The 55738-nt window shown below is 64.4% G+C and carries 57 protein-coding genes (2 of these 57 only partly in view); 3 read left to right on the forward strand and 54 right to left on the reverse strand.

All coding sequences use genetic code 11. From position 1 onward, the window contains the following. From HU772_RS18670 to HU772_RS18820, 30 genes are all read right to left on the reverse strand, one after another. Positions 1-1245, reverse strand: partial view of a phage tail protein gene (locus HU772_RS18670; RefSeq protein ID WP_225923053.1) — the 5' portion only. Its footprint begins 9 nt before the window's first position; only the first 1245 of its 1254 coding nucleotides appear in the window; the start codon lies at positions 1243-1245; the stop codon falls past the left edge of the window. After that, positions 1205-2665 carry a phage tail-collar fiber domain-containing protein gene (locus HU772_RS25020; RefSeq protein ID WP_225923054.1) on the reverse strand — a complete coding sequence of 487 codons (1461 nt, stop codon included), beginning with the start codon at positions 2663-2665 and terminating at the stop codon, positions 1205-1207. Before HU772_RS25020 ends, HU772_RS18670 begins: the two co-directional genes overlap by 41 nt. Continuing rightward, a complete protein-coding gene (locus HU772_RS18685) occupies positions 2658-3269 on the reverse strand; it encodes a phage tail protein I (protein ID WP_186660128.1) in 612 nt (203 codons plus the stop codon). The genes HU772_RS25020 and HU772_RS18685 overlap by 8 nt, the downstream gene beginning before the upstream one ends. Position 3270: 1 nt before the next feature. Continuing rightward, positions 3271-4152 carry a baseplate assembly protein gene (locus HU772_RS18690; protein ID WP_186660126.1) on the reverse strand — a complete coding sequence of 294 codons (882 nt, stop codon included), beginning with the start codon at positions 4150-4152 and terminating at the stop codon, positions 3271-3273. Next, positions 4149-4475 (reverse strand): GPW/gp25 family protein, encoded by a 327-nt coding sequence (locus HU772_RS18695; protein WP_186660124.1) that lies wholly within the window; start codon positions 4473-4475, stop codon positions 4149-4151. The genes HU772_RS18690 and HU772_RS18695 overlap by 4 nt, the downstream gene beginning before the upstream one ends. A 103-nt stretch (positions 4476-4578) precedes the next feature. Beyond that, a complete protein-coding gene (locus HU772_RS25110; protein ID WP_186660122.1) occupies positions 4579-4959 on the reverse strand; it encodes a tail fiber assembly protein in 381 nt (126 codons plus the stop codon). 12 nt (positions 4960-4971) lie between these two features. Further along, the gene (locus tag HU772_RS25030) at positions 4972-6192 is read right to left on the reverse strand and encodes a pyocin knob domain-containing protein (RefSeq protein WP_186660137.1); all 1221 of its coding nucleotides are present in this window, start codon (positions 6190-6192) and stop codon (positions 4972-4974) included. An 8-nt stretch (positions 6193-6200) separates the two neighbouring features. Next, positions 6201-6908, reverse strand: a complete 708-nt coding sequence (locus tag HU772_RS18710) for a hypothetical protein (RefSeq protein ID WP_186660120.1) — start codon at positions 6906-6908, stop codon at positions 6201-6203. Continuing rightward, positions 6908-7204, reverse strand: coding sequence for a hypothetical protein (locus HU772_RS18715; protein WP_186660118.1), 297 nt, complete (start codon positions 7202-7204; stop codon positions 6908-6910). The genes HU772_RS18710 and HU772_RS18715 overlap by 1 nt, the downstream gene beginning before the upstream one ends. A gap of 64 nt (positions 7205-7268) precedes the next feature. Next, the gene (locus HU772_RS18720) at positions 7269-7826 is read right to left on the reverse strand and encodes a phage baseplate assembly protein V (protein WP_186660116.1); all 558 of its coding nucleotides are present in this window, start codon (positions 7824-7826) and stop codon (positions 7269-7271) included. Continuing rightward, the gene (locus HU772_RS18725; protein ID WP_186660114.1) at positions 7823-8320 is read right to left on the reverse strand and encodes a hypothetical protein; all 498 of its coding nucleotides are present in this window, start codon (positions 8318-8320) and stop codon (positions 7823-7825) included. The genes HU772_RS18720 and HU772_RS18725 overlap by 4 nt, the downstream gene beginning before the upstream one ends. A 29-nt stretch (positions 8321-8349) precedes the next feature. Beyond that, positions 8350-8892, reverse strand: coding sequence for a tail fiber assembly protein (locus HU772_RS18730; protein ID WP_186660112.1), 543 nt, complete (start codon positions 8890-8892; stop codon positions 8350-8352). A gap of 2 nt (positions 8893-8894) precedes the next feature. Then, complete coding sequence (locus HU772_RS25325; RefSeq protein ID WP_186660110.1) at positions 8895-9506, reverse strand: hypothetical protein; 612 nt, start codon at positions 9504-9506, stop codon at positions 8895-8897. Between the two features lie 84 nt (positions 9507-9590). Next, entirely contained in the window at positions 9591-10268 is a 678-nt protein-coding gene (locus HU772_RS18740) for a hypothetical protein (protein WP_186660109.1), read from the reverse strand. Next, positions 10268-10603: a hypothetical protein gene (locus HU772_RS18745; protein ID WP_186660107.1), complete on the reverse strand. Its 336-nt coding sequence runs from the start codon at positions 10601-10603 to the stop codon at positions 10268-10270. Before HU772_RS18745 ends, HU772_RS18740 begins: the two co-directional genes overlap by 1 nt. A gap of 3 nt (positions 10604-10606) precedes the next feature. After that, on the reverse strand, positions 10607-14944 hold the full coding sequence (locus HU772_RS18750; protein WP_186660105.1) for a TipJ family phage tail tip protein: 4338 nt from the start codon (positions 14942-14944) through the stop codon (positions 10607-10609). A 104-nt stretch (positions 14945-15048) separates the two neighbouring features. Then, a complete protein-coding gene (locus HU772_RS18755; protein ID WP_186660104.1) occupies positions 15049-15663 on the reverse strand; it encodes a tail assembly protein in 615 nt (204 codons plus the stop codon). Between the two features lie 64 nt (positions 15664-15727). After that, complete coding sequence (locus HU772_RS18760; RefSeq protein WP_186660102.1) at positions 15728-16318, reverse strand: tail assembly protein; 591 nt, start codon at positions 16316-16318, stop codon at positions 15728-15730. A 40-nt stretch (positions 16319-16358) separates the two neighbouring features. Continuing rightward, the gene (locus HU772_RS18765) at positions 16359-17123 is read right to left on the reverse strand and encodes a C40 family peptidase (RefSeq protein ID WP_186660100.1); all 765 of its coding nucleotides are present in this window, start codon (positions 17121-17123) and stop codon (positions 16359-16361) included. 3 nt (positions 17124-17126) lie between these two features. Further along, positions 17127-17879: a phage minor tail protein L gene (locus tag HU772_RS18770; RefSeq protein WP_186660098.1), complete on the reverse strand. Its 753-nt coding sequence runs from the start codon at positions 17877-17879 to the stop codon at positions 17127-17129. A gap of 15 nt (positions 17880-17894) precedes the next feature. Then, complete coding sequence (locus HU772_RS18775) at positions 17895-18227, reverse strand: phage tail protein (RefSeq protein WP_186660096.1); 333 nt, start codon at positions 18225-18227, stop codon at positions 17895-17897. 16 nt (positions 18228-18243) lie between these two features. Beyond that, complete coding sequence (locus HU772_RS18780; protein ID WP_186660093.1) at positions 18244-19509, reverse strand: phage tail tape measure protein; 1266 nt, start codon at positions 19507-19509, stop codon at positions 18244-18246. Between the two features lie 66 nt (positions 19510-19575). Continuing rightward, positions 19576-19830 (reverse strand): phage tail assembly protein T, encoded by a 255-nt coding sequence (locus HU772_RS18785; protein ID WP_186660091.1) that lies wholly within the window; start codon positions 19828-19830, stop codon positions 19576-19578. Positions 19831-19859: 29 nt separating this feature from the next. Continuing rightward, complete coding sequence (locus HU772_RS18790) at positions 19860-20210, reverse strand: phage tail assembly chaperone family protein, TAC (protein ID WP_186660089.1); 351 nt, start codon at positions 20208-20210, stop codon at positions 19860-19862. 14 nt (positions 20211-20224) lie between these two features. After that, on the reverse strand, positions 20225-20716 hold the full coding sequence (locus HU772_RS18795) for a phage tail tube protein (protein WP_186660088.1): 492 nt from the start codon (positions 20714-20716) through the stop codon (positions 20225-20227). 79 nt (positions 20717-20795) lie between these two features. Next, positions 20796-20978: a hypothetical protein gene (locus HU772_RS18800; RefSeq protein WP_186660086.1), complete on the reverse strand. Its 183-nt coding sequence runs from the start codon at positions 20976-20978 to the stop codon at positions 20796-20798. 14 nt (positions 20979-20992) lie between these two features. Further along, positions 20993-21346: a phage holin family protein gene (locus tag HU772_RS18805; RefSeq protein ID WP_186660084.1), complete on the reverse strand. Its 354-nt coding sequence runs from the start codon at positions 21344-21346 to the stop codon at positions 20993-20995. Positions 21347-21374: 28 nt separating this feature from the next. After that, positions 21375-21713 carry a hypothetical protein gene (locus tag HU772_RS18810; RefSeq protein WP_186660082.1) on the reverse strand — a complete coding sequence of 113 codons (339 nt, stop codon included), beginning with the start codon at positions 21711-21713 and terminating at the stop codon, positions 21375-21377. Next, positions 21714-22367, reverse strand: a complete 654-nt coding sequence (locus tag HU772_RS18815; protein ID WP_186660080.1) for a hypothetical protein — start codon at positions 22365-22367, stop codon at positions 21714-21716. Between the two features lie 468 nt (positions 22368-22835). Next, positions 22836-23573: a LexA family transcriptional regulator gene (locus HU772_RS18820; protein WP_186660078.1), complete on the reverse strand. Its 738-nt coding sequence runs from the start codon at positions 23571-23573 to the stop codon at positions 22836-22838. Positions 23574-24119: 546 nt separating this feature from the next. On the opposite strand from HU772_RS18820, the gene mutS reads away from it, so the two are divergent. Both mutS and fdxA read left to right on the forward strand, forming a co-directional pair. Beyond that, positions 24120-26705, forward strand: coding sequence for a DNA mismatch repair protein MutS (mutS, locus tag HU772_RS18825; protein WP_186660076.1), 2586 nt, complete (start codon positions 24120-24122; stop codon positions 26703-26705). Between the two features lie 139 nt (positions 26706-26844). After that, entirely contained in the window at positions 26845-27168 is a 324-nt protein-coding gene (gene fdxA / locus HU772_RS18830; protein WP_011535248.1) for a ferredoxin FdxA, read from the forward strand. A gap of 531 nt (positions 27169-27699) precedes the next feature. On the opposite strand, the gene rpoS is transcribed toward fdxA, so the two are convergent. The 8 genes from rpoS to HU772_RS18870 all read right to left on the reverse strand — a co-directional run bounded on the left by rpoS (position 27700) and on the right by HU772_RS18870 (position 34888). Further along, complete coding sequence (gene rpoS, locus HU772_RS18835; RefSeq protein ID WP_011535249.1) at positions 27700-28707, reverse strand: RNA polymerase sigma factor RpoS; 1008 nt, start codon at positions 28705-28707, stop codon at positions 27700-27702. Positions 28708-28812: 105 nt separating this feature from the next. Further along, positions 28813-29667, reverse strand: a complete 855-nt coding sequence (locus tag HU772_RS18840) for a peptidoglycan DD-metalloendopeptidase family protein (RefSeq protein WP_186660074.1) — start codon at positions 29665-29667, stop codon at positions 28813-28815. Positions 29668-29848: 181 nt separating this feature from the next. Beyond that, positions 29849-30487 carry a protein-L-isoaspartate(D-aspartate) O-methyltransferase gene (locus HU772_RS18845; RefSeq protein WP_186660133.1) on the reverse strand — a complete coding sequence of 213 codons (639 nt, stop codon included), beginning with the start codon at positions 30485-30487 and terminating at the stop codon, positions 29849-29851. 38 nt (positions 30488-30525) lie between these two features. Next, positions 30526-31275 carry a 5'/3'-nucleotidase SurE gene (gene surE / locus HU772_RS18850; protein WP_186660073.1) on the reverse strand — a complete coding sequence of 250 codons (750 nt, stop codon included), beginning with the start codon at positions 31273-31275 and terminating at the stop codon, positions 30526-30528. Further along, entirely contained in the window at positions 31263-32321 is a 1059-nt protein-coding gene (gene truD, locus HU772_RS18855; RefSeq protein ID WP_186660072.1) for a tRNA pseudouridine(13) synthase TruD, read from the reverse strand. Before truD ends, surE begins: the two co-directional genes overlap by 13 nt. Beyond that, the gene (ispF, locus tag HU772_RS18860) at positions 32318-32791 is read right to left on the reverse strand and encodes a 2-C-methyl-D-erythritol 2,4-cyclodiphosphate synthase (protein WP_186660071.1); all 474 of its coding nucleotides are present in this window, start codon (positions 32789-32791) and stop codon (positions 32318-32320) included. The genes truD and ispF overlap by 4 nt, the downstream gene beginning before the upstream one ends. Before the next feature lie 126 nt (positions 32792-32917). After that, on the reverse strand, positions 32918-33766 hold the full coding sequence (gene fghA / locus HU772_RS18865) for an S-formylglutathione hydrolase (RefSeq protein WP_186660070.1): 849 nt from the start codon (positions 33764-33766) through the stop codon (positions 32918-32920). A gap of 9 nt (positions 33767-33775) precedes the next feature. Continuing rightward, positions 33776-34888 carry an S-(hydroxymethyl)glutathione dehydrogenase/class III alcohol dehydrogenase gene (locus HU772_RS18870; protein ID WP_186660069.1) on the reverse strand — a complete coding sequence of 371 codons (1113 nt, stop codon included), beginning with the start codon at positions 34886-34888 and terminating at the stop codon, positions 33776-33778. Positions 34889-34996: 108 nt separating this feature from the next. Here HU772_RS18870 and HU772_RS18875 point away from each other — a divergent pair, with 108 nt between their 5' ends. Then, positions 34997-35893 carry a LysR substrate-binding domain-containing protein gene (locus HU772_RS18875; protein ID WP_186660068.1) on the forward strand — a complete coding sequence of 299 codons (897 nt, stop codon included), beginning with the start codon at positions 34997-34999 and terminating at the stop codon, positions 35891-35893. 132 nt (positions 35894-36025) lie between these two features. Here the strand turns inward: HU772_RS18875 and ispD are convergent, their stop codons facing one another. From ispD to rseP, 16 genes are all read right to left on the reverse strand, one after another. Next, the gene (ispD, locus tag HU772_RS18880) at positions 36026-36733 is read right to left on the reverse strand and encodes a 2-C-methyl-D-erythritol 4-phosphate cytidylyltransferase (protein ID WP_186660067.1); all 708 of its coding nucleotides are present in this window, start codon (positions 36731-36733) and stop codon (positions 36026-36028) included. Then, positions 36730-37011, reverse strand: coding sequence for a cell division protein FtsB (gene ftsB, locus HU772_RS18885; RefSeq protein ID WP_186660066.1), 282 nt, complete (start codon positions 37009-37011; stop codon positions 36730-36732). Before ftsB ends, ispD begins: the two co-directional genes overlap by 4 nt. A 158-nt stretch (positions 37012-37169) precedes the next feature. Continuing rightward, positions 37170-38459: a phosphopyruvate hydratase gene (gene eno, locus HU772_RS18890; RefSeq protein ID WP_003252333.1), complete on the reverse strand. Its 1290-nt coding sequence runs from the start codon at positions 38457-38459 to the stop codon at positions 37170-37172. 155 nt (positions 38460-38614) lie between these two features. Beyond that, the gene (gene kdsA, locus HU772_RS18895; protein WP_186660065.1) at positions 38615-39460 is read right to left on the reverse strand and encodes a 3-deoxy-8-phosphooctulonate synthase; all 846 of its coding nucleotides are present in this window, start codon (positions 39458-39460) and stop codon (positions 38615-38617) included. Positions 39461-39463: 3 nt separating this feature from the next. Continuing rightward, entirely contained in the window at positions 39464-41092 is a 1629-nt protein-coding gene (gene pyrG / locus HU772_RS18900) for a CTP synthase (protein ID WP_023630712.1), read from the reverse strand. A gap of 270 nt (positions 41093-41362) precedes the next feature. After that, positions 41363-42658 (reverse strand): tRNA lysidine(34) synthetase TilS, encoded by a 1296-nt coding sequence (gene tilS, locus HU772_RS18905; RefSeq protein WP_186660063.1) that lies wholly within the window; start codon positions 42656-42658, stop codon positions 41363-41365. A gap of 155 nt (positions 42659-42813) precedes the next feature. Further along, the gene (locus HU772_RS18910) at positions 42814-43761 is read right to left on the reverse strand and encodes an acetyl-CoA carboxylase carboxyltransferase subunit alpha (protein WP_028690663.1); all 948 of its coding nucleotides are present in this window, start codon (positions 43759-43761) and stop codon (positions 42814-42816) included. A 105-nt stretch (positions 43762-43866) separates the two neighbouring features. Continuing rightward, entirely contained in the window at positions 43867-47391 is a 3525-nt protein-coding gene (gene dnaE, locus HU772_RS18915) for a DNA polymerase III subunit alpha (RefSeq protein ID WP_186660061.1), read from the reverse strand. Between the two features lie 182 nt (positions 47392-47573). After that, positions 47574-48197 (reverse strand): ribonuclease HII, encoded by a 624-nt coding sequence (gene rnhB, locus HU772_RS18920; RefSeq protein WP_186660060.1) that lies wholly within the window; start codon positions 48195-48197, stop codon positions 47574-47576. Between the two features lies 1 nt (position 48198). After that, complete coding sequence (gene lpxB, locus HU772_RS18925; protein WP_186660058.1) at positions 48199-49326, reverse strand: lipid-A-disaccharide synthase; 1128 nt, start codon at positions 49324-49326, stop codon at positions 48199-48201. 1 nt (position 49327) lies between these two features. Continuing rightward, entirely contained in the window at positions 49328-50104 is a 777-nt protein-coding gene (gene lpxA, locus HU772_RS18930; protein ID WP_186660056.1) for an acyl-ACP--UDP-N-acetylglucosamine O-acyltransferase, read from the reverse strand. Further along, on the reverse strand, positions 50101-50541 hold the full coding sequence (gene fabZ / locus HU772_RS18935; RefSeq protein ID WP_003252314.1) for a 3-hydroxyacyl-ACP dehydratase FabZ: 441 nt from the start codon (positions 50539-50541) through the stop codon (positions 50101-50103). The genes lpxA and fabZ overlap by 4 nt, the downstream gene beginning before the upstream one ends. A 114-nt stretch (positions 50542-50655) precedes the next feature. After that, positions 50656-51711, reverse strand: coding sequence for a UDP-3-O-(3-hydroxymyristoyl)glucosamine N-acyltransferase (gene lpxD / locus HU772_RS18940; RefSeq protein WP_186660054.1), 1056 nt, complete (start codon positions 51709-51711; stop codon positions 50656-50658). A 1-nt stretch (position 51712) separates the two neighbouring features. Beyond that, a complete protein-coding gene (locus HU772_RS18945) occupies positions 51713-52216 on the reverse strand; it encodes an OmpH/Skp family outer membrane protein (protein ID WP_023629834.1) in 504 nt (167 codons plus the stop codon). A 44-nt stretch (positions 52217-52260) separates the two neighbouring features. After that, a complete protein-coding gene (gene bamA, locus HU772_RS18950) occupies positions 52261-54621 on the reverse strand; it encodes an outer membrane protein assembly factor BamA (protein ID WP_186660052.1) in 2361 nt (786 codons plus the stop codon). Between the two features lie 77 nt (positions 54622-54698). Then, positions 54699-55738 carry the 3' portion of a sigma E protease regulator RseP gene (rseP, locus tag HU772_RS18955; RefSeq protein WP_186660050.1) on the reverse strand. 313 nt of this gene lie beyond the right edge of the window, so the window shows 1040 of its 1353 coding nt (coding positions 314-1353); its start codon lies beyond the right edge, outside the window; it ends in the stop codon at positions 54699-54701.

Genomic DNA, 55738 nt, shown 5'->3' on the forward strand with positions numbered 1-55738 from the left:
AATCCCGAAAATGTAGGTCCCATTCGTTGCCTGGCCTGCCCCAGTGTTTGTAAGCGCGATACCTACTGTACCCAGGGAAACGTTGAACACAGACGCGCTGATAGTGGTTGCGGAAGTGCCGGTCAGATCACAGCTGGCGATGGCAAGCAGGCATTCGTTGGGGAATGCCACCGGCCAGGACACTTGCACCGCTTGCCCACCGGCAGTGACCCCACCGGGGATTGTCTTGGCCACCTGGAGGATGTACCCCCCGAGCCAAGACGGCAGTGCCAGGCACAAAGATCGTGGCCCGGTCATCAGCGAGAAACCTTTGCGCAGTTTTTTCGGCGTGACGATTACCTCGTCGCTGTCGCCGGCGTCGGTCTGCCCCTGGCTTGCGATCTTGGCGATCCCAAGCTTCGCCTCGGTTGCCTGGCCGAGTTGGGCAGCCAATGCGGTTACGTCGATCTGACCTTGGTTCACGGGTGCCGACCAGGCCTTGATGCACCACATCACTGCCAAGTTACGGGGCCGGGTCACCCCAAAATTCTGCCCCTCCGCCGCAAGCGTTCCCGCCGTCCCGGTAACACCGCTGTAGCTAACAGATGGGAAATTCACCGGATTCGCCGGATCGAGCCCAAAGGCAGCGCGCGCACTGGACTCAGGCGTGATGGTCGCGTTAAACAGGCCCGTTACGGTCGGCGTAACATTTGTTGAATCGAGTGTCTGCAGACTGCCCGTCTGCTGCGATCCAATATTTCGGCCGGCATCAACACCTCGGCCATGATCCCAGCCGCGAAGGAACTCCCCTCGGTAATCAGGCAGCCGAAAATAGCCCGCTGGTTCACTACCCGTGTTGTAAGTCGTGCCCAGATAAGTCGCCAGATCCGGGTAGGACACCACACTTTGAAGGCTGCCATCGAGCTCGAGATAACCGGCTGGTACCTCGGCCTTTGGGAACGGCAGGATCGCACCAACTGGTGTCGAGGAGCGCAGCGCTGTCAGTTCGGCAACGAGGGCCGCGACGTCGATCTGCCCTTGGTTCACCGGCGCGTTCCAGGCCTTGACACACCACATGACTGCTAGGCTGCGGGGGCGAGTTTCCTTACCGCCTTTCGCGGCATTTGGGAGGAACACGTTCGAGGTGAGAGTCGCATCGAGAACGGAGCTGCCGGCGGGCTTGACGATCGACCCCAGATCCCCAGCACTTCCGACGACATTGGCGTCAATCGGCAGCTTCCCAAAGCCTGGCTCGGCGGAATACACCGCATGGTAGTGGTCGAGCAGAGAGTCGGCTGCCCAGCTCCCAACCCCCTGCCCGGATCGACCCCCGCCCATGGTCCCAACCGCGCAGAAACTCGCCCCGCGAGTCCGGCAGTCGGAAGTAACCCGCCGGCTCATCCCCTTTGTTGAACGAGCCGGCCAGATAAGCGGCCAAGTCTGGGTAAACCGTCACGCTCTGCACGCTACCGTCAACCTCCAGAAACCCCGGCGGCACCGTGCCCTTGGGGAGCGGCAACATACTGCCGACTGGCAGCGCCGAAGCAGTAGTCAGCAGCGTCTGGACTTCGGCCTTGGTGTAGGTGTTGGCCGCTGAGAACGAGCTGAACGCCAGGATCTCGACCGCCTCGCCTAGGCTGCACGGTGCCTTGAAGGTGATCTTCAGGCCATCGGACAGGTAGTCGGTGATCTCACGGCCATTGCGCAGCACGATGGTGCTGCCGACGGTATGCGCCAGGTTGAAGACGGTCTGGCCGACTGACGCCTCGAACGAGAAACGCTCGAACGCCTTGCTGGCACCGACACCACCGCCGAGCTGGAAGCAGGTTCCGTCGTAGTTCAGGTCGTACAGGACACCGCTACGGATGTCACCGCCTACCAGGTCGACCAGACCTGCATTGCCGGACTTCTTCACTGCCACAGCGGCCAAGCCATTGATACGTACCGTCACGGCACCGGTATTGGTGGCGCTGGCCTGGAACTGGAAGCGCTGGCCAGGGGCATAGGCTGCCAGGGCCGACTCGCCGCTCTTGAGCTTCAGGGTCAAGGCATCGGCGGTGCCGGTGGCAACACCAAGCCAGGCCAGCGGTCCGACGTCCTTTGCCGCGTCGGCGCGACGCAGGTACTGCGGGTGCGGGTCGGCTGCCTCCAGGTGCGTCTTGAGTTGATTGCGCGCATACAGCTCGGCCGCTTCGCGGGCCTTGTCGACGTAATCGCGAGTGGCCAGGACGATGCTCGGGTCGACCTTCAGCGTGACGTTGGCGAGATTGCCGAACACCACGTGCATGCGAATGGTCTGGGTACGTCCAGAACCTTGCGCCAGCAGCGGCTTGTAGCTGGGCGCCGGCTTGGCCACGGCGATGAAGTTGCCGTTGGCATCTTCCAACGCCAGCTCGCGGATCCACCAGCCGCCGGTTTCCGGCGGCAGGACCAGCTCGGCGACCAGCACGCCGGGATCGGCGGGCGATTGATAGAGGGCGTTCAGTTGTGCCCGGTAGACCTGGCGCACCAGCGCGGTCTGGGTAGGTTTCGGTGTAGGGTCCGGCGTTTGCGAAGGCTCGCCACCGGCATCACCGATCAACATGTGGGTGATGTTCCAGGGCAGCCCCAGCACGGCGGTGTTGGCCTGCTGGGCAATGCCCACGTTGGTCAGGAACCCACCGAATTGCGTGGTTGAGTTAGCCATTGAGGTAGATGTCCAGTATGTCCAGAGTTTGGTCGCTCACCAGGTTGTAGGCACCCACATGCACATCGATGTCCGATGCCTGCCAGGGATGCACCTCCAGCAGCTCACCTTCATAGAGAGCAACAGCCTGATACGCGGGGATGAGGCTTTCCAAGCTGATGTCGAGACCGACCAGATGCCGGCTTACCGGCTTGGCGTCCTCGATCAGGCGGGTAAGCTCCTGGTAGGTCTGTTCGTCGATGCCGCTGTCCGCCACCCCGACCTTCAGGGCAAAGGTCCCCGGCACCCCGGCAGGCTCGGCCTGCCACCATTCCTGCACCTCGATCAGGTAGCCGAACGGCTCGACCACCCGCCTGAGGGCGCCGAGGGTGCCTTTGTGGGCGTGGACGAAGAACGCCGAGCGGATCACCGAGCGCTTGATCGCCTCGCTCCAGCGGTCGTCCCAGCGGTCCACCGACCAGGCCCAGGCCAGCTGGTAGAGCAGGTGCGCCGGGCAGGTGTCAGGGTTGTAGAGAGTGCGCAGGGCGACCTTGAGGTCCTCGTCGGCGGCCACTTCGATGGCCCGCTCCAGTGGCGTGCGGTTGAGCGGCAACAGGCTGTGCATGTCACTCACCCCGCCTCAGGTCGATGCCGGTGCACCAGGCCGCCTGGGCCTTGCTTGGGCGGATATCGCTCCAACCGACCAGTTCGACCCGGCTCACGCCATCGATGTGCAACTGCGCGTCGATGCCCGAGCGGGCGACCTCGACGCCCAGGCGCCGACGTGGGTTGACCCAGGCCTGCAAGCGCCGGCGGCACTCGGCGAGGATCGTCTCGTATTCCGGGCCGTTGTCGGCCATGTGCAACACCGCCTCGACCCGGTATGGCAGCACCTCGGCGCTGCGCACGTTGACGCGGTCGGCGACCGGGCGAATGTCGTCGTCGTTGAGGTAGGCGTTTACCTGCGCCAGCAGCTCGGGGCTGGCCACGCCGTCGTTGTCCAGGCTCAGCACGGTAACGTCCACCACCGCTGGCGACGGGCTCTCGGCGGTCGCGTCAGCGACCTGCCCCGAGGCGTTGCGGGCATGGAGGATGTAGCTGTTGCGCGGGCCGGCGGTGGTCAGGCCTTCGTAGACCAGTTGCACCCGCTCGCGCAGGGCATCGTCGGATTCGAGGATCGCCTCGGTGGGCGGTAATGTGCTCGGGTCCGCCGCCTGGATCACCAGGCGTTGCAGGCTGACATTGGCCGCCAGCTGGTCCAGGTCGCCGCCCTGGGCATAGGCCAGCAGCAGCGCCTTGGCCGCATCGTTGATGCGTGCGCGGTTGAGCAGCTTGCGGTAGGCGCCGACCTCCAGCAGCTTGGTGACCGGGTCGCTTTCCAGGTTGGCGCTCCAGGCGTCGCCGAGCTGGGCGCGGAAGCTGGCCAGGTCGTCCTGGTACAGGGCCTCGAAATCGAGGTCTTCGAGCAGTTGCGGGGCGGGCAGTTTCGACAGGTCGACCTGGCTCATACGGTCACCTCCACCAGCGCGTCGTCGCCCAGGTAACGGCCGCTCAAGGCCAGGCTGACCTGGCCATCGAGCACGGCCACCACCTTGACCCGGTCCAGTTGCAGGCGTGGCTCCCAGCGCCCGAGGGCACGGGCCACTTCAGCCTGCACGGCGCTCTTCCAGCCTTCGTTGACCGGCAGGTCGACGTAGCGGCGCAGCTGGCTGCCGTAGTCGGGGCGCATGCGCCGGCTACCCAGTGGGGTGGTGAGGATGTCCTCGATGGATTGACGCAGGTGGGCGACGCCCGACAAGGGTTGGCCGGTGCGGCGGTCCATGCCGATCATGGTGCACCTCCTGTCCCGGGCACATCCCTAGCGTGGATATGCATGACGTTCTCCTGATATGAAAAAGCCCGCGGCTGCGGGCTTGGATCTCGATTCGACGGGCTCAGGACGGCAGTGCCGGCCAATCGATCTCGGTGGGATATCCGGGCTGCTCTGGCAGGCGATTCAGCGCCACGCGGTAGCGCTTCCAGGTCTTCAGTCGAGCGGCCTCTGCCTCGCGGGCGTCATCGAGATCGACAGCATCCTGCAAGGGGGCGATGGCGCTATCGGCCAGACCACGCAAACGCAGAATCTCGGCCTGGGCAACACCGAGCGGATCGAGCGTCAATGTCCGCCGGTAGTAGTCCTCGACTTCGGCCTCGGTCATCGGCACCAGTGATTTGCCGATATGCTCGTCCTGCGCGCCATCGGCCTTGAAGGCGTGGATCATGGCCAGGCCATCCCAGGGCTCATCGCGGTAGTACTTCATCTGTGGATCAAACATTTCGAGCTCCTGTCAGCGCATTTCCACCCAACTGTTGAGCGGGCCGGGGTTGTTGCTGCCAAACAGACCGTAAGACGCGCCGGTCGGCACGATGATGGCGCCACTGTCGATGTACTGCCCCGCCGCGCCACTGTAGGACCCTGGAAGGGTGACGCCATTGACGACCCATTGCAGGTACGAGTTGATCTGCGTGGCGGGACCGACCAGCGCCTTGACCTGGATCGGCCGTCCGCTGTCATTCACGTATGAGGTATTCAGCGCCCTGGCGGTCGCTTGCCAGCCCTGCCCGACGGTGCCCATCGGCGTGGTGTTGGCCCATGCTGTCCAGGCGCCACCGATCACCCGGCGCATGGCCGTCAGCTCATTGGTCACGGACCAGGCAAGTTGCACGCACTCGCTGTTGGCATGTCGCCACAGGGTGCGCACGACGCCATAGGCAATGAAGACAGGTCGGTTGGCCGTGGTGTCGACGAATTGGCAATCACGGTTGTATTCAAAGTTCAGGTTGCTGGAAACACTCAAGCGCGTGGTCGGCGCGCACTTCTCGTACCACCCGCTCCAGCTGCCATTGATCAGCATTCGCTGGTAGATGCTGCTGTCGTTGTAGGCGGTGAACGACTGCATGGAATACGCGCCCGCCACCGAACAGACGCGCAGGTAACCATTGGTGTTGAATGGCAGGATGTTCAGCCCCCTGCCCTCGACGTAATAGTCACCGGTGGAGCGCAGCGTATCGATGTCACTCTCCAGCACACCGGGGGTGAAACCGCCAATCCCGAAGTCGCCGACCTTCAACACCCGGCCCGTCGTGGAGTCGCCGGTGGATGTGGTCAGTGCGGCGAAGGCCGCAGTGCCCAGATCGGACGACGCGGGTGTGATCCGCCAGTCGCTCCAGGTCTGGGTATTGGCATTGAAGCCTCGGTGCGCCGATTTGCCGGTCATCGGGTCGAGCGCGGTCTGCACCACGAACCCGACGGCGGTCTGCGCTACACAGAGCAGCGGATAGCTGATCCCTGGCGGCAGGTGACTCGCGGTTCCGCTCAAGGCGCTGTACCAACCAGGGCTGGTGGCCTGGTTGAGGTCGGCAATATCCCGGGTCGGCGCAATGGGCGCGGTCAGCCCCATGTCGTCCATCAGTTTGAAGTTGTTGTTGATCCGCGTGAATGCGGTGCGCGCAACGTCACCGTCCGCGCCAACGGGAGGGGTTCCCAGTTTGACCAGATCGAGTGGCATATGACCTCCTAGTATCCTGTAACGTCCAGAACCAAGCCGTTGTTGTAGGCGCCAACCGAGCCCTGGTTGCTGCCCAGGCCTGGCCCGGCAAAGGCGGTGATGAGTCTGTTGCTGATCAGATAGCTGCCGCCGGCGGCGGGTGTCTGGCATTGGCCTTGCCACATGCGCACGGCGAGCCCCATCTGGGCGTTGGTGCCAATGCGCTCGGACAGATAGCCCACGCTCTGCACGCCCAGCGCCACGGCCAGCTTGATGCCGCCCGGCACCGAGCCGGTGTAGGTCGTGTCGTAGGCGATGTTGACGGAATACGCTCCGACGACGCGCATGTAGCGGTTCTTGCTGTGGAAGACTTCGACGCCCTGCTCGCTCCAGACTTGCAGGCCGACGTCGCCGAAGGCCTGGGCGTATTGCGGCAGGTCGAAGATGAAGTACTCGACGACCAGCGGGTCCTTGCTCGCCCCGGAACCTGGCATGCCGAATACCTTGAAGCCGCTGTCATCGACCAGGTAGCACGCCCAGCCCTGGGTATGAAAGGCAATGATCGGTTGACGACCGGCCACCGGATAGTCGATCCGGGCGAACCGCGCCCAGGGATACGGCGACTGGTTGCCGGTCGTGGTGCTGATCGTGCCCTTGGCCACCAGGCACAGATTCTGGAAGGTCCCGTCAATCTGGATGACGGCCTGGTCGTTGAGTACCTGCAGCCCCCCTGGCATCAGTACACCCCGTAGACGATGGTGGCCGGTTGGATGGCCCAGCCGGCCAGCCCGCTCAGGTTCCAGGACAGGGTGGTGCCACTGACCGTCGCCTGAATGCAGCGGAACGGGTTGAACCCACCGGTGGTGTTGCGCTGGAGAATGGCCGTCCACGGGGTACCCTGGGCGAATGCCGGGACCGTGATGGCGCCTGCCGCGCTCACCGGGCCGATGGTGCCGAGGATCCGGGTGAGCCGGTCGGTGATACGGGTATTCGACGACCCGTCAGCGTTGTAGCTTTCGAAACCTTGTGCCATGCAAGCCCTCTGTTCCATGTCCTGACCCAGCCAGTCAGCCCCATGGACGGACAGGCAGTGGGTATCAATGCTTGTGATTGGCGGTGTTGCCGGCGGTGTCGATGATCCGCCCGCCGCCGTTGATGTCGCCGCTGACCAGCAACGGGCCATTGACCGTGACCTTGCCGGTCAGGGTGATGGCGGCGGCGTCGAGGGTGATGGCGCCATCGTTGACCACCAGGGTGCTGGCGCCGACCTTGATCGTGGCGTTGCCGGTGGGCAGCTGGATGTCGTAGCGCCCGGCCTGCCAGTCATAGCTCAGCGAGCCGCCATCCTCGAAGCGCCAGACTTCGACATGGTCGCGGGTGTCCGCGGCGCCGCCGGCATTGCCGTACAGGCCGGGCACGAAGGTGCCTTGCGCCGGCTCGCCACTGGGGCTGAGCAGCACGCCCTGCTCGCCCAGGCTCGGTGCCCGCCAGTGCCGTGCCTTGCCTGCGGCCTGGCTGTGCCAGCGCACCCAGGCGCTGGTCCAGTCGCCGTCGGACACCCGCACCCGCGCCGCCGCCAGGTCCACCGCCACCACCGAGCAAGGAATCACCAGGCACGCCAGCATGCGGTCGTGCATCGCCGTGGCGTAGCTCATGCCAGGCCCTCCGGTGCCCAATAGGCGGGCTGATTACCAGGGCCGGTGTCCGGGTCGAGTCCCAGCAGCAGGCTGCCAGGCGGTTGGTCGGGCCAGTCCCAGCGCGGCTCGCCGAACAGGATTGGCTGTTCCCAGCGCACCTTCCAGCCAGCGCCGTCATACTGCCCCTGCACATTGCGGCAGGCTTCGACGAAGTCCAGCCCCCACAGCTGCTGGCGCAGCAGGTCCATCAGCTGCGCGGCCAGCTCGCTGCCCTGCAGCCGCGCCTCGGGCTGGGCTGGGTCCGGGGTGATGTCGGCCTCGAAGGTGGCGAGCAGTACCGAACGACCGTCGCGCGGCGCGCCGTCCGCGGTCATGCGCAAGATGCCGTGGCGCAATGCGGGCAGCGCGGGCGTGGTGTCGACGCGATCATGGCTGTCGACCGAGGCCAGCGCCGGTATCGCTTCGCGCACCCTGGCCGTCAGCGTCGCGGTGAGTGTGGAGAGTTCGCTCATGGGCGATTCCTCATGCAGGCAAGCGGCGATCATTGCGGTACGGATGGCCACTCGAGGGTTTCAGGAAAACCGTCCTGGTCGGGCAGGCGGTTGAGCGCCACGCGGTAGCGCTTCCAGGCCCTGAGGTTGTCCAGTTCAAGAGCACTGGCCTCCTCCAGGTCGACGGCATCCTGCAGCGGGGCAATGACCTGGTCGGCCTGGGCGCGCCGCCTGGCGATCTCGCCCAGGGCGGCGGCCAGCGGGTCGGGACGGGGCTCGGGCAGCGGCTCGGGTGGCAAAGGCTCGACGGCCACATGCAAGGTCAGGCTGTGCAGCAGGTCGACTGCTACACCGTCGCGGCTGATGCTGATTTCCAGCGTCGGGGCGACATGCCGGATACGCACCTCGACCCCCGTATCCAGCGGGTTGATGACATAGCCCCAGCCTTCCGGTGGCGGCGCCATGCCGAGGGTGCCCAACACCCGGTATTCGCCGATGCCGGCCTTGTGGCTGGTGATCGCGTTGCGCCCCAGCGATGTTACATCGATGACCTCGCCGGTCGGGCCGTTGAGGTTGATTGCGGCTCGGGTCATGGTCAGATCGCCTTGAGGGTGCCATCGGCGGCACGGGTGGTGTTGCCGGTGTGGTAGATGACGTTGAAGGTGGCCGTGGCGAAGCTGCCCGAGCGCAGCACCAGGCGGGCTTCGGGGGACTGCCCGAAGAACAGCTGCGCGCCGCGGAACTCAGCCTCGCTGTAGGGCACCGTGAGCACCGAGCCATAGGAGATGCCCGTAGCCCCGACGTACTGGGTGTTCGGCGTGATCAGGGAAAAACCGCCTTCCATGCGGTTGATCGAATCGCTGTAGGGCGACGACTTGCCGCCGACCCCGAACGCCCCGACTTCCAGCACGTTGCCTGCCACCAGCCCGACGTTGCGGGTCGCGGCAGTTCCCAGGCCCAATGCTGCGCGGGCCTCAACGGCGCTCTTGCCGCCAGTGCCGCCCTGGGCGAGGGTCAAAGGTGTGACAAGCCCGGTCAGCGCCTTGATATCGGTGTTGTTGCCCGCGGCTGCCTTGCTGGTCTGCAAGTCGGCATCGGCTTGGTAGAGTTCATCGAAATTGGCGACGGCCTTGACCCAGGCGGAACGCTGGGTGTCGCCGCCGGCCCCGCCGGGGGCGGTGCCGAGGTTGATAATCTGCTTGGCCATGTGTATTTCCATGCTGGGCCGTTCGCCCGCCTCTGGCTGGCGAACGGATTGGAGGAAGGTGGCACTGAGGAACGAGCACGCTCGTCAGTAGCCGGAAACGCTCGCAATGATCAGCGGCGCCATGGGGCCGGGCTCCGGGTCGGCAATGCTGGCATTGGGCTCGAGGAACATCTCGTCGGACCAGTTCCTGTCCTCGATGACCGCCAGGCGCCGCCCCAGGCTGACCCTGCCGTGGTCGACACGGATCATGTCGCGCTGGACAAAGGTCGTGGTGTGGAATGGCGGCACCAGGTAGTAGCGCCGGTAGTACGCCAGCCCGGCGGCATAGGTGTTGCCAGGCACCACCGGGAAATCCATCCCGGCCTTGGTCACCGGCCCGGCATAGGCGATGCGCAAGGTCTTGTGGCTGGAGTCATACAGCAGCTCACCGCTCGCCGAGTAACTCTGCAGCCCCCACTGGCTTGGCATGATCGGCGCCTTGGCGAACACATAGATGGTGATGACTGTGGGATTGAAACAGGCAAACCGAACCACATCCTTGTGCCCCAGCCCGTACTCGACCGAGATGTACTGGCCCTGGGTATCCCCCAGCAACAGCACGCCGTGGGCGGGCAAGGTCACATCGGCGCCGGCCATCAGCGTGCGGTTGAATGGATCGAACCCTTCGACCAGCGCGACCGTGCGCTTGTGCACCAGGCTGAGCACCGGGTTGTTACCCGTCAGTTGAATGTGATTGCCGTCGGCAAAGACTTCCAGCCCCATCAGAACACCCCATAGATGATTTCCACCGAGACGCTGTAGCCGTACTGCGCATAAGCCCCCGTGAAGCGAAACGCCGGGAAGCTCCAGCTGAGCGTTTGCCCCTGCAGCTTGACCACCGGATAGATCAGCTCGTAGGGCAGCTGGTAGCTCGGTGGCCGCGACGGCAATGCGTCGGGGTGGAAGAAGTAGAACGGCTCGCCACGCGCCAGCTCCGGCACGATCAGGCTACCGGCGCGGGTCCCGGTCACCACCGAGCCGAGCAAGGTGCCCAGCCGGTTGCTGGTGTCCAGGTTCGGGCTCGCGTCTTCATTCCAGGTTTGCAGACCGAGCTTCATGCATCACCCCCAGATACCCATGCGCACGCGCAGGGTGTTCTTGGCATCGAAGATCTGGATCAGCTGGTTGGTGATCACCAGGCGACCCTGGCCGTCGACCGAGCCGTTGATCTCGAATGCACCGCTCTTGTCCAGGCGCCAGCCCGTCTTTCCGGGTTCGTAGTTGTTCGACTGGATCACGTTGCCGATCTTGGCGCTGCTGATGGTGCCGTCCTGGATCAACGCGGAGTTCATGAACACCTGGCCGTTGTTCACCGAGAACGGCGTGAACAGCTGGCCACCGGCCTGGGTGCCGACCACCGAGAAGTTGTCAGCGCGAACCAGGAAGCGGCTCTGCTTGTCCTCGATGCCCAGCGACACACCCGCGGCCACGTACTGGCCATCGTTGGTCACTTCCATCTTCACCGACCACATCGTCGACAGTTTCTTGTCGATCCCGACCTGCGCCTGGCTGATCTGCTGTACCGAGGCGTTGGTCTGGCCTTGCTGCACCTGCACGGTGTCGAGCTTGCGCGCCATGGCCAGGCCATCCTCGATGCGCGCCGATTGCTCGGACCACACGCCGACGAAGGTCTGGGTCGAGCCCGCCAGGTCGCTGCCGCTCCCCGCCAACGGCGGGTTGACCTGGGCGTAGATGCCGTCCAGGCGGGTGCCTTGGGCGGTGACCTTGCCATCGAGCTGGGTCGCCTGGGTCTGCAAGGTGGTGATGGCCTTGGCCTGCCCCGCCGCCTGGCCCGCCACATCGCCGACGCGACTGGTCAGGTCGGTGATGGACGATCCCTGGGCGACCAGGGTCTGGCCTTGCTGGCTGACCGTCGCGCCCAACTCGCTGATGGCGCTGGCGTTGGCGTTGTCGGCCTGGGTGACGCGGCGGGCGACGATGTTGCACCACAGCGAACGGCCAGTGCCATTGGCCGGCTCGGTACGGGTCAGGATACGTCCCTTGACCGCGCCGGCCGGGGCCTTGACCCGCCCGCCGAGCTTGCGGAAGCCCTGGGCGCTGGCCGCCGGGAAGCTGAAGGCGACCGGGTAGCCGAGGTTCTTGTTGTCCTTGTCGTAGAACTGCATCTGCAGCTGCGCGGTCTGCCCAGCCGCCATCTCGTCGGCGCTGACCTCGGCCGCCAGGTCGAACTGCTCGTCCGAGGCGCAGAGGATGTTGTTGCCGGTGCCGCAGAAGCTGTTGCCATAGAAGGCGATGGCCTTGCCATAGCGGGTGCCGGCCAGGTTGGCCGGGACGACCACTGCGGGCGCCGGATACAGCTTGGCATCGAAGGTCCAGGGCTGGGCGTCGCCATCCTCGAAGTCGCCCTTGATCACCAGGTTGTCCGGCTGCTGGCCCAGCGCGGCCTTGAGGCCGGTTATGGCCGTGGCCTGGCTGTCGAGTTTGCCCTGGGCCTCGCTGACCTTGTTGCTCAGGGTGGTCAGCGCCGCGGCGTCGGCCTTGCCCGTGAGGGCGCTCTGCAGCCCGGTGAGCTGGGTGTTCTGCACCGTGTTGACGCCTTCGGCGGCGGTGATCTGGCTTTCCGCCTTGCTCATCCGCGCCGCCAGGCCGTTGCTGTCCTTGACCACCTGGCCGATGTCCAGCCAATAGGCGGCGCTCGGCGGTGGCATCTTCACCGGCACGGCCTTGAGTGCCTGGTACAGGCCCTGGGCCTGGCGCACGATATCGCCCGTCACGTAGGTCTTGGCCGGGTCGTAGCTGAGCGCGTTGGCGGCCCGGCCGACATCGTCCAGGCGCGCCTGCACGTCACTGTTCAGGCTTTGCAGGCGCTGGTTCACCGAACCGTTGCCGGTGCCGTCGATCAGCTCGATACGCTCGAACAGGTGCTTGCCCAGCGCCGACTCGCTGATCTTGCCGGAGAAGTAGCGGTCATAGTCGCTTTGCTCGGCACTGGACTGGCCACGCAAGCCGGTGCCGTCCGGGAACCATTTGCCGACGTTGCCGCTGCGGTCCACCAGGCGCGCCCAGAAGTACAGCTGCGCGCCGGCGGCCAGCCCCTGCAGCTCATGCTCGGCCTGCGGGTAGGCAAAGTCGCCGAGTTTTTTCGCGTCGGCGCGATTGGCACTGGTGCCATACCAGATTTCCGTGCGCTGGGTATCGCCGGCCCCTTCCGGGAACCGCCAGTTCAGGGCGATGGCGAACACCTTGCTGGTCGCCAGCAGCTCAGCCACCGCCGGTGGCGTGCCGACCTTGCCCTGCAGCGTGGTCAGCTCGGACAGCTTCCAGATCGAAGTGATCTCGCCGACGCTGATCGAACGCACCCGCGCCAGGTAGTCGCCGGCATAGATACCGACGACATCGACGCTGGTGGCGCCGCTGCGCGGCAGGCTGACCCAGTTGCCATCGTCCTTGCGCCACTCCACCTCATAGGCCACCGCGCCGGGCACTGCGGGCCAGGCAATGGTCAGGGTGCTGACCGCCAGGCCCTGGCTGACCGCGTGGTTGCTGCTGAGGCTGACCTGGCTCGGCGGCGGCACCAGGTTGATCGGCGTGACGCTGATCGGCCGCTCTTCCAGCCGCGCGCCGCTGTCGATGTGGGCGAACTTGCTCGGCTCGTACTGCACCGCGCTGATCTCGTAGATCCCAGGCTCCGGACGCGACACGCTGGTCACCCGGTACAGCGGCACGCTCAGGTCCGGCGCGTCCAGCGCCCAGACCAGCTCGGCCTCGGGGGCGACGCTGTAGGCGGCGGTCAGGGTCAGCCGGCGTCCGGCGACGGCCTCCACCGTGCGCGCCTCGCAGGTGCCATCGGGCAGGTTGAGGATCAGCCGGTCGCCCGGCTTGGCCTGGGTATCGCGGTCAAGGGTGACCTGGCGCCCACTGGCCACGGCGATGCGCCCACCGATGGCGCGCCCGGCCAGCAGCTCGTCGGCCACCGGGATGACGAAGCCCGGCAGCGGGATGCGCCCGTCCATGCCGACCCGGAAGCTGATGCCCCGGTCACGGGCGTTGGTCGCCAGTGCCCACTTGCCTCGGCGCTGGGCCTCGGACTCGCGGGTGCAACCGATGGCGCTGATCTCCAGCGGATTGTCGCCGTAGCGGCGCTGCAGCTTCTCGTCGGTAACCACCGTGACATCGGTGTCGTAGCTGTTCAGCGGGTTGTCGTAGCTGATCAGCGCCCGGCTGTAGCGGCTGCGTTCCGAGCCACTGGAATAGTTGAACTTGCCGCCAATGACATTGGCGCGGGTGTAGGCGAAATCGAAGTCGGTGGCGCGCGGCATGTCGGCCAGGCTGTACAGCTGGCCCTGGGCCCAATACGTCATGCCACGGTAGATGCCGGCGATGTCGCGCAGCAGCGACCAGGCCTCGGCCTTGCTCTGCAGGTTGAGGTTGCAGATGAAGCGCGGCTCCTGGCCGCCCTTGCCGTCCGCCACCAGTTGGTCGCAGTACTGGGCGATGCGGTACAGCTCCCACTTGTCGACCATCCAGGGCTTGATCCGCCGGCCCAGGCCGAAGCGATCGTTGGTGCAGATGCCATAGGTGACCCAGGCCGGGTTGTCGGTCCAGGCTTCCTTGAAGGTGCCATCCCACACGCCGATGTAGGCGCGGCTGTCCGGGTCGTAGTTGCTTGGCACCGGCCACTTGCGGCCACGGCATTCCACGGTCACGGCCGGGATATTGCGGAACTGCTCGGCGGAGAACTCGATGTACAGCAACGCGGTGTTGGGATACCGCAGCTTGGCGTCGATCACCTCGGTCAGGCCGGCGAGCTGCATGGTGTCGGCGACCTTGTTGTTGTTCTGGTTCGCCGTCAGCCGGCGCACGCGCAGGGTCCAGCCGGTCGAGGCCTTGGGCAGGTCGATGCGCCGGGTGCGCTCGTAGGTGCTGGTGGTCTTGCCGTGCACCGCGTCCTTGAGCACTTCCTGGTAGGCGCCACCGTCGGTGGCGACTTCGACGACATACTCGATGCGATGACCGTTGATGTTGCCGGCGCTGTCCATGGCCTGCAGCGCCGGCCAGGCGAAGCGCAGGCGCACCGCCGACAGGCGGGTGTCATCGATGGCATGCACCCAGGGCTTGTCGCTGCGCAGTTCGATGCCCTGGCTGATCTCGTTGTCCACCGACGGAATGCCGGGGATATGGGGTTGCTCCACCGAGCCGGTACGCCATTCCCATTTGACGCCTGGGAAGTTGTAGTTGCCCTGCTCGTCCATCAACGGCGTGCCGTCGAGGTAGATGTCACGGGCGGTCGGGGTGCCGGCAAACTCGCCCTCGCCGATGGCCAGGAGCATCTTGGCGACCGCGATGGAGCGCAGGCTGTCCGGTGCCTCGACTGGGGTCTTGGGCTTCTTCTGACCACCTTTGCGACCGGTGATCACGGGTCTGTTGGTTTCGCCCATGTCTTCCTCCAGGCGTAAAAAAACCGCCTCCGAGGCGGTTGGATGAATAAGGCCGGGGATTCAGGCCGGCTATGGCGCTGTAACTGGCAGGGTGACCCTGGTGCTCAGAGCCGGTCCTCGGCGTAGATCGCCGCGCTGATGATGGCGCCGCCCCAGCGCCGCTTGCCCACGCACAGCGGCACCGGGTTGCCGGATGCCGTGGTGTTGCGCGCCGCGCCGAAGGCATAGCCCGGGGTGTTCTCCGGCGCCTGGCTCATGCTCAGGCCCTTGGGCTGCGGGCTGAGCAGCTGCATGACGCCGCCCAGGGCCATGGCCGCGCCCATGTTGGCGACGAAGCCCACCGTGCCCTCCGAGGCGAAGGCCGCGCCGACGCCACCGCTGTAGATGGCGGCAGCGGCGATCATGACGATGCCGACGATGGTTTGCAGGGTACCGGCGCGCTTGCTGCCGGCGACCACCGGGACGATGCGGATCTCCTCCCGGGCCTGGAAACCGAGCTCCGCCTCGCCGACATTGCGGCGATCGTTGAACACGGCGAACTCCAGACCACGCGAGCGGGCATTGGCCAGAAACCGCTCGAAACCAGGCACCAGCACGCACAAGGCCTTGATCGCCTCGCGCGGTGTGTTCACCGCCAGCTCGAAGGTCGTGCCGAACTGGCGCAGTTGGCCGCCGAGCCTGACCCGGGTCAGCGGCGAATGAATGGTGGCTGCTGACATGGCAACTCCTTCTGCGAATGGCGGCGGCCAGGGGGCGCCGCGTTGAGCCGATGATGTCCGGCCATCACAGACGATCCTCGGCGTAGATGGCCGCGCTGACGATCGCCCCGCCCCAGCGCCGCTTGCCGATGCACAGCGGCACCGGCAGGCCGGTGGTGACGGTGTTGCGGGCATTACCGAAGGCATAGCCCGGGGTGTTCGACGGGCTGGCGCTGAGCTTGAGCCCCTTGGGCTGCGGGCTGAGCATCTGCATGACGCCACCGGCCATCAGGCCGGCGCCCATCTGCACTGCCCAGGTCTGCCCGAAATACAGGCCGCCGACGATCATCACCGCGCCGACTATGGTCTGCAGGATGCCGCCGCGCTTGCTGCCGGCCAGCACCGGGACGATACGCAACTCATGGGTACCGCCCAGGGCAAAGGCCTGGCTGTCGACGTTGCGGCGATTGCGGAAGATCGCGAAGCGCATGCCCAGCCGGTCGAGGCGGCGGATCTCCTCCTCGAAACCGTCCAGGGTATTGCGCAAGGCGCGGAACACCTCCCACGCCTGGCCGCTGTCCAGGCGCCGCTGGTGTTCGCGGCCAAACTTGCGCGCCAGCACACCGGACAACTTGATGGTGGTCGGGCCTGGCGCATGGATCACGGATGCAGCCATCTAGGGCCTCCTGTGGAAATCTGCTGGAAACGAAAGCCGCTCAATCGCCGGCCACGGCATCGCGGTGGCGCAACACCAGCCGCGTGCGATCCAGCCAAGGCCCGCCGAAGACGATCACCTCGCTGGGGCGCCCATACAAGTGGTGCAGCAGGAACGGGCCGGCGCCGGTGGGCGTCCAGGGTTCGTCCGGCAGGCGCGGGTCGCTGCCCAGGTAGATGCCCGCGTGGTTGGGGTGGGCGGTGCGACCGATGGCCATCACCAGCATGTCGCCACGCTGGGGGCTGTCCACCGCGACGAAGCCCGCCTTGGCATAAGCCTGCTCGTACAGGCTCGGGCCCTGGGCATCCTCCCACCAGCCGTCCTCGCGGGCATAGTGAGGGAACGTCAGGCCCCACTCGCGCTGGTACCAATCGGCGCACACCTGCCAGCAGTCCCACAGGCCATGCACGAAGGGGCGCCCCAGCAATGGCGTGGCGCCCTTGGGCTGGATCGTGCGCAGGTCGCCTTCCGGCCAGGACAGGATATGCCAGGGCAAGGCGGTGGCCTCGCACATGGCCAGGTCGCGAGGGGACGGCAAGCTGCTGGCATCGGGGTGCGAGTGCACCACCGCGACGATATCCCCGAGGTCTTCCGCCGCCGCGTAGTCGTGCGGGTCGATGCGGAACTCTTCGCCGGGGTCGCTGGCGGTGTTGCGACAGCGCTGGTATTCAAGCCGCCCTGCCCGCTCGAGCACCAGCCCACAGGCTTCGCGGGGGTAATCCTCGGCGGCATGGCGACGGATCGCCTCAAGCAGGTCCGGTGCCATGGTTCAGCTCCGGGCGATCAGCGAAACGGCCGGGAAGCCGCCGTGGGGCAACTCGGCCGCTTCGCCGAAGCGCAGCTTGCACGAGCTCAGCCCGCCCTTGCAGCGATCCTTGGCCGGATCGTCGGTGGGGCGGTCCTCGTCGTCGAAACGCAAGCTGCCGGTGTAGCCACAGTTCGGCCCGCGATAGCCATTGGTCATCGCCCAGTGGCAGTAGGCGGTCATCTGCCTGCCCGGCAGGCCGTGGTTGTCGATCTCGCCGGGGGACGACAGCTCCCATTGCACCTGCTCGTCGTCTTCCTGGGTCTTCTGGTCGAGGAACCAGATTTCCAAGGCTTCCTGGGTAGGATCGGCCTGCGCATTGCCAGCGGCGAAGTTGCGCGCATCCAGGTACTGGCCAAGAGTCTGGCGCACGGTCAGCCTGAACTTGAGCAGGTCTTCGAAGGCCAGGCACAGGGCCGTGACCCGACCGTCGACGTTGCCGGCGGTGAACTTCGGCCGCGTGGCCCGGCCGTTGCTGTTGGCACCGATGCCGTCGATCTGCACCGGCCAGGCGGCATACTCGTTGCCCTGCCACCAGATCGACCGCGCCGGCAGGTCGGCCTGCGCATTGCCTGCCGCGGCGACGACGTCGGGCTCGTGGGTGATGGCATGACCATGGAAACGCAGGGTGTCGGCACCGAACTCGCTGCCGTCGATCTCGAACAGGACGATTTCCGCGCCCGGCTCGAGTTTCTGGATGTCATTGATCAACGCCATGTCGGCTCTCCTCGGTCATGGGTGGAAGGCCTGCTCGAACGTCGCGCTGATGCTGTACAGCCCGCCGCCCTTGGCGGTCGGCTGGTAGCCCTTGCAGCGGTACAGGCCGGGCTGGCCCAGCGGCGCGGTCCAGCGGAACGCCCGGCTGCCGCGATGACGGTCGAGGAACTCGGCAATCGCGCGGATCTTGGTCTCGTCACCGATGAACACCAGCGGCCAGGACTGGCTGCGATTGTTGATGCCATCGGCCACCGCCTGTTGGTAGCCATCGCCGAACTGCACCGTGCGCACGCGGTATTCCACGGTGCCGGTCGGTTCGGTCTTCGGGCTCCAGGTAAAGGTTTCCATGTGATGTTCTCCTTGCTCAGCGGCCATGAATGGCCGACCAGATCTGCCCGCCCGGCATCAGCTCGCGGGAAATCTGCTCGCTGGCGCCCTGGCGGGCGGCGCCGGCATAGGCGTTGGCCAGGCGCTGGGTGTTGCCCTCGCCCGCCGCGGCGTTGCCGTCACTGGCGGCCACGTTGATGGTCTGCTGGATCACCACTTCGCTGCTGTGGCTGGCGCCCGAGCCGCCACCCAGGGCGCGAACGCCCAGTGCGCCATCGGCGCCGCGGGTCAGCGGCATGATCGCCTCGGGGCCGGCTTCGCCGAACAGCGCCATCGGCGCCAGGGTCGGCGTGGTCGCGACGCCGTTGCTGAAGGCGCCGCCCTTGGCGAAGGCGGAACCGCCATAGGTAGCGCCCGAAGCGTTGAGCTGCGGGACGAAGGTGGTGGTGCTGCCGCCCACGGTCATGCTGGTGGCGGCTGGCGCGGAACCACCGCTGAACCACGAGCCCACCAGGTTCATGCCGAACCCGAGCAAGCTGCTCAGCGCCTTGGAGGCTGCAGTCTTGGCAGCCAGCGCGGCCATGTCGGCGATCACCGACTTGGCGAAGTCGGAGAACGACAGCTTGCCGGTGGTGGCAAAGGTCTGCACGGCGGTGCCCATGCGGTCGAAGACACTGGCAAAGACGGCTTGCGATTGCGCCGCGACGTTGCTGGAAGTCTCCAGGTACTCCTCCCAGGCTGCGGACGCGCCGACCATCCAGTCGCCGCGCGCCTGGCTCATCATGTCGTAGTCGTTGAGCACCTGGTTGGTCATGTCGGCATGCCGGCTGCGCATGTCCTCCAGCTGCTGCTGGTAGTTGGCGCCATCGGGGCCTGCGGCGCCCAACGGATTGGCCTGTTCGAACTGGGCCCGTTCGGCGTAGTAGCCTTCGTCCACCTTGAACAGCTGGTCAGCCAGCCCGCCCTGGCGCTTGCTCATGCTCATCTTCGCCACTTCGAGCTCGGCACTGGCGTGCTGCTTGCGCAACGCCTCGCCATAGGGTCGCTCGGGGGCGTCCTGCACCGCCTGCTCCCAGGTCGGTGGCGTGTAGGCGGACTGGAAGCGATCCAGCGCCTTCCTCGAGATATCCAGGCTCGAGTCGGCGACGGCGCCCACACTTTTGAGGTACTTCTGGTTGAAAGCCTCGACGTTCTTCTGCATCTCGCGCAGGGTGCGGTCACTGAGGGCCGAAGCCCTGGACAGTGCCCGTTCGAGGCTGGAGAGGTCGATCGTCGGGCTGAAACTGGCAAGGTTGGTTGCCATGGGCCTACTCCCTGATCATGGTGAAACCCGCCGTGGCGGGTTTCGTGAAGAAGGTGGTGCCGAGCATCAGCACCACTGCTGCATGGCACTCTCGAGCGACACCCCCTGGCGCCGCTCGTGAGGCATGAAATCGATCAACTCGGCGGTGCCACCGGCCTGATGGTTGGCCTGCAGCGCCAGCATGGCGATGCTGGCCTCCAAGCGGCGACCGCCGTGCAGTGAGCCATGACGCTGGAGGTACTGCGCCCAGTCCCTGGCTTCTGCGTAGCTCAGCCGTTCCTTGGCCTCGCTGATCGTGCGGCCACCGATGCCGTTGAGCACCAGCTCGTGCCAGAACTCATCGGCGGCCGTCAGTTCTTTGCCGGGGTGTTTCCGGTGCCGTTGACTTCATTGATGGCGTTGAGCAGCACGAAGCCCAGGGATGGCTCGAGATTGAAGGCATCCTCGACGCTCAGCGGCTCCTCGCCCTCCTCACCGAGGCTGATCGACGCGGCGAGATAATGGGCGTTGCGGCTATGGGACGACTCCTGCTCGGCGAACAGGCGCTCGATCACCCCGAACGAATGACGGCGCACATGCACCACCAGGCTCTGCGCCTGCACCTCGCCGGACTGCGGGTCAGGCCGGTTCCAGAGGACTTCCTTGCGCACCCGCTGGCTGTCGACGATGCCGCCCAGGGCCTTGAGTTGATTGATGTTCATTCAGTTCTCCGGGATCAGGCCTTTTTCGCCCAGGTGGAGCCACCGGTACGCTGGATGCTCACCGAGGTGGTGACCACCGAGTTGAGGGCGAAGTTGAACGGGAAATCGGCCACATAGCCTTCGAACGCGAACCAGGTACGGGTGGCCGGCAGCTCGAAACCATCGCCCTTGCTGTTGACGGTTGGCGCGACATCCTTGCCGTCGGACCAGCCCACCACCCACTTGACGGTGGTGCTGCCCTTGGCTTCGGAGAGCTGGTGCAGACGGATGTGGCTGGCGTTGGTCGGGTCGGCATTCAGGCCGAGGGTGGCGGTGCCAGGGGTGCGCAGGCCTTTCTTGTAGGTGCGTTCCGCGGCGTCGAGGGTGGTGTCCTCGATCTGCTCGGCCGGCGCGCCGCCCGGCTCGAACGAGGTCACGTGCTCGACTTCCAGCACGCTGAGCGGGCCAGTGCCGGAGAGCGGTGGAACCAGTGCGTAGATCTGGGTGCCTTGGGTAAGAATCGACATAGGGGTGTTCTCCTTGAACATGATGAAAGCCGTCGCGGGAAATCGCGGACGGTCGGGTGTTGCGGATGAAGGGAAAGCCTCAGGCCGGCTTCGAGCCGTCGAGATAGGGTGGCGCGTCAGGGTCCGGTTCACGGCTCTTGAGGTACGCCACCAGTTGTTCGTTGCTCAGTGCCAGGCGTTCGATCGACTGCCCCAGGGCGGTCTGCACCGCGGCCTGGTTGCCCAGCGCCTGCAGCAGTGCGTCAAGCTGTGTTTCGTTCATGCGGGGCTCCTGTTTCAGCGTCCACGGTCGTCGGCGTCGCTGCCGGCCACCGGTTGCTCGATGCCCAGGCGGCGCGCCGCCCAGCGTTCATAAAGGCCGATGGCGACATCGGCGCCGGCCATGGCGGTCAGGCAGCCGAAAGCACTGGCGCTCCAGATCGACATGCCGCTGGCGTACAGCAGCATCACCGTCGACACGCCACAGACCATGCAGGCCCCGGAACGCAGCGCCAGGCGCCGCAACAGCGCCCAGCCGCGGGCCCCGGCCTTGTCGGCACGCCACATTTCGCCAGACAGGCCGCCCAGCAAGGCCAGGACGATCACCAGCCATAGCGGCATGTCGAGCAATGCCTGTTGTTCGTTCGTCAAAGTCCTGTCTCCTTGAAAAATGCCCACCTCATCCCTCCATCGACTGGATGATCGGCACGTCCGGCAGGTCGTCGGCCAGGACATGCAGCATCAGCGTGCTGACCAGCCGGTAGGGTTGGCCGTCACGGGTCACGGTCACCAGCAGGTCGCCCGAGGCCGGGTCGTGCTCGATGGCGACGTCGGCCTTGCTGTCCATCTGGCTGAGCGAGTAGCCCCAGCCGACACTGGTCGGTGGAAACGGCACCAGGCCCTGGCTGCCGGTGACCTTGAAGCGGCCTTCGCCCAAGGCCTGCGAGGCCAGTCGCGCCTCTGCCGGAGTGATGTCGTAGGTGCTGCCATCGTTGAGCAGCGTGATGATTGCGCGCATTCAGGCCACCTTGATCGTGCCGTCGTTGCCGACCTTGCAGTTGGCTGTGTTGAGGGTGGTGACGATGGTGAACGGCAGCTGCTGCAGGCTGGCGGCCGGCGGCGGACCATCGACCACGATGCCCCAGTCCGCCTCCTGCCCTGCCGGCATCGCCAGCGCGCCGGTATTCAGGCAACTGACCGCGAAGCGCGGGTAGTACGCCCTGGCTGGAAATTTCAGGTACAGGTTGGCCAGGCCGTTTTCCTCATAAAGGATGATTTGCAGGCCATTGTTGGCGGCCAGGGTGGCCATCTCCCGCGAGGATGTGTTCACCAGCGCGGTCGCCGCGACGATCTTGCCGTCGTAGAAGTACCAGCTCAGGTCGAGGGTGATCGGCGAGGTATAGGTGGCCAGGCAACCCTGCAAACGCACGATCGGCGCAATGCCGCCGACGCTGGGCACCTTGGTCTTGAGCGTGAACGCGTTCACGTAGTTGGACACGGCCATCACCCCGACCTCGCGGTACAACTGGCCCGACAACGTCGAGTAGTCGGGCTGCAGGGCGCGGTCCTTGAGCTGCGCCAGGTTGCGGTTGACCTTGTCGAAACCGGTGCGCACGGTGTCGCCACCGACGCCCGTGGGCGCCGCGCCCATGTTGATGATTTCGAAACCCATTTCACCTCCGTTGCGATGAATTCCGTAGGAATGAAGCCGGCGGGGCATCGCCCCGCGCACTGCCTCGGCATTCCAAAAAGCCCGCCGTGCAGGCTTTTCAGTAATGCGTTGTCGAACCGCCGGCCACGACTGGTGACGCCGCGCGGTTCCGCTTCAAATTGGTGACTCCGACCGCGGCCGCCTGCCCGCCGGATAACTGATCGTGGTGCTTTACGCTGCACACCCGGGCCAGTTGCCAACCCTCTGAACAGTCGAGGCCTGTTCATCGCTGCCTGTGTAACAACCGGTTGCTGACCGGCTTGAGACACAGGCTATGCATGTATGCATATCCAGTCAATGCATTTTTGGAAATATTTATGCACATGGATTTGCTGAAATGCATGAAGGCCTTTTCAGCTGCGGCTTGTAGGGGTTTTCTGAGGACGAAAAAAAACCCGCCTTGGCGGGTTCTTCTTGCTCAGGGAAAGATCAGCGGGCGTACATGCCCCACCAGAAGACGTGACCCAGCAGGCTGATTTGCTCATCCTGCATCTGCTGGAAGCTGTAGTCCTCGTCCGGATGCTCATCGCGGTTGAAGCTGCGCAGGCGAATTCCGGTGGGCAGGCGATACACCTGCTTCACCCGCAGCTGGCCATTGTGGTTGATGGCGTAGAGGTCGCCGTCGATGATATCGCCAATCGTGCATTTGCCGGTGTTGACGCCGACCGTGGCGCCATCGCGCAGCACCGGCAGCATGCTGTTGCCACGCACCGTCACGCACTTGGCATGGTCGAACTGCACACCATTGTGGCGCAGGCTGCGCTTGCCGAAACGCAAGCGGGCATTCTCGCTCTCTTCGATGACGAATCTTCCTGATCCTGCTGCCAACTCGACCTCACGAAGAAAAGGAACGGACACCTCGTCGTCCTCGACGGGGGTTTCATCGTCCCACAGGCTGATATCACGCAAGGCGGCATGGCCAGGCTGCGTCACGGTCGCCTCACGCGACTCGCCGAGCTCGGCCCGTCCGCGCAGCTGGTCGGTACTCACGCCGAAATACTCGGCGATCTTCGACACATGCTTGTCGGAAGGGTCGACGATCTTCTCGCTGAGAATGCGCGACAGGGTGGATTGCGGAACGCCCGTGCGCCGATGCAGCTCTGTCGGAGACAGGCCGTGACGGTTGAGCAGGGCTCTGAGTACGGAAGCTACGTTGCGTTTTTGCATAGCGTGCATAATGCAGCCGTGAAAGGGGAAAAGCAAGCCGCCGCATAGGCGCGATGGCAGGCGACTCCCGCAGTCGCTATTGCGCGCAGTCCGTGCAGATATCCACTCGCACGCACGAGGACTGCTCGTCGGCAAGCGTGACGGAGTTGCACTGGCCTTGGCTCACCACACCGCCGAGCGGGGCAACCCTGAAGGGCGAAGGCGCGGCTTGCGCCGTTGGCTCTGGCTTCAGGGCCGGCAGTTCAGGGCGAAAAGCCGACTCCAGGTCGCCAAGGTGCTCTCCCAGGCTTGCGCTAAAGGCAACAGACGGCGCCAGGGCCAGGAGCAGTAATAAGGTGCGCGACATTAAGGTTCCAATTTCATCGATTGATGCAAGGGCGGCGGGCCATGGTACTCCAGCTTCACGGCCCTCGCTCCAAAGGGGGCTGTGCAATGAACGAAAAACATCCGCCACCGTTTAGGTCGGCATCAGCAATGCCACGCAAAAGCCTGTAGTATTAGGCGTTTCGCAATTGTCTAGCTAGACGCATAGCTCCAAGGCCTTGAATGTCTGATCTCTCCGCACACACTCCGATGATGCAGCAGTACTGGAAGCTGAAGAACCAGCATCCGGACCAGCTGATGTTCTACCGCATGGGCGACTTCTACGAGATCTTCTACGAAGATGCGAAGAAGGCCGCGAAACTGCTGGATATCACCCTGACCGCCCGCGGCCAGTCGGCGGGCCAGTCGATCCCCATGTGCGGGATTCCCTTCCATTCGCTCGAAGGCTACCTGGCCAAGCTGGTCAAGCTCGGCGAATCGGTGGTGATCTGCGAGCAGATCGGTGACCCGGCCACCAGCAAGGGCCCGGTGGAGCGCCAGGTGGTGCGCATCATCACCCCCGGCACGATCAGCGACGAGGCCCTGCTCGACGAGCGCCGCGACAACCTGATCGCCGCCCTGCTCGGTGACGAGCGCCTGTTCGGCCTGGCCGTGCTGGACATCACCAGCGGCAACTTCACCGTGCAGGAGATCAAGGGCTGGGAGAACCTGCTGGCCGAGCTCGAGCGCATCAACCCGGTGGAACTGCTGATCCCCGATGACTGGCCCCAGGGCCTGCCCGCGGAGAAGCGCCCCGGCGCCCGGCGCCGCGCGCCCTGGGATTTCGACCGCGATTCGGCGCGCAAGAGCCTCTGCCAGCAATTCGCCACCCAGGACCTCAAGGGCTTTGGCTGCGACAAGCTGACCCTGGCCATCGGCGCGGCCGGCTGCCTGCTGACCTACGCCAAGGAAACCCAGCGTACCGCCCTGCCCCACCTGCGCAGCCTGCGCCACGAGCGCATGGATGACACGGTCATCCTCGATGCCGCCAGCCGCCGCAACCTGGAGCTGGACATCAACCTGGCCGGTGGCCGCGACAACACCCTGCAATCGGTGATCGACCGCTGCCAGACCGCCATGGCCAGCCGCCTGCTGACCCGCTGGCTGAACCGCCCGCTGCGCGACCTGAAGGTGCTCAAGGCGCGCCAGGACTCGATTCGCTGCCTGCTCGACGGCTACCGTTTCGAGAAGCTGCAACCGCAGCTCAAGGAAATCGGCGACATCGAGCGGATTCTCGCCCGTATCGGCCTGCGCAACGCCCGTCCTCGCGACCTGGCGCGCCTGCGCGACGCCCTCGGCGCCCTGCCCGAGCTGCAGAACGCCATGGCCGAACTCGAAGCGCCGCACCTGGCGCGCCTGGCGGCCATCGCCGGCACCTATCCGGAACTGGCCGGCCTGCTGGAGCGGGCGATCATCGACAATCCGCCAGCGGTGATCCGCGACGGCGGCGTGCTCAAGACCGGCTATGACAGCGAGCTCGACGAGCTGCTGGCCATGAGCGAGAACGCCGGCCAGTTCCTCATCGACCTGGAAGCCCGCGAAAAAGCCCGCACGGGCCTGGCCAACCTCAAGGTCGGCTACAACCGCGTGCACGGCTACTACATCGAGCTGCCGACCAAGCAGGCCGAGCAGGCGCCGGGCGACTACATCCGTCGCCAGACGCTCAAGGGTGCCGAGCGCTTCATCACCCCCGAGCTCAAGGCCTTCGAGGACAAGGCGCTGTCGGCCAAGAGCCGCGCGCTGAGCCGCGAGAAGATGCTCTACGACGCCCTGCTCGAGACCCTCATCGGCCACCTGGCGCCGCTGCAGGACAGCGCCGCGGCCTTGGCCGAGCTGGACGTGCTGAGCAACCTGGCCGAGCGCGCGCTGAACCTGGACCTGAACTGCCCAAGCTTCGTCGACGAACCCTGCATGCGTATCGAGCAGGGCCGCCACCCGGTGGTCGAACAGGTACTGACCACGCCGTTCGTGGCCAACGACCTGGGCCTGGACGACAGCACGCGGATGCTGATCATCACCGGCCCGAACATGGGCGGTAAGTCCACCTACATGCGCCAGACCGCCCTGATCGTGCTGATGGCGCATATCGGCAGCTATGTGCCGGCCGCGCGCTGCGAGCTGTCGCCGGTCGACCGCATCTTCACCCGTATCGGCTCCAGCGATGACCTGGCTGGCGGGCGCTCGACCTTCATGGTCGAGATGAGCGAGACCGCCAATATCCTGCACAACGCCACCGACCGCAGCCTGGTGCTGATGGACGAAGTCGGTCGCGGCACCAGCACCTTCGACGGCCTGTCGCTGGCCTGGGCCGCCGCCGAGCGCCTGGCCCAGCTGCGCGCCTACACGCTGTTCGCCACGCACTATTTCGAGCTGACCGTGCTGCCGGAGAGCGAACCGCTGGTGGCCAACGTGCACCTGAACGCCACCGAGCACAACGAGCGCATCGTGTTCCTGCACCACGTGCTGCCGGGGCCTGCCAGCCAGAGCTATGGCTTGGCGGTGGCGCAGTTGGCCGGAGTGCCCGCAGTGGTGATCCAGCGTGCCCGCGAACACCTGGGCCGGCTGGAAACCGCCAGCCTGCCCCACGAGGCCCCCGTCGCCCGCAAGGACAACGGCGCCAGCAACAACACGCCTCACGTGCCGCACCAGAGCGACTTGTTCGCCAGCCTGCCACACCCGGCCATCGAGAAGCTGGGCAAGCTGGACCTGGATGACATGACGCCGCGCCAAGCTATCGAAATGCTATATCAACTGAAAAACCTGTTATAACGGCCAACCGCGCAAGCTGGTAGAATCCGGCGCGGTTCGCGAGTGCTGCAGGTTATTAGCCTGGCCTGCAGCCAGCAACGTGAACCGCGCTGCCCTGGAAGGAAGGGCAAGCTGCCGTCGCCTGAGGAGAGAATTAGAAATGACCTTCGTCGTCACCGACAACTGCATCAAATGCAAGTACACCGACTGCGTGGAAGTCTGTCCGGTGGACTGCTTCTACGAAGGCCCGAACTTCCTGGTGATCCACCCGGACGAGTGCATCGACTGTGCCCTGTGCGAGCCGGAATGCCCGGCCCAGGCCATTTTCTCGGAAGACGAAGTGCCGGCTGGCATGGAGAACTTCATCGAGTTGAACGCAGAACTCGCGGAAATCTGGCCGAACATCACCGAGAAGAAAGACGCCCTGCCAGACGCTGAAGAGTGGGATGGCAAGCCAGGCAAGATTGCCGATCTGGAGCGTTGATCGCCCCGGATACGAAAAAGGCCCGCAAGGGCCTTTTTCATTTTCCGCAGACAAAAAAAAGGGGCGGTTTGACCCGCCCACATTTTTTCCGTAGTCCCTGTTTGTCCCAAACATCGTCCTGATGAATCGCGTCCCGCGATGTCCTTGGCCGTCATCCTTGAAAGCCTGTGTCAGTCCGTAGACACAGTTCAGATACTAGCGATTTCCCGGCGGCGAACAAGCGTCGAATTTGTCAGTATGATTCTACTGAGACATTTATAAATATAAATAAAACTATAAAAATCAATTAGTTAGAAAAAGTACCCTACTGAAAACGACATTGATTTACTGATCCCTACAGCAACGGCTTACACGCTTAGTAAGCAAATGCTTACACGTGTTGTTGCGAGGGTGGCTAAATGAATATTCAGTCCCGTTGGGCTGTAGTGAATGGCACCGGCTGCGCCGGTGTTCGCCAGCAACGCTAAACTACCCATCCATAACGCAAACGCCCCGAACAAGTCGGGGCGTTTGCCGTACCTGGCTCAGCGGCTATTGGAACAACGACTCGCTGGACAGGCCATTCTTCTCGAGGATTTCGCGCAGGCGCTTGAGGCCCTCGACCTGGATCTGCCGCACCCGCTCACGGGTCAAGCCGATTTCCAGCCCTACGTCTTCCAGGGTGCTGCTCTCATGCCCACGCAGGCCAAAGCGACGCACCACCACTTCACGCTGCTTGTCGGTCAGCTCGCCCAGCCACTGATCGATGCTCTGCGACAGATCGTCATCCTGCAGCAGCTCGCACGGATCGGTGGGGCGATCATCGGTGAGCGTGTCGAGCAGGGTCTTGTCCGAGTCCGGGCCCAGCGAGACATCCACCGAGGAAACCCGCTCGTTGAGACCGAGCATGCGCTTGACCTCGGCCACCGGTTTTTCCAGCAGGCTGGCGATTTCTTCCGGCGAAGGTTCGTGGTCGAGCTTCTGCGTCAGCTCCCGCGCTGCGCGCAGGTAGACGTTGAGCTCCTTGACCACGTGAATGGGCAGGCGGATGGTGCGCGTCTGGTTCATGATCGCCCGTTCGATGGTCTGGCGGATCCACCAGGTCGCATAGGTCGAGAAGCGGAAGCCACGCTCAGGGTCGAATTTCTCCACCGCACGGATCAGCCCCAGGTTGCCCTCCTCGATCAGGTCGAGCAGCGACAGGCCACGGTTGACATAGCGGCGCGCGATCTTGACCACCAGGCGCAGGTTGCTTTCGATCATGCGCTTGCGACCGGCAGGGTCGCCTTTTTGCGAGAGGCGCGCGAAATGGACTTCCTCCTCTGGCGAGAGCAGAGGCGAAAAGCCGATTTCGTTGAGATACAGCTGGGTGGCATCGAGCGCCCGGCTGTAATCGATGTACTTGTGCTGCTTGAGCGATGCGCCCTGTTTCGACTTGGTCCGAACCGAAGGTACAGCAGGTTCGTCTGACACCACATCCGTTTCCAAAACGATGCCCGTCTCCATCAGTAGGAGGTCATCGTCGATGTCAAACTCCGGCACTTCTTTACTGAGAGCCATTGTTATAGTCCTTTGCTGAGTTCGAACTCAGACTCGAGCGTCACCCTTCCATGGCAGCGCTGGAGCCTGTCCCCTCTACATCCAAGGAACAGGCCGGAACATCGATCAACGGCGTGGCAGGAACTGGAGTGGGTCGACGGGTTTGCCCTGGCGGCGAATCTCGAAATGCAGCTTCACCCGATCAGTGCCCGTGGACCCCATTTCTGCGATCGTCTGCCCTGCCTTGACCTGCTGCCCCTCCCGAACCAAAAGCCTGCGGTTGTGACCGTAGGCACTGACGTAGGTATCGCTGTGTTTGATGATGATGAGCTCGCCATAGCCCCTCAAGCCACTGCCGGCGTAGACCACCGCTCCATCAGACGCAGCAAAAACAGGCTGTCCCAAATCACCGGCGATATCAATGCCTTTATTCAAACTACCGTTTGAAGCGAATTTTCCAATCAGCACGCCATTCGCCGGCCACGTCCAACCGCCGACGGCACGCTCTGCGGCGGGCACCTGGGCAACCGTTTGCGAGGCGCCGGAAGAGGCAGGCGTGGCACTTTTGCCATTGTTTGCCGGTGGCGTGGTGGTCCCGACCGGACGGCGGATGACCGTGGTCTTGCTCGACGATGAAGGGCTGGTGACAACGGTGGTGCTGCCGCCCGCGCCACTGTTGAAACGGATCGGCTGGCCAGGACGGATGGTGTAGGGCGCGGCGATGTTGTTGCGCGCCGCCAGCTCCTTGTAGTCCCAGCCATAGCGGAAAGCGATGGAGAACAGCGTGTCGCCGGGCTTGACGATGTACTGCCCCGAGGTGACGGTCGGGCGCTTGGGCGCCGCGTTGTTGCGGTCGACCACGCGCGCGCCGTTCGAGCCAGTGCTGGAGCAACCAGCCAACAAGGTCCCCATGGCCAACGCCAGCGCCAGAAGCTTCAAACCCGACCGATCCTTGCGCTGCCGCATGACTGTGTGACCCACCCGCGCTCCCCTCATGGTGCCTGAATACGACGATACGAAATGCAATAATGTTTCAATTATAACCGAGCCTCCGCCCTTGGGGTGGCTCGATGTTGGCCCCGACGCGCGTCAGCCGCCACGCCAGATAGACCGGGCCGGCGCGCAGTAATTCGTCGCCCGCGCAAATATAAATGCGTGGCCCTCAGGCCAAGGGGCCGTTGAGCAGCGGCACGAAACGCACCGCGCCCAGCACTCGACGCGAAAAACCCTGCTCTTCGCGCACGATCAGCATCAGTTGCTGGGCTTCTCCCGCCGGCCCGACCGGGATCACCATGCGCCCCCCGGGCGCCAGCTGGTCGAGCAGTGCCTGGGGCACTTCCGGCGCCACGGCAGTGACGATGATGCCGTTATAGGGTGCCAACGCCGGCCAGCCCTCACAGCCGTCGCCCCAGCGGAACACCACGTTGCGCAGGTTGAGCTCGACCAGGCGCTCCTTGGCCCGGTCCTGCAGGACCTTGATCCGCTCCACCGAGAACACCCGCTCCACCAGCTGGGCAAGGATCGCCGTCTGGTAACCGGAGCCAGTGCCGATCTCCAGCACCTTGTCCAGCGGCCCGGCCTCCAGCAGCAGTTCGCTCATGTGCGCGACCATGAAGGGCTGGGAGATGGTCTGGTTATGGCCAATCGGCAGCGCCGTGTCTTCGTAGGCACGATGGGCCAGGGCTTCGTCGACGAACAGGTGGCGCGGCGTGCGGCGGATGACTTCGAGCACCTTGGCGTTCGACACGCCCTCTTCGTACAGGCGCTGTATCAGCCGCTCGCGGGTGCGCTGGGAGGTCATGCCGATCCCGCGCCGCATCAGATCGTCCTGCTCGCGCATCAGAGCACGCCCTCCAGCCAGCCCTCGAAACGCTCGAAGGCATCGTTGAAGGTGCGGTCCAGCTGCAACGGCGTGATCGACACATAGCCTTGCATCACCGCATGGAAGTCAGTGCCCGGGCCGCCGTCCTCGGCGTCACCGGCCACGGCGATCCAGTAGCCTTCCTTGCCACGCGGATTGACCACTTTGGTCGGTGCCGCAGCACGCGCCCGGTGCCCCAGGCGGGTGAGCTGGATACCCCGGATGTGCTCCAGCGGCAGGTTGGGAATGTTGATGTTGAGCACCGTGCGCGGCGGCAGTTCCAGGCGTGCTTGCGCCTCGACCAGGCGCCGGGCGATGTAGGCGGCGGCCGGCAGATTGTCGACCTGACGCGAGAGCAGCGAGAAGGCCAGCGACGTGCCGCCGAGGAAACGCCCCTCCAGCGCGGCGGCGACCGTACCGGAGTACAGCACGTCGTCACCCAGGTTGGCGCCCAGGTTGATACCGGACACCACCATGTCGGGGGTGTGCTCGAGCAAGCCATTGAGCCCCAGGTGCACGCAGTCGGTCGGCGTGCCATTGAGGCTGATGAAACCGTTGGCCAGGGTCTGCGGATGCAGCGGCCGGTCCAGCGTCAGCGAACTGCTGGCGCCGCTCTTGTCTTGATCCGGGGCAATTACCATGCATTCGGCGTAGTCCGCCAGCGCGTCGTGCAGCGCGGCGATGCCAGGTGCGGTAACACCGTCGTCATTCGAAATCAGAATACGCATGGGCTGTCCGTCTGCCCTGCCGGCACCAGATCGACGAGTTCGCGCACCACCACGGTGGCGAAGCATCCGGCCGGAAGGACGAATTCCAGTTGCAGGATATCAGGCTCGGGATAATGCCACGTCAGCCGCCCAATAGGGAGCCGCAGAATGCGCCGTTCGTGATCCATGCCCGCTCGCGCCAGCCAATCGCACAGCGCCGGGTGGCGCGCGGCGACCGCAGACTCGAGCGCGTGGGTTACACCCTGGCTCGGGGCTTCGCCCGCGCCCCACAGCGGACCGGTCGGGTGCAGGTCGAGAATGGCCAGGCGTGGATCGTCGCATTCGGCCTCGCCGGCCACAAAGAAGCTGCGCTTGTCGGTAAAGGCCAGCAGGTCGCCGACCTGAGCGCGCTGCCAACTGCCATCGGCGACCCGTTCGGCCAGGACCTGGTTGAACAGGTAGCTGCGCCCGGCCGAGAGCAGCCGCGAACGCACGTTGCGCTGCTCGGGCAGGGCCTGGCGCGCGGCCCAGTCCTGAGCATCGTGCACATTGCCACCGGCATGACCAAAGCGCTGGCTGCCGAAGTAATTCGGCACGCCCTGCTGCTTGAGTTGTTCCAGCCGCGTATCGAGGGCCTGGTGGTCGGCCTGCAACGCGGTCAGACGCAGGGTGAAGCCGTTGGCCGAATGGGCGCCACGCTGCAGTTTGCGCTGGTGGCGGACCTGCTTGAGCACACGCAGGGTGTCGTCCTCGGCGCGGGACAGATCCGGGTCGGCCTTGCCCGGCAGGTGCAGGCTGAACCACTGGCGGGTCAGGGCCTGGCGGTCCTTGAGGCCGGCATAGCTGATGGCGCGCACCGGCACGCCGGCGGCGCGGGCCAGGCGGCGGGCCGCTTCCTCGGTATTGAGGTCGCGCTTCTCGACCCACAGCCACAGGTGCTCGCCTTGGCCAGACAGCGGGATATCGAGGACTTCATCGACCTGGAAGTCTTCGGCCACCGCCTTGAGCACCGCAGTGCCCAAGGCCTCGCCCGAGGCCCGTGGGCCCAGCAGTTCCAGTTCGGTCATGCTGGCAGCAGCAGGGCGACCGCATGCACGGCGATGCCCTCCTCACGGCCAGTGAAGCCCAGCTTCTCTTCGGTGGTGGCCTTGACGTTGACCTGGTCGAGTTCGACTTGCAGGTCGGCGGCGACGTACTGACGCATGGTCTCGATGTGCGGGGCCATGCGCGGCGCCTGGGCGACGATGGTGGCGTCGATGTTACCGACCTTCCAGCCCTTTTCGCCGACGATACGCAGCACATGACGCAACAACTCGCGGCTATCGATACCTTTGTAGCGCGCATCGGTATCGGGGAAGTGCTTGCCGATATCGCCCAGCGCCGCGGCCCCCAGCAACGCGTCGCTCACCGCGTGCAGCAGCACATCGCCGTCGGAGTGGGCCAGCAGGCCGAATTTATGGGGGATACGCACCCCGCCCAGGGTAATGAAATCACCGTCGCAGAAGCGGTGGACATCGTAGCCGTGGCCAATACGCATAGAAAAACGCCCTGATTGAGTCAGGGCGTGATTCTACCTGCATTTGGAGCTGCAAGCTGTAAGCCGCAAGCAACAAGAAAAAGCAGGCCGGTACCTTCTTGTCGCTTGAAGCTTCAAGCTTGCAATCTAAACCCGCCCCAACGCCACCGCGTGATGACGCAGGTGTTCATCGATGAAGCTGGCGATGAAGTAGTAGCTGTGGTCATAGCCCGGCTGCAGGCGCAGGGTCAGTGCATGCCCGCCCTTGCGTGCCGCCTGCTCCAGTGCTTGTGGCTTGAGCTGCAGCTCGAGGAAGTCGTCGCGATCACCTTGATCCACCAGCAGCGGCGGGCATTCGCGCGCTTGCGCCAGCAGCACGCTGGCATCCCACTCGCGCCAGCACGAACGGTCTTCACCGAGGTAGCGCGAAAACGCCTTCTCGCCCCACGGACAATCCATCGGGTTGCTGATCGGCGAGAACGCCGACACCGAACGGTAGCGGCCCGGGTTGCGCAAGGCGCAGACCAACGCGCCATGCCCGCCCATGGAGTGACCGCTGATACTGCGCTGGTCGGACGCCGGGAAGTGCGCTTCGATCAACGCCGGCAACTCATGCACCACGTAGTCATGCATGCGGTAGTGCTGCGCCCAGGGCTGCTGGGTGGCGTTGAGGTAGAAACCGGCGCCCAAGCCGAAGTCCCAGGCGCCATCCGGATCGCCCGGCACCTGCTCGCCACGCGGGCTGGTATCCGGGGCGACGATGATCAGCCCAAGCTCCGCGGCCAGGCGCTGGGCACCGGCCTTGTGCATGAAGTTCTCGTCGGTGCAGGTCAGGCCGCTGAGCCAGTACAGCACAGGCAGCTGCTCACCTTGCTCGGCCTGGGGCGGCAAGTACACGGCGAACACCATGTCGCAGCCAAGCACCTTGGAGCTGTGCCGGTAACGCTTGTGCCAGCCGCCGAAGCTCTTCTGGCAGGAGATATTTTCCAGCGTCATGGCAGGGCCTCAGAAGTGGATAACGCTACGGATGCTCTTGCCTTCGTGCATCAGGTCGAAGGCCTTGTTGATGTCCTCCAGGCCCATGGTATGGGTGATGAAGGTATCCAGTGGGATCTCGCCCTTCTCGGCCATCTCGACGTAGCTGGGCAGCTCGCTGCGGCCACGCACGCCGCCGAACGCCGAACCGCGCCAGACGCGCCCGGTGACCAGCTGGAACGGACGGGTGGCGATTTCCTGGCCGGCACCGGCGACGCCGATGATCACCGACTCGCCCCAACCCTTGTGGCAGCACTCCAGCGCCGCGCGCATCAGTTGCACGTTGCCGATGCACTCGAAGGAGAAGTCCACGCCGCCGTCGGTAAGGTCGACGATCACTTCCTGGATCGGCCGGTCGTAGTCTTTCGGATTGATGCAATCGGTGGCGCCCAATTGGCGGGCAATCTCGAACTTGGCCGGGTTGATGTCGATGGCGATGATGCGCGAGGCCTTGGCCTTGACCGCGCCGATGATCGCCGACAGGCCGATGCCGCCCAGGCCGAAGATGGCCACGGTATCGCCCGGCTTGACCTTGGCGGTATTCAGTACCGCGCCGATGCCGGTGGTGACGCCGCAACCGAGCAGGCAGACCTTTTCCAGCGGCGCTTCTTTCTGGATCTTGGCCACGGAGATTTCCGGCAGCACGGTGTACTCGGAGAAGGTCGAGGTGCCCATGTAGTGGAACAGCTGCTGGCCCTTGTAGCTGAAGCGGGTGGTGCCGTCGGGCATCAGGCCCTTGCCCTGGGTGGCGCGGATGGCCTGGCACAGATTGGTCTTGCCCGACAGGCAGAATTTGCACTTGCCGCACTCGGGGGTGTACAGCGGGATCACATGGTCGCCCACGGCAACGGAGGTGACGCCCTCGCCCACCGCTTCGACGATCGCCCCGCCCTCATGGCCGAGGATCGACGGGAAGATGCCTTCCGGGTCGGCGCCAGACAGCGTGTAGGCGTCGGTATGGCAGACCCCGGATGCGATAACGCGCAACAGGACTTCACCGGCCTTGGGCATGGCCACGTCGACTTCGACGATTTCCAGGGGTTTCTTGGCTTCGAAGGCTACGGCAGCACGGGATTTGATCATCAAAAGTCTCCTGACAGCGGGTCGATTTCTGGCTGGCAGTGTAATTCAGGGGCTTTTGATGAATAATTCGCCGCCATACAAAACATTATTGCCATACAGGGATAATCGATGAGCAGCCGCTGGGAAGGGATCGACGAGTTCGTCGCGGTCGCCGAGACAGGCCAGTTCACTGCGGCGGCCGAGCGCCTGGGCGTCTCTTCGTCGCATGTCAGCCGGCAGATCGCCCGCCTCGAAGAGCGCCTGCAGACCCGCCTGCTGTATCGCAGTACCCGGCGCGTCACCCTGAGCGAGGCTGGGCAGACCTTCCTGCAGCACTGCCAGCGCCTACAAGATGGTCGCGAGGAGGCCCTGCGTGCCATGGGCGATCTGGCCAGCGAGCCCAAGGGCCTGCTGCGCATGACCTGCGCCGTGGCCTATGGCGAACGCTTCATCGTGCCACTGGTGACGCGATTCATGGCGGTCTACCCGCAACTGCGCGTGGACATCGAGCTGAGCAACCGCACCCTCGACCTGGTGCACGAAGGCATGGACCTGGCGATTCGCCTCGGACGCCTGCAGGATTCGCGGCTGGTGGCGACACGCCTGGCGCCACGGCGCATGTACCTGTGCGCCTCGCCAGCGTACCTGGAGCGCTACGGGCGGCCGCACAGCCTGTCGGAACTGGCGCGGCACAACTGCCTGGTCGGCAGTTCGGAGCTGTGGGCCTTGCAGCAGGATGGCCGCGAGATCAGCCAGCGGGTGCAGGGCAACTGGCGCTGCAACAGCGGCCAGGCGGTGCTGGATGCGGCATTGCAGGGCATGGGGCTGTGCCAGTTGCCGGACTACTACGTGCTGGAGCATTTGCACAGTGGCGCGCTGGTGTCGTTGCTGGAGGGGCATCAGCCGCCGAATACGGCGGTGTGGGCGCTGTATCCGCAACAGCGTCACCTGTCGCCGAAGGTCAGGCGGTTGGTGGATTACCTGAAGGAAGGGTTGGCGCAGTTGCCGGAGTATCGACAGGGCTGAATGAAGTGTATTGGTTTTACCGGCCTCTTCGCGGGCAAGCCCGCACCCACAGGGACTCCACAGATTTCAGAGCAGGTGGAGATCCTGTGGGAGCGGGCTTGCCCGCGAAAGGGCCATTGCTGCAGTGAAACCTTAGCGCCGGGCGCTCCAGCGCTGGCGCAACCACTCCAGATCCTCCGGACGGGTCACCTTGATGTTGTCACTGCGCCCTTCGACCAGGCGCGGCGCATGACCGGCCCATTCGATAGCGGACGACTCGTCGGTGACCGCCACATCGGACACCAGGCACTCGGCCAACGCCCGATGCAACATGCCGAGGCGAAACATCTGCGGGGTGTAGGCCTGCCAGACGGTGCTGCGATCGACCGTGGCAGCCACCCTACCCTCGCCATCGGCACGCTTGAGCGTGTCCCGCGCAGGAATTGCCAGCAGTCCACCTACAGGATCTTCAGCCAAGACTGACAGCAATTTGTCCAGATCGGCACGCGCCAGGTTGGGCCGGGCCGCATCGTGCACCAACACCCAGTCGTCATCCGACGCCCCCTGGGCGTGCAGCAACAGCAAGGCATTGAGCACCGAGTCGGCGCGCTCGCGACCACCTGGCGCGCGCTGGATGCGCGCATCGCTGGCGCAACGCAGGCCAGGCCAGTAGGGGTCGTCTTCGGCAATGCTGACCACCACGCCCTTGAGTGCGGGATGGCCGAGAAAACAATCGAGACTGTGCTCGAGAATGGTCTGCCCACCCAGCTGCAAATATTGCTTGGGGCGGTCGGCAGCCATGCGGGCACCAACGCCCGCGGCAGGAATCACGGCCCAGAAGGCCGGCAATGCATGGGTCATTTCTGCGGCAACTGGTAGAGGGTTTCGCCCTCCTTGACCATCCCCAATTCATGACGAGCCCGTTCTTCCACGGTCTCCATACCTTTCTTCAACTCCAGGACCTCGGCGTCGAGCACGCGATTGCGTTCCAGCAGACGTTCGTTTTCCGCATGCTGTTCGGCGATCTGCTGCTTGAGTTCGGTCACTTGCGCCAGGCTGCCGTTACCCACCCAAAGGCGGTATTGCAGGCCGCCGAGCAGCAGGAGCAGGACGAGGAACAACCAATAGGGACTGCGCATGAAGATATCCAGGGTAGAAAAGGCCGCCGCAGCGAGCTTCCGATAGCACGAAGCCTGGCCGAGGCCAGGCTTCGTCGACAGAAACCCGTAGCAGACAAGCAAACGATCAGAACGAACGTTCAGCTGGCCCCGGCTGCTGCCTTTTTACCATCTCTTGCTCAGCCGCGAAACTCGGCGCGACCGCGATAGACGGCCTTGGCGCCCAGTTGCTCTTCGATACGCAGCAGCTGGTTGTACTTGCTGACGCGGTCGGAGCGGCACAGCGAACCGGTCTTGATCTGACCAGCGGCGGTACCCACGGCCAAATCGGCGATGGTCGAGTCTTCGGTTTCACCGGAACGGTGCGAGATCACCGCGGTGTAGCCAGCGGCCTTGGCCATCTGGATGGCTTCGAGGGTTTCGGTCAGCGAGCCGATCTGGTTGAACTTGATCAGGATCGAGTTGCCGATGCCCTTCTCGATGCCTTCCTTGAGGATCTTGGTGTTGGTGACGAACAGGTCGTCGCCGACCAGTTGCACCTTCTCGCCGATCTTGTCGGTGAGGATCTTCCAGCCAGCCCAGTCGGACTCGTCCAGGCCGTCTTCGATCGAGATGATCGGGAAGCGCTCGGTCAGGCCCTTCAGGTAATCGGCAAAACCTTCGGCGTCGAACGACTTGCCTTCACCGGACAGGTTGTACTTGCCGTCTTCGTAGAACTCGGAAGCCGCGCAGTCCAGGGCCAGGGTGACGTCGGTGCCCAGCTTGTAGCCAGCCTTCTCGACCGCTTCGGCGATGGCGCCCAGGGCGTCTTCGTTGGAGGCCAGGTTCGGGGCGAAGCCACCTTCGTCACCGACGGCGGTGTTCAGGCCACGGGCCTTGAGCACGGCCTTGAGGTGATGGAAGATCTCGGTGCCCATGCGCAGGCCGTCGGAGAAGGTCTTGGCGCCAACCGGCTGCACCATGAACTCCTGGATGTCGACGTTGTTGTCGGCGTGCTCGCCGCCGTTGATGATGTTCATCATCGGCACCGGCATGGAGTATTGACCCGGAGTGCCATTGAGGTTGGCGATGTGCGCGTACAGCGGCAGGTCCTGGTCCTGGGCGGCGGCCTTGGCGGCAGCCAGGGACACGGCCAGGATGGCGTTGGCGCCCAGCTTGGCCTTGTTCTCGGTACCGTCCAGCTCGATCATGGCGCGGTCCAGGGCTTTCTGGTCCGATGGGTCCTTGCCCAGCAGCAGGTCGCGGATCGGGCCGTTGATGTTGGCGACGGCCTTCAGCACGCCCTTGCCCAGGTAACGGCTCTTGTCGCCATCACGCAGCTCCAGCGCTTCGCGCGAGCCAGTGGAAGCCCCCGACGGCGCGCAGGCGCTGCCGATGATGCCGTTGTCGAGCAGGACATCGGCTTCCACGGTGGGGTTGCCACGCGAATCGAGAACTTCACGACCTTTGATGTCGACGATCTTTGCCATTGTTGTAAGCACTCCAGAATTGACGAAAACAACGCAGCTTTTGGGAATTCTTGCCGTTCACCAGGCGACATGGCACGGGCAGGCCTGGGGAAGGGAGCCCCCTGACCGATAGGTCAGGGGGTGGAACGGGCGGTACTTTACCCGAGAAATGAGCTTTACGCGGTTTCTACCGTCGGAAAACTTTTCACCAGGTCGTCCAGTTGCTTGAGCTGGGCCAGGAACGGCTCCAGCTTGTCCAGGCGCAGCGCGCATGGACCGTCGCACTTGGCGTTGTCCGGATCCGGATGCGCCTCGAGGAACAGACCGGCCAGGCCCTGGCTCATGCCGGCCTTGGCCAGGTCGGTAACCTGAGCGCGGCGACCACCGGCGGAGTCGGCACGACCACCCGGTGTCTGCAGCGAGTGGGTCACGTCGAAGAACACCGGGTACTCGAACTGCTTCATGATGCCGAAGCCGAGCATGTCCACCACCAGGTTGTTGTAGCCGAAGCTCGAACCGCGCTCACACAGGATGAGCTGATCGTTGCCGGCCTCGACGCACTTGGCGAGGATGTGCTTCATCTCGTGGGGCGCGAGGAACTGCGCCTTCTTGATGTTGATCACCGCGCCGGTCTTGGCCATCGCCACGACCAGGTCGGTCTGGCGCGACAGGAAGGCCGGCAGCTGGATGATGTCGCACACCTTGGCTACCGGTTCGCACTGGTAGGGCTCGTGTACGTCGGTGATCACCGGCACGTTGAAGGTGCGCTTGATCTCCTCGAAGATCTTCAGGCCTTCTTCCATGCCCGGGCCACGGTACGAGTTGACCGACGAACGGTTGGCCTTGTCGAAGCTGGCCTTGAACACGTATGGGATACCGAGTTTCTCGGTAACCCGCACGTACTCCTCGCAGACCTTCAGGGCCAGGTCACGGGACTCCAGGACGTTCATGCCGCCGAACAGGACGAACGGCTTGTCGTTGGCGATCTCGATGTTACCGACGCGAATGATCTTCTGAGTCATGGATCAGGCCTTGTTCTTCTGTGCCAGGGCCGCCTTGACGAAGCCGCTGAACAGCGGGTGACCGTCACGCGGGGTGGAGGTGAACTCCGGGTGGAACTGGCAGGCGACGAACCACGGGTGATCCTTGGACTCGACCACTTCGACCAGCGCGCCGTCTTCGGAGCGACCGGACACCTGCAGGCCAGCCTCGACCAGCTGCGGCAGCAGCACGTTGTTGACTTCGTAGCGGTGACGATGGCGCTCGGTGATGATGTCCTTGCCGTAGCAGTCGTGGACCTTGGAGCCGGCCGCCAACTGGCAGTCCTGCGCGCCCAGGCGCATGGTGCCGCCCAGGTCGGAGGCTTCGGTACGGGTCTCGACCGCGCCGGTGGCATCGGCCCACTCGGTGATCAGGCCGACCACCGGGTGGCCGCTGTTGCGGTCGAACTCGGTGGAGTTGGCGTCTTTCCAGCCCATCACGTTACGGGCGAACTCGATCACGGCTACCTGCATGCCCAGGCAGATGCCCAGGTATGGAACCTTGTTCTCACGGGCGTACTGCACCGCGGTGATCTTGCCTTCCACGCCGCGCAGGCCGAAACCGCCCGGAACGAGGATCGCGTCCGCGCCTTCGAGCAGGCTGGTGCCCTGGTTCTCGATGTCTTCGGAGTCGATGTAGCGCAGGTTGACCTTGGTACGGTTGGTGATGCCGGCGTGGCTCATCGCTTCGATCAGCGACTTGTACGCGTCCAGCAGCTCCATGTACTTGCCGACCATGGCGATGGTGACTTCCTGCTCAGGGTTGAGCTTGGCGTCCACCACCTTGTCCCACTCGGACAGGTCGGCGCTGTTGCACTGCAGGCCGAAGCGCTCGACGACGAAGTCGTCCAGGCCTTGTGCGTGCAGCACGCCAGGGATCTTGTAGATGGTGTCGACGTCTTCCAGCGAAATCACCGCGCGCTCTTCGACGTTGGTGAACAACGCGATCTTGCGACGCGACGAGGCATCGACCGGGTGGTCGGAGCGGCAGATCAGCACGTCAGGCTGCAGGCCGATGGAGCGCAGTTCCTTCACCGAGTGCTGGGTCGGCTTGGTCTTGGTCTCGCCAGCGGTGGCGATGTACGGGACCAGGGTCAGGTGCATCAGCATGGCGCGCTTGGAGCCCACTTCGACGCGCAGCTGGCGGATCGCCTCGAGGAACGGCTGCGATTCGATGTCGCCCACGGTACCGCCGATCTCGACCAGCGCGACGTCGGCATCGCCGGCACCCTTGATGATGCGGCGCTTGATTTCGTCGGTGATGTGCGGGATGACCTGGATGGTCGCGCCCAGGTAGTCGCCACGGCGCTCTTTACGCAGCACGTGCTCGTAGATACGGCCAGTGGTGAAGTTGTTGTTCTGGGTCATCGTGGTGCGGATGAACCGCTCGTAGTGGCCCAGGTCGAGGTCGGTCTCGGCGCCATCGTGGGTGACGAACACTTCACCGTGCTGGAACGGGCTCATGGTGCCCGGGTCGACGTTGATGTACGGGTCCAGCTTGAGCATGGTGACTTTGAGCCCCCGCGCTTCCAGGATGGCCGCCAGGGAAGCCGAGGCAATGCCTTTCCCCAATGAAGAAACAACACCGCCCGTGACGAATATGTAGCGCGTCATGAAAAACCCTAGAAGTCTGCGTTAAGGCGGCCAGCGCCGCCGGAGAAAGCGAAGGAAGGCCGAAGCCCCCGATCACCTGCGTCAATCACAGTGCATCTCGAAAAACTGCCGCGTCTGTACAGACCAGGGGTGTCCCCGGCATGGAGCTCGCTCGTCATTTTAAGAAATCAGCCCAGCAAAAAACTGCTTGGTAATCGGCAACCTCTGTGTTTTCGCGGAACCCACAGAAGCTGTATCAAGAAGGGAGGGTAGTCTACCCGAATGTACCCTTCAGCTCAAACCTTGCACGTTCGTCGGCGGCTGCCAGTGCAGCTGGCAATCTGCCAAAGCCCGCTCGGGCAGGTTGGCCACCGCCAGCAATTGCTCGCCGCGATACAGCAACGGCAAGCGCTGGCGCACGAAGTGCGGGATCTGCGCCTCGTTGAGCAGGCGCTTGAGATCGCGTTGGCCGCGCCCGGGCAGCTGCATCACCTCGCCGCCCTGGCGATAGCGAATGCACAAGCCTTCAGCCGGCAAGTCCGAACGCAGGTGGACACTGCCATTGCCCGGCAGGCGCAACGCTTGCGCGCCATCGAGCCAGGGGTGCTCACCCGATACCGTGCCCAGCCATTCGCCACTCAGCCACCAGATGCGCCCATGGCTGCGCTGCAGTTCGCCGTCGGTCAGGCGCCAGACCGGACAGGCATCGGCCGCCGCGTCGCGCAGATCGTTCCAGCCGGCCCAGTGGCGAGTGTCAGGCAGCCGGGTGCGCTGGCTGAGCCAGTACTGCAGGGCGTTGCGCTGACGCGCCGGGGGCAACGCACAGAGCGCGTCGAGGCTTAGAGAATCCAACCCCAGCCAGGGCAGCGGCGCATTGTCGCAGGCGCTCACCAGATCGCTGCCGGCCAGCTCGTCCAGCAACCCCAGGGCTTCGCCCAGGTGTTCGGCACTGCGCGCCAGGTTGGCTTCGGCCTGCGGCCAGCGACCGCGCAGCAGCGGCAGGACCTCGCCACGGAGGAAGTTGCGGGCAAAGGCCGTGTCGCCATTGGAAGGATCGTCGATCCAGACCAACCCGTGAGCATCGGCGTAGGCCTGCAACTGCTGGCGCGACAGCCCCAGCATCGGCCGCGCCAGGCTGCCCTGCCCCAGTGCCCGATGTGCCGGCATGGCAGACAACCCACGCAGGCCTGCGCCGCGCAGAAGACGAAAAAGCAAGGTCTCGGCCTGGTCGTCGCGGTGCTGACCGGTGAACAGCACCTCGTCTGCGCCCAGTCGTTTTTCGAAGGCGTCGTAGCGGGCATTGCGCGCGGCCTGTTCGAGGCTGGCGCCAGGGGCTACCTGGACAGGGATCACGTCGAGTTCGATACCCAGGGCATCGCAGACCGACTGGCAATGGGCGGGCCAGGCATCGGCGGCGGCTTGCAGGCCGTGGTGGACATGAATGGCGCGCAGAGGGGGCGCGGGGTGGTGGCGGGCGTAGCTGGCGAGCAGGTGCAGGAGGACAGTGGAGTCCAGGCCGCCGGAGAAGGCGACGCGCCAGGCAGGGGCGTTGAGCCAGGGGGTAAGTCGAGAGGTCAGGTTGATCATCAGGACCTCACAGGGTTCTTGAATGCCGGGGGCGTTGTACGCCCCATTCGCGGGCAAGCCCGCTCCCACAGGGACCGCGCAGCCCTCAAGAGCAACGCTTTACCAGTGGGAGCGGGCTTGCCCGCGAATGGGCTGCAAAGCAGCCCCGAAACGCCTCAGAGGCCGTAGCTCATCAGGCGATCGTAACGGCGCTTGAGCAGCGCGTCGTTGTCGAGCTTGCCGAGCATGTCCAGCTGCTCGATCAGGTCGGCGCGAACGTTCGCCGCCATCTTCGCCGGATCGCGGTGGGCGCCGCCCAGCGGCTCCGGGATGACCTTGTCGACGATGTTCAGGCTCTTCAGGCGCTCGGCGGTGACGCCCATGGCCTCGGCGGCATCGGCCGCGCGGTCGGCGGTCTTCCACAGGATCGAGGCGCAACCTTCCGGCGAAATCACCGAGTAGGTGGAGTACTGCAGCATGTTCAGCTGGTCGCACACGCCGATGGCCAGTGCGCCGCCGGAACCGCCCTCACCGATCACGGTGGCGATGATCGGGGTCTTCAGGCGCGCCATCACCCGCAGGTTCCAGGCAATGGCCTCGCTCTGGTTGCGTTCTTCGGCGTCGATGCCCGGGTAGGCGCCCGGGGTGTCGATGAAGGTCAGGATCGGCATCTTGAAGCGCTCGGCCATTTCCATCAGGCGGCAGGCCTTGCGGTAGCCTTCAGGACGCGGCATGCCGAAGTTGCGGCGGACCTTCTCGCGCACTTCGCGGCCCTTCTGGTGGCCAATGACCATGACCGGCTTGTCGTTCAGACGCGCGGTACCGCCGACGATCGCCGCGTCGTCGGCGAAGTGACGATCGCCGTGCAGCTCTTCGAACTCGGTGAAGATGTGGTCGATGTAGTCGAGCGTGTACGGACGGCGCGGGTGACGGGCCAGGCGGGCGATCTGCCAGCTGGTCAGGTTGCCGAAGATGCTCTCGGTCAGGGTGCTGCTCTTGTCTTGCAGACGGGCAATTTCATCGCTGATGTTCAGCGAGTTGTCGTTGCCCACCAGGCGCAGCTCTTCGATCTTGGCTTGCAGGTCGGCAATCGGCTGTTCGAAATCGAGGAAATTCGGGTTCATAGGCTTCCGTCTTGGGTCTACGGCCAGGCGGCCGGCCGGTGGATCCGTTTGGCGCCCTACCTTAAGGGATCAGGCGCATAAAGGTCGAGATTAAAATGCGTCGTTTCAACGATATTGCAGGAAGACGTTCTCACGCCCGAACTGGTCACGCAGTGCCTGAATCAGCCCATCGGCGGGGTCGATGCACCACTGGTCGCCGAATTGCAGCATCGCCTTGGCGTCGCTGCCGGTGTACTCCAGGGTGATCGGGCAGCCGCCACGGTGACGGGTGATCAACTCGCCCAGCCAGCTCAGACGATCGCCCTTGAGCGCCTCATGGGTGATCTTCAGGCGCAGGCTCTCGGCCAGCTTGGTCCGCGCGTCCTCCATGGTCATCACCGTCTTGACCCGCAGGCGCAGGCCGCCGGAAAAGTCGTCGTTGCTCACCTCCCCTTCCACCACCACCATGGCATCGGTCTGCAACAGGGCCTGGACGGCCATGAACGAATCGGCGAACAACGAGGCTTCAATACGTCCAGAACGGTCATCGAGGGTGACGAAGCCCATCTTGTCGCCCTTCTTGTTCTTCATTACCCGCAGGGCAATGATCATGCCGGCGATGGTCTGGGTATCCCGCGCGGGCTTCAAGTCGACGATGCGCTGGCGGGCGAAGCGGCGAATCTCGGCCTCGTACTCATCGATCGGGTGGCCGGTGAGGTACAGGCCCAGGGTGTCCTTCTCGCCTTTCAGGCGTTCCTTGAGCGTCAGTTCGCGCACTTTGCGGTGGTTGGCGTAAACGTCGACATCCACCTCGTCGAACATGCTGCCGAACAGGTCGACGTGGCCACTGTCGGCGGTGTGGGCGGCCTGCTCGGCGGCCTTCACCGCCTCGCCCAGCGCCGACAGCAAGGTCGCACGGTTGATGTCGATATTGGCCTGGTAAGCCTTGATCTCGTCATGGAAGTGCGGCCCCAGGCGGTCCAGCGCACCGCTGCGGATCAGCGCATCGAGTGTTCGCTTGTTGACCCGCTTGAGGTCGATGCGGTCACAGAAGTCGAACAGGTCCTTGAACGGGCCGCCTTGCGCGCGAGCTTCGACAATGGCCTCCACTGGCCCCTCGCCCACGCCCTTGATCGCGCCCAGGCCATAGACAATGCGCCCGTCATTGTTCACGGTGAACTTGAAGTCGGAGAAGTTCACATCCGGCGCGTCCAGGCGCAGCTTCATGCTGCGCACTTCCTCGACCAGCACCACCACCTTGTCGGTGTTGTGCATATCCGCCGACAGTACCGCGGCCATGAACGGCGCCGGGTAGTGGGTCTTCAGCCAGGCGGTCTGGTACGACACCAGGCCGTAGGCGGCGGAGTGGGACTTGTTGAAGCCGTAGCCGGCGAATTTCTCTACCAGGTCGAAGATGTTACCGGCAAGATCGGCATCGATATTGTTGGCCACACAGCCTTCGATGAAACCACCGCGCTGCTTGGCCATTTCCTCGGGCTTTTTCTTACCCATGGCTCGACGCAGCATGTCGGCGCCGCCGAGGGTATAGCCGGCCATCACCTGGGCGATCTGCATCACCTGCTCCTGGTACAGGATGATGCCGTAGGTGGGCGCCAGTACTGGCTTGAGGCCTTCGTACTGGTAATCGGAGTGCGGGTAGGCGAGCTCGGCGCGACCGTGCTTGCGGTTGATGAAGTCGTCCACCATGCCCGATTGCAGCGGGCCTGGGCGGAACAGCGCCACCAGTGCGATAAGGTCTTCCAGGCAGTCGGGCTTGAGCTTCTTGATCAGCTCCTTCATGCCCCGCGATTCAAGCTGGAACACCGCCGTGGTCTCGGCTTTTTGCAGCAGCTCGTAGGTCTTGCGGTCGTCCAGCGGGATGAAGTCGATGTTGACGTCGGGCAGGTTCTTCTTGGCCTGCTCGCGGTTGATGATCTCCATCGCCCACTTGATGATGGTCAGGGTGCGCAGGCCGAGGAAGTCGAACTTCACCAGGCCCGCGGCCTCGACGTCGTCCTTGTCGAACTGGGTCACCAGGCCGCCGCCCTCTTCGTCACAGGCGATCGGCGAGAAGTCGGTGAGCTTGGTCGGCGCGATCACCACGCCACCGGCGTGCTTGCCGGTACCGCGGGTGACGCCCTCGAGCTTCAGGGCCATGTCCCAGATTTCGCGGGCATCCTCGTCGCCCTTGAGGAAGTCGCGCAGGATCTCTTCCTGCTCGTAGGCCTTCTCCAGGGTCATGCCCACTTCGAACGGAATCATCTTCGACAGGCGGTCGGCCAGGCCATAGGACTTGCCCTGCACCCGCGCCACGTCGCGCACCACCGCCTTGGCGGCCATGGTGCCGAAAGTGATGATCTGGCTCACCGCGTTGCGCCCGTAGGCTTCGGCCACGTAGTCGATCACTCGGTCGCGGCCGTCCATGCAGAAGTCGACGTCGAAGTCGGGCATGGAAATACGTTCAGGGTTGAGGAAACGTTCGAACAGCAGGTCGTAGGCCAGCGGGTCGAGGTCGGTGATCTTCAGCACATAGGCCACCAGCGAGCCGGCACCCGACCCCCGGCCCGGGCCGACCGGAACGTCATTGTTCTTGGCCCACTTGATGAAGTCCATGACGATCAGGAAGTAACCGGGGAAGCCCATCTGGATGATGATGTCCAGCTCGAATTTCAGGCGGTCCAGGTAGACCTGGCGCTTCTCTTCGTAATTGGGCGTGGTGTCCTTCGGCCAGAGCACCGCCAGGCGCTCCTCCAGGCCTTCGTGGGAGACATGGCGCAGGTAGTCGTCGATGCCCATGCCGTTGGGCGTGGGGAAATCGGGGAGGAAGTACTTGCCCAGCTGCACGGTGATGTTGCAGCGCTTGGCGATTTCCACGGTGTTGGCGATGGCGTCCGGCAGGTCGCTGAACAGCTCGGCCATTTCCTCGGCGGACTTGAGGTACTGCTGGTCGCTGTAGCCGCGCGGGCGCCGCGGATCGTCGAGGGTCCAGCCCTCGCCGATGCACACGCGGGTCTCGTGGGCATCGAAGTCCGACTGCTTGATGAAGCGCACATCGTTGGTCGCCACCAGCGGCGCGCCGAACTTGTCGGCCAGGGCCACGGCAGCGTGCACATACTCTTCGTCACCGGCGCGATTGGTGCGCTGCACCTCGACGTAGAAGCGGTCCGGGAACATGCCCATCCAGTCGCCGAGCAGCGCTTCGGCTTCGTCCTGACGACCACTGGCCAGGGCCATGCCGATATCGCCTTCCCGGGCTGCGGACAGGGCGATCAGCCCCTCGCTGGCCGGGGCGATCCAGTCACGCTGGATGATTACCAGGCCATTGCGCTGGCCGTCGGTCCAGCCACGCGAGATCAGCTCGGTAAGATTGCGGTAGCCCTTGGGGTCCATCGCCAGGAAGCAGATGCGCGACAGCGGTGCCTCGGGGTCGGCGCCGGCCAGCCACAGGTCGGCGCCGCAGATCGGCTTGATGCCGGCGCCCATGGCGGTCTTGTAGAACTTCACCAGCGAGCACATGTTGCTCTGGTCGGTGATTGCCACCGCCGGCATGTTCATCCCGGCCAGGGCCTTGGCCAGCGGCTTGATCCGCACCAGGCCGTCGACCAGGGAGAATTCGGAGTGCACGCGAAGGTGAACGAAGGAGACCGACATGGAGGATCCTGTAGCAGAGCTGAACGACAAGGGCGGGATTGTAGCGTATTGCTCTTCGCTTGCCTCGCCTCGAGGTCAGCGGTTGGTTGCCGATGCATCGCGGGGCAAGCCCGCTCCCACGCCAAGCCTGTGCTGAAATCGGCTGCGTGGGAGCGGGCTTGCCCCGCGATGAATGGCGAAGATCAGATCAACGAGGTGGAATTGCTTTCGCGGGCTTCCCAGGCCGCCCGTACCGGGCCGAACGAGCGCCGGTGAATAGGCGTAGGCCCGAGGCGAGCAAGGGCCTCGAGGTGCACCGGCGTCGGGTAGCCTTTGTGTCCGCCAATTCCGTAACCTGGGTAGATCAGCTCGAACGCGCTCATCTCGCGGTCGCGGGTGACCTTGGCCAGGATCGAGGCCGCGGCAATGGCCGGGACTTGGGAATCGCCCTTGACCACCGGCGCCGCGGGCACCGCCAGTTTCGGGCAGCGATTGCCGTCGATCAAGGCCAGCTTCGGCGTGACATGCAGCCCTTCCACCGCGCGCTGCATGGCCAGCATGGTGGCCTGCAGGATATTCAGGCGGTCGATTTCCTCGACCTCGGCCCGGGCAATGCAGAAGCTCAGCGCCTTTTCACGAATCTCGTCGAACAACGCCTCGCGCTTAGCCTCGGTGAGCTTCTTCGAGTCGTTCAAGCCCAGGATCGGGCGGTTCGGGTCGAGGATCACCGCGGCAGTCACCACCGCGCCGCACAGCGGGCCACGGCCAACTTCATCGACGCCGGCCACCAGGTCCTCGACCAGGTTGAAATCCAGTCCTATCGGCATGTCAGCGCTCCTTCAACAGGGCGAGCACCGCGTCGGCGGCCTGATTGGAGGCATCGCGGCGCAGGGTGCGGTGAATCTGGTCGAAACTGTCGGTCTGTTGCACGCCATCCTTGAGCAAGGGCGCCAGGGTCTGCGCCAAGGCTTCGCTGGTGGCGGCGCCCTGCAGCAGTTCCGGCACCAGCAGGCGCTGGGCCAGCAAGTTCGGCAACGACACGTAGGGGCTGCGGACCATGCGCTTGAGGATCCAGTACGTCAGCGGTGCCAGGCGGTAGGCCACCACCATCGGCCGCTTGTACAGCAGCGCTTCCAGGGTGGCGGTACCCGAGGCGATCAGCACCGCGTCGCAGGCCGCCAGGGCCTTGTGCGACTGGCCGTCGAGCAGGGTCAGCGGCAACTGCCGCCCTTCGAGCATCTGCTCGATCTGGGCACGGCGTGCGGCATTGGCGCACGGCAGCACGAAGCGCGCACCGGGCACCAGCTCGCACAGACGCTGGGCGGCATCCAGGAACAAGGCCCCCAGGCGCCCTACTTCCCCGCCCCGGCTGCCCGGCATCAGGGCAATCACCGGCCCTTCGCCCAGGCCCAGTTCGGCGCGCGCCATGTTGCGGTCGGCCTCCAGGGGGATGGTATCGGCCAGCGGGTGGCCAACGAAGCGTACCGGCACGCCCTGCTCTTCATAGAAGCGCGCCTCGAAGGGCAGCAGGGTGAGCATCAGGTCGCAGCCCTCGCGAATCTTCAGCACGCGTTTTTGCCGCCAGGCCCAGACCGATGGGCTGACGTAGTGCACGGTCTTGATCCCGGCCTGGCGCAACTTGAGTTCGATATTGAGGGTGAAGTCGGGGGCATCGATACCGATGAACACATCGGGCCGTTCGTCGATCAACGTCTGGATCAGCAGCTTGCGCCGCTTGAGCAGTTCGCGCAGGCGCCCGAACACTTCCACCAGGCCCATGACCGCCAGGCGCTCCATGGGGAAGTAGGAGGTCATGCCCTCGGCTTCCATCAAGGGGCCGCCGACACCGATGAACCGCACATCGGGGTGACGGGCCTTGATGGCACGCATCAAGCCGGAGCCCAGAATGTCGCCGCTGGCCTCGCCCGCGACCAGCGCAACACAGAGCTGGGCCATGTCAGCGGGTGATGCCGCGGGCGGAGTTGGCGATCGACTGGCGGAACACATCGACTTGCGGGAACTGCTTGACCAACTCGTCCAGCTCCTTGAGCGCCTCTTCGACGGTCAGGCCCTGACGGTAGACGATCTTGTAGGCACGGCGCAGCGCATGCAGCACTTCGTCGCTGAAGCCACGACGGCGCAGGCCTTCGAAGTTCATGCTGCGCGCCTCGGCGGGGCTGCCGAACACGGTGACGTAGGCCGGCACGTCCTTGCCGATGGCAGTGCCCATGCCGGAGAAGGCGTGGGCGCCAATGTGGCAGTACTGGTGCACCAGGGTATAGCCGGAGAGGATCGCCCAGTCACCGACATGCACATGGCCAGCCAGCGCGGTGTTGTTGACCAGGATGCAATGGTTGCCGATCACGCTGTCGTGGCCGATGTGGGCATAGGCCATGATCAGGTTGTGATCGCCCAGGGTGGTCTCCGCACGGTCCTGGATGGTGCCGCGGTGAATGGTGACGCCCTCGCGGATCACGTTGTGATCACCGATCACCAGGCGCGTCGGCTCACCCTTGTACTTCAGGTCAGGGGTATCTTCGCCGATCGAGGAGAACTGGTAGATGCGGTTGTGCTTGCCGATGCGGGTCGGCCCCTTGAGCACCACGTGCGGACCGATGACGGTGCCCTCCCCGATTTCCACATCGGGGCCTACGATCGACCAGGGGCCGACCTCGACGCCGTCGGCCAGCTTGGCCGAGGGGTCGATGATCGCCCGAGGGTCAATCGAACTCATAGGGAACGTTCCGCGCAGGTGATCTCTGCCGAGCAGACGGGCTTGCCGTCGACCAGGGCGCGGCACTCGAACTTCCAGATCATGCTCTTGCGGCTGAGGAACTTGGCTTCCAGCACCAACTGGTCGCCCGGCAGCACCGGCTGGCGGAAGCGCAGCTTGTCGGAGCCGACGAAGTAGTAGAGGGTGCCGTCGGCAGGTTTTGCGTCGAGCATCTTGAATCCGAGAATTCCGGCCGCCTGGGCCATCGCCTCGATGATCAGCACGCCCGGCATGATGGGATGCGCCGGGAAGTGGCCATTGAAGAACGGCTCGTTGATGCTGACATTCTTGTAGGCACGAATGCTTTGGGCCTCGAAGTCCAGATCCGTGACCCGGTCCACCAGCAGGAACGGGTAACGGTGAGGCAGGTATTCGCGAATCTCGTTGATGTCCATCATTTCGGGGGGAAGCCTGTAATAAGAATAGGGAGCGCAGGGGCTGGCAACTGGCGCCTCGTGCCGATGCACAGAGACGCCGGCCAGCGACTGCTCACGCTCGCTCGGAAAAAGGTATCAGCCTTCTGATGTCGGCTGGCCATCCGAGGTCACGGTGTCGACACGTTTTTCCAGCTGCCCGAGACGCTTGGCCATCTCGTCCAACTGGCGGATACGCGCGGCGCTCTTGCGCCATTCGGCCAGTGGTTGCATGGCCGTGCCGGACGAGTAGCCACCCGGCTCGGTAATCGAGCGGGTCACCATGGTCATTCCGGAGACGAATACGTTATCGCAAACGTCGATATGACCGACCATCCCGACGCCACCGGCGATCATGCAATGCTTGCCGATCTTGGTACTGCCGGAAATACCGACACAGGCCGCCATCGCCGTGTGGTCGCCGACCTGAACGTTATGGGCGATCTGGATCTGGTTGTCGAGCTTGACGCCGTCACCGATGCGGGTATCCGACAGCGCGCCGCGATCCACCGCGGTGTTGACGCCAATCTCGACGTCGTCACCCAAGGTGACGCCACCGATCTGGGCGATCTTGCGCCAGATGCCTTTCTCGTTGGCGAAGCCGAAGCCTTCACCGCCGATCACCGCGCCGGACTGAATCACCACGCGCTTGCCGATGGTCACATCGTGGTACAGCGTTACCCGCGGGGCGAGCCAGCCACCTTCGCCGATCACGCAGCGAGCACCGATGAAGCAGTGGGCGCCGACGGTCACGCTGGCAGCGATACGCGCACCGCTTTCGATCACCGCGAACGGGCCGATGCTGGCGCTGGGGTCGACCTGTGCGTCATCCGCCACCACGGCGCTGGGATGAATTCCCGCCACAGCCTTGGGTTTTGGATCGAACAGGTGCGAAATGCGTGCGTAGGCCAGGTAGGGATCAGGCACGATCAGGGCGTTGCCAGCATAGCCTTCGGCATCCTCGGCCTTGAGCAGCACCGCGCTGGCCTGGCTCTCGTCCAGGAATTTGCGGTACTGCTTGTTGGCCAGGAAGCTCAACTGACCGTGGCCGGCCTCCTGCAAGGTGGCCAGCCCGGTGATTTCCAGCGCCTCGGGGCCCTTGAGGCTGGCCCCGAGGGCCTCGGCCAGTTGGCCGAGTGTCATCGTCACGGTCATATCAACGCGCTTGGTTCATACGCTCGATCACCTGGCGGGTGATGTCGTACTGCGGTTTGACATCGATTACCGCGCCACGCTCGAGTACCAGGTCAAAGCCACCCTTCTTGATGACTTCTTCCACGGCGCCATCGAGCTTCGGCTTGAGCTGCTTGAGCATGTCACGGTCGGCCACGGCCTTGGCTTCGTTGAGTTCCTTGGACTGGAACTGGAAGTCACGGGCCTTTTGCTTGAACTCAAGCTCCAGACGCTCGCGCTCTGGCTGAGGCATCTTGTCGCCGCCTTTGATCAGGCGGTCCTGGATGCCCTTGGCGCTGCTTTCCAGGCCCTTGAGCTTGGTCAGTTGCGGGCCGAATTTTTTCTCGGCGTCGACGGCGTACTTCTTGGCCGCGTCGGATTCCAGCAGCGCCATCTGATAGTTCAGCACGGCGACCTTCATTTCGGCGAAAGCCGGGGTGGCGACCAGCGCCGCGGCCACGAGGGCCAGTTGAGTCAACTTACGCACGATGCACTCCTGGATAATCCGTTGTCGTTATGCAAGGGCCGACCTTAGAAGGTCTGGCCCAGAGAGAATTGGAACACTTGCGTGTCGGCGTCGTCCGGCTTCTTGATCGGCATCGCCAGGCTGAAGCTCAACGGGCCCAGCGCGGTGATCCAGGTCACGCCCAGACCGACGGAGCTGGCCATGTCCGAGAAACCGACCTTGGTGCAATCGGGCTTGGAACCGCAATTGGTGTCGAACACGTTACCCACATCCCAGAACACGGAAGTGCGCAGCGAGCGCTGGTCCTTGACGAACGGCAACGGGAACAGCAGCTCGACACCACCCTGGACGAGGACGTTACCACCGAACGGCAGCGGATCCTGGTCCGGGTCGGCGATGGTGCCCTGGTTACCGGTAACGGCGGCACCGCGGCTCGGCGTACTGCGTGGGCCGAGGGTGCTGTCCTTGAAGCCGCGTACGGAGTTGAAGCCGCCCGCGTAGTAGTTTTCATAGAACGGCAGGCCAGAGGTCGAGCCGAAACCATCACCATAGCCCAGTTCGGTGTGCAGGCGCAGGGTGTAGTCGTTGTTGATTGGCTTGAACAGCTGGCCACGGTAGTCGAGCTTGTAGAACGACAGGTCGCTGCCCGGCACGGTGGTTTCCAGGGTCAGGCTCTGCGAGTGACCACGGGTAGCCAGCACGCCCTTGTTCAGGGTCGACTCGGACCAGCCGATCGAGGCCTTGAAGTTCAGGAAGCTGTCGCCTTCGTCCTGGATGAACTTGAAGATCTCATCGACGGTGTAGCGCCCGGTCTTCAGTTTGTCCTGCTGCACGGTCAGGCCGTAGGTCAGGCGCGAGGTTTCGCTGATCGGGTAGCCGAGGCTGACGCCGGCACCGAGGCTGTCCACCGCATAGCTGGCCACGTCAACGTCGAGGTCGTCGTAGTCGGTGCTGCGATAGAAGGCGTTGTAGCCCAGGCTCACACCGTCGGCGGTGAAGTAGGGGTCGACGAAGCCGAAGTTGTAGCGGGTCTGGTATTCCGAACGGGTCAGGCCGATGGAGACCTTGTTACCCGAACCCAGGAAGTTGCTCTGGCTGATCGAGCCACCGAGGATCAAGCCGGCGCTCTGGGCGAAGCCGACGCTGGCGGTGATCGAACCGGAAGCCTGCTCCTCGACGCTGTAGTTGACGTCGACCTGGTCGTCGGTGCCTGGCACCGGCGGGGTCTCGACGTTGACTTCCTTGAAGAAGCCCAGGCGCTCGAGGCGGGTCTTGGATTGGTCGATCAGGTAGGTCGAGGCCCAGCCGCCTTCCATCTGGCGCATCTCGCGACGCAGCACCTGGTCTTCGGTCTTGGTGTTGCCGCGGTAGTTGATGCGGTTGACGTAGGCGCGCTTGCCCGGGTCGACGACGAACATGATATCGACGGTGTGGTCTTCGTCGTGCGCCTGCGGCACGCCGTTGACGTTGGCGAAGGTGTAGCCTTCGTTACCCAGGCGACGGGTGATCAGGTCGGACGTGGTGGTCATCACCTTGCGCGAGAACACCTGGCCCGGCTGTACCAGCAGCAGCGACTTGACCTGGTCTTCCGGCACCTTGAGGTCACCGGACAGCTTCACGTCGCGAACGGTGTACTTCTCGCCTTCGTTGATGTTGACGGTGATGTAGACGTGCTTCTTGTCCGGGGTGATCGACACCTGGGTGGAAGCGATGTCCATGTTGATGTAGCCACGGTCCAAGTAGTAGGAACGCAGGCGCTCCAGGTCACCGGAGAGTTTTTCACGGGCGTACTTGTCGTCGTTCTTGAAGAACGACAGCCAGTTGGTGGTCTTGAGCTCGAACAGCTGGCCAAGGGTCTCGTCGTCGAAGACCGTGTTGCCCACCACGTTGATGTGCTGGATCGCGGCCACGGTGCCTTCGTTGATCTTGATCTTCAGGCCGACGCGGTTGCGCGGCTGCGGCACGACCTCGGCGTCGACCTCGGCCGAGTAGCGGCCCTGGGCCACGTACTGGCGCTGCAGTTCGTTACGCACGCCTTCGAGGGTCGCGCGCTGGAAGATCTCGCCTTCGGCCAGGCCCGACTGCTTCAGGCCTTTCATCAGGTCTTCGGTGCTGATCGCCTTGTTGCCTTCGATCTCGATGCTCGACACCGACGGGCGCTCGACCACGTTGATGATCAGGACATTGCCGTCGCGGTTCAGCTGGATGTCCTGGAAGAAGCCGGTCTTGAACAGCGAGCGGGTCGAATCGACCAGGCGGCGGTCGTCGACCTGGTCGCCGACGTTCAGCGGCAAGGCGCCGAACACGCTGCCGGCGGAGACCCGCTGCAAGCCGTTGACACGAATATCGGAGATGGTGAAGGACTCGGCGTGAACTTCAGCGATCATCAGTGCGGAGAGCACCGCAGTTAGCAGCAGACGTTTCATGAAGTCCTTTTATTCCAACTGGCAATAAACAACCCGCCGCGGCAAGGCGGCAGGTTTTCGCGATTGAGCGAAGCTTTTTATAGTCGACCCAGATCGTTGATCAGGGCGAGCAACATCACCCCGACGACCAAACTGATACCGATCTGGACCCCCCAACCCTGCACCCGATCCGAGAGCGGACGACCGCGCGCCCACTCGATCAGGTAAAACAGCAAATGCCCCCCATCCAGTACTGGGATGGGCAGCAAGTTCAGAACCCCCAGGCTTATGCTCAGATAGGCCAGGAAATTCAGGAAATCCCCGACGCCCGACTGGGCTGAAGCGCCCGCCACTTTAGCAATGGTTATCGGTCCGCTCAAGTTTTTTACCGAGAGCTCCCCGAACAGCATTTTCTTCAGCGATTCGAGGGTCAGGACGCTCATGTTCCAGGTGCGGGAAAGCCCCTCGCCAACCGCTTCCAACGGCCCATAGCTGACCTCGCGAAGCATCTGCGCCGGCCACTGCGTGGCCTTGACGCCCGCCCCCAGGTAGCCACCGGAGGCCTGCCCTTCGCCCTTGCGGGCCAGCGTCACCGGCACCTCGAGCGTGGCGCCGTCACGCTCGACACGCAGGCTCACCTGGCGCTCCGGGCGGGCGCGCACCGCGTCGACCACTTGCTGCCAGTCGGCCAGGGCCACGCCGTCCAGGGCCAGCAGCTTGTCGCCGGTCTTCAGCCCAGCGGCCGCCGCCGGCCCCTTGGGATCGATCTCGGCCAGTACCGGCGCGACCGCCGGGCGCCATGGGCGCAGGCCAAGGGACTGGATCGGATCGGGCTCATCGACACCCTTGAGCCAGTGGCTAAGCTGGATGTCATGCTGGCGCTCGCTGGTCGCGCCCTCGTCGATCACCCCCACCCGCAGGGTGCCGCTCTCGCCAAGGCGGCGCACCAGTTGCAAGTTGACCGCAGACCAACCGGTGGTCGGCTCGCCATCGATGGAAACAATTTCCTGGCCAACATTCAGACCGGCGGTTGCCGCCAGGCTGCCCGCCTCCACCGCGCCGATGACCGGTCGCACCTGCTGCGAACCGAGCATGGCGACCACCCAGAAGAACAGGATGGCAAGCAGGAAGTTGGCGA

This window comes from Pseudomonas xantholysinigenes (genome assembly GCF_014268885.2).
GTDB lineage: Bacteria > Pseudomonadota > Gammaproteobacteria > Pseudomonadales > Pseudomonadaceae > Aquipseudomonas > Aquipseudomonas xantholysinigenes.

Coding starts and splice junctions, on each gene's coding strand:
- HU772_RS25020 (WP_225923054.1), bottom strand. CDS start 2,665: ATGGCTAACTCAACCACGCAATTCGGTGGGTTCCTGACCAACGTGGGC.
- HU772_RS18685 (WP_186660128.1), bottom strand. CDS start 3,269: ATGCACAGCCTGTTGCCGCTCAACCGCACGCCACTGGAGCGGGCCATC.
- HU772_RS18690 (WP_186660126.1), bottom strand. CDS start 4,152: ATGAGCCAGGTCGACCTGTCGAAACTGCCCGCCCCGCAACTGCTCGAA.
- HU772_RS18695 (WP_186660124.1), bottom strand. CDS start 4,475: ATGATCGGCATGGACCGCCGCACCGGCCAACCCTTGTCGGGCGTCGCC.
- HU772_RS25110 (WP_186660122.1), bottom strand. CDS start 4,959: ATGTTTGATCCACAGATGAAGTACTACCGCGATGAGCCCTGGGATGGC.
- HU772_RS25030 (WP_186660137.1), bottom strand. CDS start 6,192: ATGCCACTCGATCTGGTCAAACTGGGAACCCCTCCCGTTGGCGCGGAC.
- HU772_RS18710 (WP_186660120.1), bottom strand. CDS start 6,908: ATGCCAGGGGGGCTGCAGGTACTCAACGACCAGGCCGTCATCCAGATT.
- HU772_RS18715 (WP_186660118.1), bottom strand. CDS start 7,204: ATGGCACAAGGTTTCGAAAGCTACAACGCTGACGGGTCGTCGAATACC.
- HU772_RS18720 (WP_186660116.1), bottom strand. CDS start 7,826: ATGAGCTACGCCACGGCGATGCACGACCGCATGCTGGCGTGCCTGGTG.
- HU772_RS18725 (WP_186660114.1), bottom strand. CDS start 8,320: ATGAGCGAACTCTCCACACTCACCGCGACGCTGACGGCCAGGGTGCGC.
- HU772_RS18730 (WP_186660112.1), bottom strand. CDS start 8,892: ATGACCCGAGCCGCAATCAACCTCAACGGCCCGACCGGCGAGGTCATC.
- HU772_RS25325 (WP_186660110.1), bottom strand. CDS start 9,506: ATGGCCAAGCAGATTATCAACCTCGGCACCGCCCCCGGCGGGGCCGGC.
- HU772_RS18740 (WP_186660109.1), bottom strand. CDS start 10,268: ATGGGGCTGGAAGTCTTTGCCGACGGCAATCACATTCAACTGACGGGT.
- HU772_RS18745 (WP_186660107.1), bottom strand. CDS start 10,603: ATGAAGCTCGGTCTGCAAACCTGGAATGAAGACGCGAGCCCGAACCTG.
- HU772_RS18750 (WP_186660105.1), bottom strand. CDS start 14,944: ATGGGCGAAACCAACAGACCCGTGATCACCGGTCGCAAAGGTGGTCAG.
- HU772_RS18755 (WP_186660104.1), bottom strand. CDS start 15,663: ATGTCAGCAGCCACCATTCATTCGCCGCTGACCCGGGTCAGGCTCGGC.
- HU772_RS18760 (WP_186660102.1), bottom strand. CDS start 16,318: ATGGCTGCATCCGTGATCCATGCGCCAGGCCCGACCACCATCAAGTTG.
- HU772_RS18765 (WP_186660100.1), bottom strand. CDS start 17,123: ATGGCACCGGACCTGCTTGAGGCGATCCGTCGCCATGCCGCCGAGGAT.
- HU772_RS18770 (WP_186660098.1), bottom strand. CDS start 17,879: ATGGCGTTGATCAATGACATCCAGAAACTCGAGCCGGGCGCGGAAATC.
- HU772_RS18775 (WP_186660096.1), bottom strand. CDS start 18,227: ATGGAAACCTTTACCTGGAGCCCGAAGACCGAACCGACCGGCACCGTG.
- HU772_RS18780 (WP_186660093.1), bottom strand. CDS start 19,509: ATGGCAACCAACCTTGCCAGTTTCAGCCCGACGATCGACCTCTCCAGC.
- HU772_RS18790 (WP_186660089.1), bottom strand. CDS start 20,210: ATGAACATCAATCAACTCAAGGCCCTGGGCGGCATCGTCGACAGCCAG.
- HU772_RS18795 (WP_186660088.1), bottom strand. CDS start 20,716: ATGTCGATTCTTACCCAAGGCACCCAGATCTACGCACTGGTTCCACCG.
- HU772_RS18800 (WP_186660086.1), bottom strand. CDS start 20,978: ATGAACGAAACACAGCTTGACGCACTGCTGCAGGCGCTGGGCAACCAG.
- HU772_RS18810 (WP_186660082.1), bottom strand. CDS start 21,713: ATGCGCGCAATCATCACGCTGCTCAACGATGGCAGCACCTACGACATC.
- HU772_RS18815 (WP_186660080.1), bottom strand. CDS start 22,367: ATGGGTTTCGAAATCATCAACATGGGCGCGGCGCCCACGGGCGTCGGT.
- HU772_RS18820 (WP_186660078.1), bottom strand. CDS start 23,573: ATGCAAAAACGCAACGTAGCTTCCGTACTCAGAGCCCTGCTCAACCGT.
- mutS (WP_186660076.1), top strand. CDS start 24,120: ATGTCTGATCTCTCCGCACACACTCCGATGATGCAGCAGTACTGGAAG.
- fdxA (WP_011535248.1), top strand. CDS start 26,845: ATGACCTTCGTCGTCACCGACAACTGCATCAAATGCAAGTACACCGAC.
- rpoS (WP_011535249.1), bottom strand. CDS start 28,707: ATGGCTCTCAGTAAAGAAGTGCCGGAGTTTGACATCGACGATGACCTC.
- HU772_RS18845 (WP_186660133.1), bottom strand. CDS start 30,487: ATGACCTCCCAGCGCACCCGCGAGCGGCTGATACAGCGCCTGTACGAA.
- surE (WP_186660073.1), bottom strand. CDS start 31,275: ATGCGTATTCTGATTTCGAATGACGACGGTGTTACCGCACCTGGCATC.
- truD (WP_186660072.1), bottom strand. CDS start 32,321: ATGACCGAACTGGAACTGCTGGGCCCACGGGCCTCGGGCGAGGCCTTG.
- ispF (WP_186660071.1), bottom strand. CDS start 32,791: ATGCGTATTGGCCACGGCTACGATGTCCACCGCTTCTGCGACGGTGAT.
- fghA (WP_186660070.1), bottom strand. CDS start 33,766: ATGACGCTGGAAAATATCTCCTGCCAGAAGAGCTTCGGCGGCTGGCAC.
- HU772_RS18870 (WP_186660069.1), bottom strand. CDS start 34,888: ATGATCAAATCCCGTGCTGCCGTAGCCTTCGAAGCCAAGAAACCCCTG.
- HU772_RS18875 (WP_186660068.1), top strand. CDS start 34,997: ATGAGCAGCCGCTGGGAAGGGATCGACGAGTTCGTCGCGGTCGCCGAG.
- ispD (WP_186660067.1), bottom strand. CDS start 36,733: ATGACCCATGCATTGCCGGCCTTCTGGGCCGTGATTCCTGCCGCGGGC.
- ftsB (WP_186660066.1), bottom strand. CDS start 37,011: ATGCGCAGTCCCTATTGGTTGTTCCTCGTCCTGCTCCTGCTGCTCGGC.
- eno (WP_003252333.1), bottom strand. CDS start 38,459: ATGGCAAAGATCGTCGACATCAAAGGTCGTGAAGTTCTCGATTCGCGT.
- kdsA (WP_186660065.1), bottom strand. CDS start 39,460: ATGACTCAGAAGATCATTCGCGTCGGTAACATCGAGATCGCCAACGAC.
- pyrG (WP_023630712.1), bottom strand. CDS start 41,092: ATGACGCGCTACATATTCGTCACGGGCGGTGTTGTTTCTTCATTGGGG.
- tilS (WP_186660063.1), bottom strand. CDS start 42,658: ATGATCAACCTGACCTCTCGACTTACCCCCTGGCTCAACGCCCCTGCC.
- HU772_RS18910 (WP_028690663.1), bottom strand. CDS start 43,761: ATGAACCCGAATTTCCTCGATTTCGAACAGCCGATTGCCGACCTGCAA.
- dnaE (WP_186660061.1), bottom strand. CDS start 47,391: ATGTCGGTCTCCTTCGTTCACCTTCGCGTGCACTCCGAATTCTCCCTG.
- rnhB (WP_186660060.1), bottom strand. CDS start 48,197: ATGCCGATAGGACTGGATTTCAACCTGGTCGAGGACCTGGTGGCCGGC.
- lpxB (WP_186660058.1), bottom strand. CDS start 49,326: ATGGCCCAGCTCTGTGTTGCGCTGGTCGCGGGCGAGGCCAGCGGCGAC.
- lpxA (WP_186660056.1), bottom strand. CDS start 50,104: ATGAGTTCGATTGACCCTCGGGCGATCATCGACCCCTCGGCCAAGCTG.
- fabZ (WP_003252314.1), bottom strand. CDS start 50,541: ATGATGGACATCAACGAGATTCGCGAATACCTGCCTCACCGTTACCCG.
- lpxD (WP_186660054.1), bottom strand. CDS start 51,711: ATGACCGTGACGATGACACTCGGCCAACTGGCCGAGGCCCTCGGGGCC.
- bamA (WP_186660052.1), bottom strand. CDS start 54,621: ATGAAACGTCTGCTGCTAACTGCGGTGCTCTCCGCACTGATGATCGCT.